Origin of the sequence: Paraburkholderia ribeironis (genome assembly GCF_900019265.1) — a bacterium.
In the GTDB taxonomy this organism is placed as follows: domain Bacteria; phylum Pseudomonadota; class Gammaproteobacteria; order Burkholderiales; family Burkholderiaceae; genus Paraburkholderia; species Paraburkholderia ribeironis.
Genome location: NZ_CYGX02000080.1, coordinates 1 through 54,821, shown reverse-complemented (window position 1 = coordinate 54,821; position 54,821 = coordinate 1). Strand labels below are relative to the sequence as shown.

The 54,821-nt window shown below is 63.9% G+C and carries 45 protein-coding genes and 3 pseudogenes; 32 read left to right on the top strand and 16 right to left on the bottom strand.

Features of this window, described 5'->3' with window-relative positions:
• Window positions 1–293 (bottom strand): annotated as a pseudogene (locus tag BN2475_RS28970) (hypothetical protein); the annotation flags it as partial.
• A gap of 406 nt (window positions 294–699) precedes the next feature.
• On the opposite strand from BN2475_RS28970, the gene BN2475_RS28965 reads away from it, so the two are divergent.
• On the top strand, window positions 700–1,662 hold the full coding sequence (locus tag BN2475_RS28965) for a response regulator (protein ID WP_094782857.1): 963 nt from the start codon (window positions 700–702) through the stop codon (window positions 1,660–1,662).
• Window positions 1,663–1,692: 30 nt separating this feature from the next.
• Here BN2475_RS28965 and BN2475_RS28960 read toward each other — a convergent pair whose 3' ends face one another.
• Both BN2475_RS28960 and BN2475_RS28955 read right to left on the bottom strand, forming a co-directional pair.
• Complete coding sequence (locus tag BN2475_RS28960; protein WP_094782856.1) at window positions 1,693–2,643, bottom strand: alpha/beta hydrolase; 951 nt, start codon at window positions 2,641–2,643, stop codon at window positions 1,693–1,695.
• Window positions 2,636–3,145, bottom strand: coding sequence for a thioesterase family protein (locus BN2475_RS28955; protein ID WP_094782855.1), 510 nt, complete (start codon window positions 3,143–3,145; stop codon window positions 2,636–2,638). The genes BN2475_RS28960 and BN2475_RS28955 overlap by 8 nt, the downstream gene beginning before the upstream one ends.
• Window positions 3,146–3,777: 632 nt before the next feature.
• On the opposite strand from BN2475_RS28955, the gene BN2475_RS28950 reads away from it, so the two are divergent.
• From BN2475_RS28950 to BN2475_RS28885, 14 genes are all read left to right on the top strand, one after another.
• Window positions 3,778–4,818, top strand: coding sequence for a hypothetical protein (locus BN2475_RS28950; protein WP_094782854.1), 1,041 nt, complete (start codon window positions 3,778–3,780; stop codon window positions 4,816–4,818).
• A 23-nt stretch (window positions 4,819–4,841) separates the two neighbouring features.
• Complete coding sequence (locus tag BN2475_RS28945; protein ID WP_094782853.1) at window positions 4,842–5,714, top strand: HpcH/HpaI aldolase family protein; 873 nt, start codon at window positions 4,842–4,844, stop codon at window positions 5,712–5,714.
• Complete coding sequence (locus tag BN2475_RS28940) at window positions 5,711–6,742, top strand: ABC transporter substrate-binding protein (RefSeq protein WP_094782852.1); 1,032 nt, start codon at window positions 5,711–5,713, stop codon at window positions 6,740–6,742. The genes BN2475_RS28945 and BN2475_RS28940 overlap by 4 nt, the downstream gene beginning before the upstream one ends.
• Window positions 6,739–7,635, top strand: coding sequence for a substrate-binding domain-containing protein (locus BN2475_RS28935; RefSeq protein WP_094782851.1), 897 nt, complete (start codon window positions 6,739–6,741; stop codon window positions 7,633–7,635). The genes BN2475_RS28940 and BN2475_RS28935 overlap by 4 nt, the downstream gene beginning before the upstream one ends.
• 199 nt (window positions 7,636–7,834) lie before the next feature.
• Window positions 7,835–8,752: a VOC family protein gene (locus tag BN2475_RS28930; RefSeq protein WP_094782850.1), complete on the top strand. Its 918-nt coding sequence runs from the start codon at window positions 7,835–7,837 to the stop codon at window positions 8,750–8,752.
• Between the two features lie 53 nt (window positions 8,753–8,805).
• On the top strand, window positions 8,806–9,816 hold the full coding sequence (locus BN2475_RS28925) for an amidohydrolase family protein (protein WP_094782849.1): 1,011 nt from the start codon (window positions 8,806–8,808) through the stop codon (window positions 9,814–9,816).
• Window positions 9,817–9,872: 56 nt separating this feature from the next.
• Window positions 9,873–10,652, top strand: coding sequence for an SDR family oxidoreductase (locus BN2475_RS28920; protein WP_094782848.1), 780 nt, complete (start codon window positions 9,873–9,875; stop codon window positions 10,650–10,652).
• Window positions 10,653–10,664: 12 nt separating this feature from the next.
• Window positions 10,665–11,525: a fumarylacetoacetate hydrolase family protein gene (locus tag BN2475_RS28915; protein ID WP_094782847.1), complete on the top strand. Its 861-nt coding sequence runs from the start codon at window positions 10,665–10,667 to the stop codon at window positions 11,523–11,525.
• Between the two features lie 93 nt (window positions 11,526–11,618).
• Window positions 11,619–12,914 carry a LysR family transcriptional regulator gene (locus tag BN2475_RS28910; protein ID WP_094782846.1) on the top strand — a complete coding sequence of 432 codons (1,296 nt, stop codon included), beginning with the start codon at window positions 11,619–11,621 and terminating at the stop codon, window positions 12,912–12,914.
• Between the two features lie 93 nt (window positions 12,915–13,007).
• Window positions 13,008–14,438 (top strand): MFS transporter, encoded by a 1,431-nt coding sequence (locus BN2475_RS28905; RefSeq protein WP_159444620.1) that lies wholly within the window; start codon window positions 13,008–13,010, stop codon window positions 14,436–14,438.
• A gap of 154 nt (window positions 14,439–14,592) precedes the next feature.
• The gene (locus BN2475_RS28900) at window positions 14,593–15,312 is read left to right on the top strand and encodes a maleate cis-trans isomerase family protein (RefSeq protein WP_143325952.1); all 720 of its coding nucleotides are present in this window, start codon (window positions 14,593–14,595) and stop codon (window positions 15,310–15,312) included.
• 58 nt (window positions 15,313–15,370) lie between these two features.
• A complete protein-coding gene (locus BN2475_RS28895) occupies window positions 15,371–16,174 on the top strand; it encodes an amidohydrolase family protein (RefSeq protein WP_094782843.1) in 804 nt (267 codons plus the stop codon).
• 79 nt (window positions 16,175–16,253) lie between these two features.
• The gene (locus BN2475_RS28890; RefSeq protein WP_094782842.1) at window positions 16,254–17,465 is read left to right on the top strand and encodes an MFS transporter; all 1,212 of its coding nucleotides are present in this window, start codon (window positions 16,254–16,256) and stop codon (window positions 17,463–17,465) included.
• A gap of 159 nt (window positions 17,466–17,624) precedes the next feature.
• Window positions 17,625–18,767: a porin gene (locus BN2475_RS28885; protein WP_094782841.1), complete on the top strand. Its 1,143-nt coding sequence runs from the start codon at window positions 17,625–17,627 to the stop codon at window positions 18,765–18,767.
• Window positions 18,768–18,945: 178 nt separating this feature from the next.
• On the opposite strand, the gene BN2475_RS28880 is transcribed toward BN2475_RS28885, so the two are convergent.
• Window positions 18,946–20,406, bottom strand: coding sequence for an NAD-dependent succinate-semialdehyde dehydrogenase (locus BN2475_RS28880; RefSeq protein ID WP_094782840.1), 1,461 nt, complete (start codon window positions 20,404–20,406; stop codon window positions 18,946–18,948).
• Window positions 20,407–20,431: 25 nt separating this feature from the next.
• Complete coding sequence (locus BN2475_RS28875; RefSeq protein WP_094782865.1) at window positions 20,432–21,715, bottom strand: 4-aminobutyrate--2-oxoglutarate transaminase; 1,284 nt, start codon at window positions 21,713–21,715, stop codon at window positions 20,432–20,434.
• A gap of 123 nt (window positions 21,716–21,838) precedes the next feature.
• On the opposite strand from BN2475_RS28875, the gene pdxR reads away from it, so the two are divergent.
• The gene (gene pdxR / locus BN2475_RS28870; RefSeq protein ID WP_094782839.1) at window positions 21,839–23,410 is read left to right on the top strand and encodes a MocR-like pyridoxine biosynthesis transcription factor PdxR; all 1,572 of its coding nucleotides are present in this window, start codon (window positions 21,839–21,841) and stop codon (window positions 23,408–23,410) included.
• 177 nt (window positions 23,411–23,587) lie between these two features.
• Here the strand turns inward: pdxR and BN2475_RS28865 are convergent, their stop codons facing one another.
• On the bottom strand, window positions 23,588–24,424 hold the full coding sequence (locus BN2475_RS28865; protein WP_094782838.1) for a DMT family transporter: 837 nt from the start codon (window positions 24,422–24,424) through the stop codon (window positions 23,588–23,590).
• A gap of 409 nt (window positions 24,425–24,833) precedes the next feature.
• Here BN2475_RS28865 and BN2475_RS28860 point away from each other — a divergent pair, with 409 nt between their 5' ends.
• The 5 genes from BN2475_RS28860 to BN2475_RS28840 all read left to right on the top strand — a co-directional run bounded on the left by BN2475_RS28860 (window position 24,834) and on the right by BN2475_RS28840 (window position 34,163).
• Complete coding sequence (locus BN2475_RS28860; protein ID WP_094782837.1) at window positions 24,834–25,874, top strand: M14 family zinc carboxypeptidase; 1,041 nt, start codon at window positions 24,834–24,836, stop codon at window positions 25,872–25,874.
• Entirely contained in the window at window positions 25,871–26,701 is an 831-nt protein-coding gene (locus BN2475_RS28855) for an alpha/beta fold hydrolase (protein WP_094782836.1), read from the top strand. Before BN2475_RS28860 ends, BN2475_RS28855 begins: the two co-directional genes overlap by 4 nt.
• A gap of 157 nt (window positions 26,702–26,858) precedes the next feature.
• A complete protein-coding gene (locus BN2475_RS28850) occupies window positions 26,859–31,706 on the top strand; it encodes an NAD-glutamate dehydrogenase (RefSeq protein ID WP_094782864.1) in 4,848 nt (1,615 codons plus the stop codon).
• Between the two features lie 242 nt (window positions 31,707–31,948).
• Window positions 31,949–32,854, top strand: a complete 906-nt coding sequence (locus BN2475_RS28845; RefSeq protein ID WP_094782835.1) for a cation diffusion facilitator family transporter — start codon at window positions 31,949–31,951, stop codon at window positions 32,852–32,854.
• A gap of 235 nt (window positions 32,855–33,089) precedes the next feature.
• Complete coding sequence (locus tag BN2475_RS28840) at window positions 33,090–34,163, top strand: purine-nucleoside phosphorylase (RefSeq protein ID WP_094782863.1); 1,074 nt, start codon at window positions 33,090–33,092, stop codon at window positions 34,161–34,163.
• A gap of 304 nt (window positions 34,164–34,467) precedes the next feature.
• Here BN2475_RS28840 and BN2475_RS28835 read toward each other — a convergent pair whose 3' ends face one another.
• Both BN2475_RS28835 and BN2475_RS28830 read right to left on the bottom strand, forming a co-directional pair.
• Window positions 34,468–34,773, bottom strand: coding sequence for a DUF4148 domain-containing protein (locus BN2475_RS28835; protein WP_094782834.1), 306 nt, complete (start codon window positions 34,771–34,773; stop codon window positions 34,468–34,470).
• Window positions 34,774–35,009: 236 nt separating this feature from the next.
• A complete protein-coding gene (locus BN2475_RS28830) occupies window positions 35,010–36,014 on the bottom strand; it encodes a LysR family transcriptional regulator (protein ID WP_094782833.1) in 1,005 nt (334 codons plus the stop codon).
• A 176-nt stretch (window positions 36,015–36,190) separates the two neighbouring features.
• Here BN2475_RS28830 and BN2475_RS28825 point away from each other — a divergent pair, with 176 nt between their 5' ends.
• The 6 genes and pseudogenes from BN2475_RS28825 to BN2475_RS28795 form a co-directional block, all read left to right on the top strand.
• Window positions 36,191–37,045: an alpha/beta hydrolase gene (locus BN2475_RS28825; RefSeq protein ID WP_094782862.1), complete on the top strand. Its 855-nt coding sequence runs from the start codon at window positions 36,191–36,193 to the stop codon at window positions 37,043–37,045.
• Window positions 37,046–37,080: 35 nt separating this feature from the next.
• Entirely contained in the window at window positions 37,081–38,301 is a 1,221-nt protein-coding gene (locus BN2475_RS28820) for an efflux RND transporter periplasmic adaptor subunit (protein WP_094782832.1), read from the top strand.
• Window positions 38,302–38,357: 56 nt separating this feature from the next.
• Window positions 38,358–41,543, top strand: a complete 3,186-nt coding sequence (locus BN2475_RS28815; protein WP_094782831.1) for an efflux RND transporter permease subunit — start codon at window positions 38,358–38,360, stop codon at window positions 41,541–41,543.
• Between the two features lie 13 nt (window positions 41,544–41,556).
• Window positions 41,557–43,224, top strand: a complete 1,668-nt coding sequence (locus tag BN2475_RS28810; RefSeq protein WP_094782830.1) for an efflux transporter outer membrane subunit — start codon at window positions 41,557–41,559, stop codon at window positions 43,222–43,224.
• A gap of 296 nt (window positions 43,225–43,520) precedes the next feature.
• A pseudogene (locus tag BN2475_RS28805) lies at window positions 43,521–43,895 on the top strand (MetQ/NlpA family ABC transporter substrate-binding protein); the annotation flags it as partial.
• Window positions 43,896–44,028: 133 nt separating this feature from the next.
• Window positions 44,029–44,385: pseudogene (locus BN2475_RS28795) on the top strand (divalent metal cation transporter); the annotation flags it as partial.
• Window positions 44,386–44,556: 171 nt separating this feature from the next.
• Here BN2475_RS28795 and flhC read toward each other — a convergent pair.
• The 7 genes from flhC to BN2475_RS28760 form a co-directional block, all read right to left on the bottom strand.
• Window positions 44,557–45,126 (bottom strand): flagellar transcriptional regulator FlhC, encoded by a 570-nt coding sequence (gene flhC / locus BN2475_RS28790; protein WP_094782829.1) that lies wholly within the window; start codon window positions 45,124–45,126, stop codon window positions 44,557–44,559.
• Window positions 45,127–45,140: 14 nt separating this feature from the next.
• Window positions 45,141–45,461, bottom strand: a complete 321-nt coding sequence (flhD, locus tag BN2475_RS28785; RefSeq protein WP_007177882.1) for a flagellar transcriptional regulator FlhD — start codon at window positions 45,459–45,461, stop codon at window positions 45,141–45,143.
• A gap of 533 nt (window positions 45,462–45,994) precedes the next feature.
• Window positions 45,995–47,218, bottom strand: a complete 1,224-nt coding sequence (locus tag BN2475_RS28780; RefSeq protein WP_094782828.1) for a YeeE/YedE family protein — start codon at window positions 47,216–47,218, stop codon at window positions 45,995–45,997.
• A 190-nt stretch (window positions 47,219–47,408) separates the two neighbouring features.
• Window positions 47,409–47,945 carry a GNAT family N-acetyltransferase gene (locus BN2475_RS28775; RefSeq protein ID WP_094782827.1) on the bottom strand — a complete coding sequence of 179 codons (537 nt, stop codon included), beginning with the start codon at window positions 47,943–47,945 and terminating at the stop codon, window positions 47,409–47,411.
• A 154-nt stretch (window positions 47,946–48,099) separates the two neighbouring features.
• A complete protein-coding gene (locus BN2475_RS28770) occupies window positions 48,100–48,960 on the bottom strand; it encodes a helix-turn-helix domain-containing protein (protein ID WP_245841658.1) in 861 nt (286 codons plus the stop codon).
• A gap of 177 nt (window positions 48,961–49,137) precedes the next feature.
• A complete protein-coding gene (locus tag BN2475_RS28765) occupies window positions 49,138–49,440 on the bottom strand; it encodes an addiction module antidote protein (protein WP_074769728.1) in 303 nt (100 codons plus the stop codon).
• The gene (locus tag BN2475_RS28760) at window positions 49,437–49,808 is read right to left on the bottom strand and encodes a type II toxin-antitoxin system RelE/ParE family toxin (RefSeq protein ID WP_094782825.1); all 372 of its coding nucleotides are present in this window, start codon (window positions 49,806–49,808) and stop codon (window positions 49,437–49,439) included. Before BN2475_RS28760 ends, BN2475_RS28765 begins: the two co-directional genes overlap by 4 nt.
• 292 nt (window positions 49,809–50,100) lie before the next feature.
• Here BN2475_RS28760 and BN2475_RS28755 point away from each other — a divergent pair, with 292 nt between their 5' ends.
• From BN2475_RS28755 to BN2475_RS28735, 5 genes are all read left to right on the top strand, one after another.
• Window positions 50,101–50,469 carry a nuclear transport factor 2 family protein gene (locus BN2475_RS28755; protein WP_094782824.1) on the top strand — a complete coding sequence of 123 codons (369 nt, stop codon included), beginning with the start codon at window positions 50,101–50,103 and terminating at the stop codon, window positions 50,467–50,469.
• Between the two features lie 595 nt (window positions 50,470–51,064).
• Window positions 51,065–51,529, top strand: coding sequence for an RbsD/FucU family protein (locus BN2475_RS28750; protein ID WP_094782861.1), 465 nt, complete (start codon window positions 51,065–51,067; stop codon window positions 51,527–51,529).
• 169 nt (window positions 51,530–51,698) lie between these two features.
• Window positions 51,699–52,106, top strand: coding sequence for a VOC family protein (locus BN2475_RS28745; RefSeq protein ID WP_094782860.1), 408 nt, complete (start codon window positions 51,699–51,701; stop codon window positions 52,104–52,106).
• A 221-nt stretch (window positions 52,107–52,327) separates the two neighbouring features.
• Entirely contained in the window at window positions 52,328–52,759 is a 432-nt protein-coding gene (locus tag BN2475_RS28740) for a DoxX family protein (RefSeq protein WP_094782823.1), read from the top strand.
• A 65-nt stretch (window positions 52,760–52,824) separates the two neighbouring features.
• Window positions 52,825–53,100, top strand: coding sequence for a hypothetical protein (locus BN2475_RS28735; protein WP_094782859.1), 276 nt, complete (start codon window positions 52,825–52,827; stop codon window positions 53,098–53,100).
• 200 nt (window positions 53,101–53,300) lie between these two features.
• On the opposite strand, the gene BN2475_RS28730 is transcribed toward BN2475_RS28735, so the two are convergent.
• The gene (locus BN2475_RS28730; RefSeq protein WP_425435578.1) at window positions 53,301–54,794 is read right to left on the bottom strand and encodes an MFS transporter; all 1,494 of its coding nucleotides are present in this window, start codon (window positions 54,792–54,794) and stop codon (window positions 53,301–53,303) included.
• Between the last annotated feature and the right edge of the window lie 27 nt (window positions 54,795–54,821).

The following is a 54,821-nucleotide window of genomic DNA, read 5'->3' as shown; positions in this document are numbered from 1 at the left end:
GGGGCCGGGGTGACCGCCGGAGCGGCCGGGGCTACCGTCGCCGGGGCGGGCGGCGGCGTGGCGGCGAGCTGGTCCGTGCCGCTGACAGGCGGCGTCATTTGAACCACCTTGCCGGCCGCCTTGCTGGTTGCGCCGTCGACGGAGTTCAGTTCTGCCGGCGTCGTCGTGGCGCCGCCAGTTACCGTGCCGACCGCGACGGGCGGCGGTTCGTCTTTCGGTAATAGCAGGTAACCACCGACTCCCAGATCAACCACGAGCAGGCCGATTATCAACACCTTGCCGCTATTCGTCATATTTAACCAACGGGTCGTTCAAGAACTGTGATGAATCGATGATAAACGACTATTCCGTGGCCCCAATTAGCATATACCGATCACACCGCGACGCATCTTTGCACTCTTGATGCGAAGAGGCCTGTACTATACGGTGCTGCGGGACATCGACGCGGCAGCCAGCGTCTGGATGCCCGGCGCATAAACATCGACGAGGCACGCCGACGTGCCCCCCAGCGGACCATGCCGAGACCGGCAACGGCAAAAACAACGCGCTGACAATGCGGCTCATGGGCAGGGCGGCCGTCCTTCATGTCTGGGTCGTGCCGCGATATGCCGCGATATGCCGTGCGCCCAGGCCGGTTTGCCAGCCTGGCGGCCCGCCTCTGGGGTGCCACGGCGGCGGCGTGACGTACCACGTGAAAATATGAACAACTTTATCCGACCACCTGTTTACTATCCGGCAACGATTGTCTTCGTCGACGACAACGACAGCTACCTCGATGCCCTGCGCCGGTTCTTCCCGGACACGTCGACCAACCTGTTTTTCACGCGACCGCAAGCCGCGCTCAGTTTCATTCGCCAGCATGCGCGCGAGAATTCGCTGGAGTTCGCGTCGGCGTCGGCATGTCTGAGCGAGCCGGGTGTCGAGCGTTTCGTCGAAACCTCGGCCGAGCGCGACATCGTCGCCCGGTCGTCGCGTTTCGAGGAGGTCGCCGCGGTCGTCGTGGACTTCGACATGCCGGCCATGGACGGCGTCGAATTTCTCGCGTCGATATCCCATCTGCGTTGCGCGAAAGTGCTGCTGACCGGCGTCGCGGACGAAACCGTCGCGGTCAAGGCGTTCAACGCCGGCATCGTGGATCTGTATCTGAGAAAGACGGATCCGGACTCGGCCAACCGGCTGGTCCATTTCCTGAAGGATGCGAAGAGCCGGCACTGTTCGGAGTCGGGCTGGCTCGCGTTGGGCGAGAACGGCATGACGTATTGCGATCCGAGAACGCGCAAGGTCATCGACGAGGTGATGGCCGCTGAAGGCATCGTCGAGTACTACTGGCGTCCCGAGCAGAACGCAATCCTGATGTTCGACCGCGCCGGCAATCCGAGCGTGTTCGTCGCGTGGGCCGAGAACGACTGGATCTCGCAGGGCGAGATCGTGGCCGACGAGGGCGGCCCTGCCGAATTGTTGCGTCAGTTGGCGATACGCGAGGTGATGCCGATCTTCTGGCCGGACCTGGCCTACCGTCGCGGCATGGAGGTCAGGACGCTGACGCCGCGCAGCATCCCGGGCTGGGACGATGCGTTCTATGGCTGGACCCGCATCGACGCGGCCGAAGTGGGCGTTGACCTCGTGACGTTTTCAAAATGGCGGGCTGAGCGCAATCGCTGAATCGCGCATTTACTGCGCACTAGTCGCACATTAATCGCGAGCCTGTCCGGTCAGAAAATCGCACACGTCCTTATGCATGGCCTGCACGCCCGGGCTCCATTCAAGCGCGCGCCAGCAGCCATGCACGAGTCCGGCGCCGATCCTTAGCCGCGCGTCACCACCGGCCGCGCCGATGCGCTCGACGAATACGCGTGCGTCGTCTCTCAACGGATCGTGTTCAGCGCCGATCGCCAGCGTCGGCGGCAGGGCGTCGAAGCGCGCGGCGTCGAGCGGGATCGTCCACGCGGGGTAGCGCGCCGACTCGCCCTTGCCCCAGTACGAATCGCGGAAAGCATAAACGTCCGTCAGCGTGAGCATCGGTGCGTACGCTTCGGTGTCGCGCGCAGGCCGTTGCGGCTCGACGCCGAGCATCGGATAAACCAGCGCCAGCCCGCGCACGCGATCCACTCCGTCGTCACGCAGCCGCATCGCCACGCTGGCCGCCAGATTGCCGCCGGCACTGTCGCCGGCCAGTTGCAGCGCGGCGTCGTCGTGCAGATCGAAAGGCAGGCGTCCGGCCAACGCGGCGAGCGTCACTTCCATGCAGTCGTCATGCGCGGCCGGCGCAGGATGCTCGGGAGCGAGCCGGTAGTCGACCGCAATCACATCGAGCCCGGTATCCAGCGCGATGCGGGCCGTGATCATCTGATGGCTGTTCAGCGAGCCGAGCACGAAGCCGCCGCCGTGAAAATACAGCACGCTGCCGCGGACCCCTTCGTGCGCGTTCGTGCGACGCCGGTAAAGCCGCAGCGGAATCGTATGGCCCGCCCTGCTGGTGAAGCTGGCGTCCTGCAGCATGACCTCGCCCGGCAGCGGCGGTGCCAGCATGGCCGCATACCGGTCGTACATCCTGCGCTGCTCAGACGGCGTCGATGCGGCGGAATGGGCGGGATAGATCGCGGTGGCACGTTCGATGAATGCGGCGATTTCCGGTTCAAGCATGTCCGCTCCGATGGTGTTGGGTCCCGACAGGCAAGCCGATCACGCGTCCCGCAAACGTCGGCGGCGGCAATGCGGCGTGTGCGTCGGCCAATGCCCGCACGCGGGCCTCGACGTCGTGATCGAACGCGACGCCGCGCGGCCCGCTGGTATCGATGTGCATCAGCATTTGCTCGCCTGCGGCCACGGGCTCGTCGCGAGTGCCGCTGAACATCTCGAGATAAAGATGCAGCCGCTTCGCATCATGCCCGAGCACCCGCATATCGACGCGAACTTGCGCGCCTTCCTTGATCTCGCACAGGTAGTTGATATGCGCTTCGAGCGTGTAGATCGAACGCTGCCGCGCTTTGCGCACCGCGTCGGACAAGCCGATCAAATCGATCAGCGTATCGGTCGCGAAGCTGAAAATCAGCATGTAGGACGCGTCGCGCAAGTGGCCGTTGTAATCGACCCATTCAGCCCGCACGGTGTCGTGGTAACAGGGCAGGGCAACTGGATGCGGCATGGGAAATCGTCTCCTCGATTCAATGCGTACGCCGTGGTGTTGTGTGCGGTTGATGCGCGGGCGCTGGCGGCGCGCCTCGTGGTTCGACGTGAAGGGCGCGGTGCGTGCGCGGCGGCGCTACCAGTTTAGTCACGATAGCGCGAGTGCGGGCGAATGGCGACGTACGGCCGATGGGCAAAGGGATGCGGGCTGCGCGAGCATGTACTGGCACTGATTTGTGACGGTTATCGCAACAGTGAGTTTATTGGTTAGGGGTTTATACCCTATATAAGCTGACTCCTGGACTGTCGCCATTCGCTGCGGACCCTTAGGCCCGCAGCGCGATACGACAACAATCACGACCTCCGTTTGTCTCTTCACGCGCAGCCTCGAAACCTTCCCGCTGCGGGTAATCACTGACTCGCGCGCACGCTGATCGCCCGATCTCGCGCCACTTCCAACGGCCTTTCCAGCGGTTAAGCAAATTTCTATTGCCCCCGCAGATTTTGAATAACAAAGCGTTGCCGACGGCACTTACACTGCATTCCGAACTCCTGCTGCGAGCCGATCGATACCGAGGCGCAGCGGGGCATGTCGTTGAGTCGATCTGAATGATGCACCGGCGCTCGACGAATCATTCGTTTGGAGACCTTATGAAAGAACTGATGCTGGTCGGCACCGCCGCCAATCGTCCGAATGCGATTGGTTCGATGTATCGCCTGAGGCCCGGCGGCGAGTGGGAAAAGCTGACCGACTTCCCCGACGACGCCTCCGTGCAGGCGATCACGCCGCATCCGCAGCGGCCTGATCTGCTGTTCGCTGCCACGCGCAAAGGCGTGTACCGGTCGAACGACGGTGGCGATTCATGGACCCGATTGAACGTGACGAACGAGCCGATCCAGTTCTGGAGTGTCGTGATTCACCCGACGCGTCCCGATACGCTGTTCGCGGCCGGTGGCCCGGTCAGCATCTATCGCAGCGACGACGGCGGCGACTCCTGGCGCAAATGCAAGGCCGATCATCCCGAGCGCTTCAAGATTTCGTTCGGCGACTCGCGGGTCATGCGGATCGCGTTTCATCCGCTGAACCTCGATGTGATGTACGCGGTGGCCGAGATCAATGGTTTGCTGGTCAGCGAAGATGGCGGCGACACGTGGCGCGGCGAGCCGGACGGACTGCTCGCGCTCGCGCAACTGCCGCATCTGCAGAGCCGCATCGAAACCGACGACGACGCCGAAGGCATGTTCGACGCTCACTCGGTTTGCACCACGCCGGCCGATCCTGATGCGCTGTTCTATATCTGCCGTCTCGGCGTTTTCGAAAGCCGCGACAAGGGCAGGACGTTCCGCGATCTCGAAGTGGGCAAGTTCGCACCGTTCTCGTACGCGCGGGACTGCCGCTTCGTATGCGACGACCCGAAGAAGATGTACGCGTGCTTCAGCATTTCGTCGCGCAGCAACTCGGGCGCGCTGTACGCGAGCGACGACCTCGGCAAGCGCTGGTACCGCGCCGATTCGCAAGTCGCTCCGGCCAGCACGATGCTCGGCTTCGGCGTGCACCCCACTGACTCGAACGGCGTGATCACCGTGACGCGCGGCGGCCAGGTGTTCTTCACGACCGACGGCTGCCAGAGCTGGACAGAAAAACCGCTCCCGTCCGGCGCAGGCGATGCGTTCTGTGCGGCGATGCTTTGAACGAATCAGGGACGATCGAAACCATGACAGAAAGACTCAACGGCGTAATTCGCGCGCTGCAAACCGGACGCCGTATCGCATTCACGTCGTTCATCCAGGCTGAAGTGGAATCGGCGGTTGCGTTTGCGCAGTCGTCGAATGACGGGGTGGTGTTCGAGCTGGAACATACGCCTTGGGATATCCGCTCGCTGCGTGAATCGATGCAGTTTCTGCTGCTGCGCGAGCGCATTGCGAAGGCCCAGTCGATTGCCTGCCAGATGACGCCGCTGGTGCGCATTCCGCCGAGCGGCAGCGAAATGAATCAGTGGTTTGCCAAGCAGGCGCTCGATCTCGGCGCATACGGCATCGCGTGGCCGCGCATCAGCACGCCCGAGGAAGCCTATAACGCGGTTGCCGCGTGCCGCTATCCGCGGCTCGAGAGCGCGCCGCTGTACGAGCTGGCCGGTTTGCGCGGCGATGCGCCGATGCCGGCCGCGCGCTACTGGGGCGTGTCGCAGCAGGAGTACTACCGCAAGGCGGATGTGTGGCCGCTCGCGCCGGATGGCGAAGTGCTGGTGGTGCTGATGATCGAGGACACGCGTGCGATCGAGAACCTCGAAGAGATCGTCAGGCAGGTGCCGGGCATCGGCGTGCTGCTGATCGGCGAGGGCGACCTGACGCAGGAACTCGGCTGCCCGCGCCAGTACGACAACCCGGAACTGTTGCGCATGATGGATCACGTGCTGGAAGTGGGTAAAGCCTATGACATCCCGGTCGGTCATCCGCACGTCACGGGGCAGAACGTGAGCCGGGTCATCGAACAGGGCTACCGGTTCCTGATGACTTATCCGAAGCGCGATTTTTCTGCGCTGGACAAAGGCCTGCAACTGGCTGGACGTTTGGCGGAGGCATCATGACGGTAAAACTGTCCATCGTGCTGGGGCAGCACGGACAGGTGCGCGATCTGCGCAATGGAACAGTCGGCGTCGCAGGGTTCGAGCTCGAGTTCATCGAAAAGAAACGGATGCCGGACGCCTATCGCGAGATGGCACGCAGCCAGCCGTACGACATCTGCGAAATGGCGCCGACATCGTATCTGATGGCGGTGGCGGCAGGCGCGCCGATCACCGCGCTCGCGATACCCATGACGCGCCGCTTCCGGCACGCAGGCATTGAGCGGCTGCGTTCGGCAACGATTCGTGGTCCGAAAGATCTCGAAGGCAGGCGGGTTGGCGTGCGTACCTATTCAGTCACGGCCGCGGTGTGGACGCGCGGCATTTTCGCCGATGAGTATGGCCTCGATCCCGACAAGGTGACGTGGGTTACCGAAGAAGAGGAGAACGTGCAGAGCTTCGCCACGCCGCCGAATGTGCAGCGGCTCGCTGACGACCAGTCGATCGCGGGCCTGCTGAAGCAGGGCGAACTGGAGGCGGCGTTCGGCGGACTCGCGGGCGCGGGCGACGCTCTGGAGGACCAGCTCGTCGAGATCGTCGAAGACGCCGACATGCGCGAGCGCGACTGGTTTCGCCGCACCGGCATTTATCCTCTGCACGGCATGATCGTGGTGCGCAACGATGTGCTCGAACGGCATCCCGAACTTGCGTTGGCGCTGTTCGAAGCGTTCACGCAAGCGAAGACAAACTATCTCGCACGGATTCACAGCGGCGAAGCTGCCGGCGCCGAGGATCTCCGTTATCGCGAACTGGCGCAGTGGGTCGGCGATCCGCTGCCGTACGGATTCGACGAAAACGCCAGGTCGCTCGAAGCGCTGGTGCGTTACGCGCATCGGCAGCGCCTGATTCCGCACGCGCCGCCGTTGCGCACGGTGTTCCACGACCCGCGCGTCATCCAGAGCAAAGCGCGGGATAACACCCAGATCAACACACAGGACAACGCCCAGGGCAGCAAGCACGATAACCCGCTGGCAACCGCGAGCCGCACATGAAAGGGACCGACATGACCACGCTCACCGCGATGATGGGCTCGTATAAGAAGACTGCGCCGCTGAAGGACGGCAGCGTAGCGTCGCCGCTGCTGCGCCTCGATTTCGCCGATGTGGATACCGCGCAAAAAGCGTTCAAGGACGTGGTGCGCGGACTGAAGTTCGATGTGGCGGAACTCGCGGTCGTCACATTCCTGCAAGCATACGAGGCAGGCAAGCCTTATGTGATGTTGCCGTTCGTGATGAACGGCATGTTTCACCACAAGAGCATCCTGTGCCGCGCCGACGACGATATGAGGCCGCAGGATCTGGCGGGAAAAACCGTCGCGATGCGCTCGTATGCGCAAACCACGCCGACGTGGGTGCGTGGCATTCTGTCCGACGAGTACGGCGTCCAACTCGACCAGGTGCGCTCGCAGAGTCAGGAAGGCGCGCACGTTGCCGAATACCAGGACCCCGAGTGGGTCACGCGGATCGATTCGACGCTCAGCCTCGAGGACATGCTGCGCGCCGGCCAGGTCGATGCGATCATCGCCGGTGGCGCGTTGTCGGGCGATCCGGGCATCCGCACGCTGATCCCCGAGCCGAAGGAAGCGGCCGCGGCATGGCACCGTCGCACTCACGTAGTGCCGATCAACCATGTGGTGACGATTCGCAAGGAGATCGCCGAGTCGCGCAGCGATCTCGTACGCGAAGTCTTCCGTATGCTATTGGAGAGCCGAGTCGCGGGTGGTGACCTGCCCGCCGCGAGTGGCCCGGACTTGCAGCCGGTCGGTTTCGATGCGTTGCGTCCAGCCCTGGAAACGGTGATCCGGTATGCGTTCGAACAGAAGCTGATCACCAGACGCTATGCGCCCGACGAGTTGTACGGGAACGTCGCGAACATCTTGAGCTGATAGCTGAACTGCGAACGTGTGGTACATAAGCCGGATCGTCGTATAACAAAGCTCTAACAGCACCATTTTGCATGGGACCTGAGTAGGGCGCTAAAGCGCCAACTCCGGTCGACCGCAATCATTTGCATGGGACGAGAGTAGGCGCTAAAGCGCCAACTCTCGTCGACAGGAGACAGCCGTGGCCTCACCGATTACTGGAATGTCATACGTCAGACTGAGTGCGCCGGACCTCGGACGCATGCAGGCGTTTCTCGAAGACTTCGGCATGGTGCTCGCGCATCGCGACGCTCAGCGTCTCTACATGCGAGGCGTCGGTGATTCGCCGTTTCTTCACGTCACCGAACTGGGTGCGCCCGGCGTGATCAGCTTCGGTTACGCGTTGAGCGAGACCGCCGACCTCGCCGCACTGGCCAAATTGCCCGGCGCGCAAGGCATCGAATCGCCCGACGCGCCGGGCGGCGGCCAGCGTATCCGGTTGCGCGATCCGAACGGCTTCTGGCTCGAACTGGTGACGGGCCAACAACGCGTCGCCGCGTTGCCGCCGCTCGAACTGGTGCGCGGACCCGAGGGCGAAAGCCGCTCACTCGGCCCCGCGCGGGTCGTGCGGATCGCGCATACCGCGTACGCGACGCCGAATCTGTCCGACATGATCGGCTGGTATCAGCGCACGCTCGGCCTGCTGCCCACCGACGAACTGTTCGTCGGCCAACCGGACAACGTGATCGGCCAGTTCAATCGCGTCGACCAGGGCGACGCGCTGGTCGATCATCACGTGATCTTCCTGCTGCGTGGCCACCGCGCCGGCATGCATCACGTGTCGTATCAGGTGGAAGGGGTCGACGACATCTTCTTCGGCTACGACCACATGGCGCATCGCTCGCATGACCATGTTCGCGGCATTGGACGCCACGCGCTCGGCAGCCAGATTTTCGACTACTGGATGAGCCCGTACGGACAAATGCACGAGCACTGGATTTCACACGAAAAGCTCAATGCGGCGAGCCGCTTCAACCGCATCCAGATCGGCGAGGGGATGAGCTACGACACCGGCGAAAAACCGCCGGAGCGGTTTGTCAAACAGGCCACGCCGATCGTCGCATGGCCGGGCGCCAACTAAAACGCGACGCCCGCCGCGGCGGGCGTCAGCTCCAAAAACAACGGTAAACCACGATGATTATTGATTGTCACGGGCACTTCACGACAGTGCCGAAAACACTACACGAATGGCGGCGTGCGCAGCTCGCGAATGGCGGCGGCTTTTACGGCGCGCCGCTCAGTATCTCCGACGACGAACTGCGCGACGCACTGGAAGCAGGGCAACTGAAGGAGCAGCGCGCTCGCGGCCTGGACCTGACGCTGTTCTCGCCGATCGCGGGGCAGATGGGGCATCACCTCGGCACGCTGGAAAACAGCATCGAGTGGTCGAGGCTTTGCAACGATCTGATCCATCGCGTCTGCTCGTTGTATCCGAAGAACTTCGCGGGCGTCTGCCAGTTGCCGCAATCGCCGGGGCAGGGGCTCGAAGCGTCGGCGCAAGAACTCGAACGCTGTGTCGTGGAGTTGGGTTTCGTCGGCTGCAATCTGAACCCGGACCCGGCCGGCGGCTACTGGACCGACAAGCCGCTGACCGATCGCGTCTACTACCCGCTCTACGAGAAGATGGTGGAGCTCGACGTACCCGCGATGATCCACGTGAGCAGTTCGTGCAATCCGTGTTTCCATCACGTCGGCGCCCACTACCTGAACGGCGACACGACCGCGTTCATGCAACTGCTGCTGTCGCCGCAACTCTTCAAGGACTTCCCGACGCTGCGTTTCATCATTCCGCACGGCGGCGGCGCGGTGCCGTATCACTGGGGACGCTACCGCGGCCTCGCGCAGGACATGGGCTTCGAGGCACTGGATCAAGGCCTGCTGAAAAACGTGTTCTTCGATACTTGTGTGTATCACCAGGCCGGCATCGACCTGCTCACGAAGATCATCCCTCATCGCAACATCATCTTCGGCTCGGAGATGATCGGCGCGGTCAAGGGCATCGACCCGCAAACCGGTCATCACTTCGACGACACCGGCCGCTACCTCGCCGCGACGCCGCATCTGTGCGACTGCGACCGGCAGCAGGTGTTCGCCGGCAACGCGTTGAATCTGTATCCGCGCCTGAAGGATCGCGTCGCGGCCTGAGTCATAGATTGGGTCATAGAGGTTGTTGAGGTCATTGAGTTCATCGAGGAAATACCATGGATTTGGGAATCGCCGGAAAAAAAGCACTGGTTTGCGCATCGTCGCGAGGGTTGGGGCTCGCGTGCGCGACCGCACTGGCGCGCGAGGGCTGCGAAGTCACGATCAACGGCCGCCATCGCGATGCACTGGAGAGTGCCGCCGCGCAGATCGAGTCGGTGACGGGACGGCGTGTGCGCATCGTGGTCGCGGACCTGAACACGGAAGAGGGACGCGCCAGCCTGATCGAAGCGTGTCCCGAGCCGGACATCCTGATCAACAACAACGCGGGACCGGAGCCGGGCAAGATCGGCGACTGGAGCCGCGAGGACTGGCTCGGCGCGGTCGAGGGCAACATGCTCGCGCCGATCTTCCTGATCAAGGCGTTCGTGCCGGGCATGCGCGAGCGGCGCTTTGGCCGCATCGTCAACATCACGTCGGCGATGGTGAAGTCGCCCAGCGCGACGATGGGACTGTCCGCCGCAGTGCGCGCGGCACTGACCGCGCTCAGCAAATCGGTGCAGCGCGATAGCGTGATCGACAACGTGACGATCAACAACATGTTGCCGGAACGCTTCGACACCGACCGTCAACAGTACATGGCCGAGCGCATGGTGAAGAAGGACGGCATCACCGTCGCGGAGGCGAAGCAGCGGATCGCCGCGACGATCGCCGCAAAGCGCCTCGGCGACCCGATGGAATTCGGCGACGCCTGCGCGTTCCTGTGCAGCGCACAGTCCGGCTTCATCTCGGGACAAAACTTGCAACTGGACGGCGGTTCGTACGCCGGTCTGGTCTAACGGAGAATCGACGTGAAATATTGCAGCTTTGAGATCGACGGACGCACGACTTACGGCGTCGTGGTCGGCGATGGCGTGGTGGACCTCGGCAAGCGTTTCGGCGACGAATACGCGGACCTGAAGGCATTGGTCGCGGCGGGTTTTCCGCAGCACGTGGCGGCCGCCGCCTCCGAGCCCGCCGACTATCCGCTCGCACGCATCCATTTTCTGCCGCCGATCGCGGCGCCGGTTCACATCTGGTGCCTCGCGCTGAATTACGCCGAGCATCACAACGAAGTGCAGAACGCGGGCCGCGTGCAGGAATTGCCGAAGTCGCCGGCCTTGTTCGCGCGTGCGGCCGACTCGCTGGTCGGCCATGGCCAGACGCTGCTGCATCCGGGTGTGAGCGAGCAGTTCGACTTCGAAGGCGAGCTGGTGGTCGTGATCGGCAAGCCCGGCTACCGGATTCGTGCGGAAGAGGCGTTCGAACACATCGCTGGCTTTACAATCATGAATGAAGGCAGCGTGCGCGACTGGCAATTCCACACGCGGCAGATCACGCCGGGCAAGAATTTCTATCGCAGCGGATCGATCGGACCGTGGATCGTGCCGCGCCGCGAGATCGAGGACGTCGATCAACTGCGAATCCGCACCACGTTGAACGGTCAGGTGATGCAGGACGAGTCGGTCAGCAGCATGATTCACAAGATCCCGCGCTTCATCGAATACGTGTCGACGATCGCGCCGCTGTACCCCGGCGACATCCTCGCGACCGGTACGCCGAGCGGCGTTGGTTTCTCGCGCACGCCGCCGGTCTTCATGAAGGTGGGCGACGTTTGCGAAGTCTCGATCGACAGGATCGGCACGCTGCGCAACGAGGTCGCCCAGGAATAAAACCATTTGCACCGGCTGGCGCCTGATTGCGCCTGATTGCGCCCGGCCGGCTGCGCGACCGAACAACGGACGAACTCTTCCCCCGAGCTTGCGATGCGACGAATCGAGACCACGGCGTCTGAGAAAGACCTGCCAGGCATCTGGCAACTGCGGGTCTTCGAGGCTGTCGCGCGCCATGAGAATGTCACGCAGGCGTCGCAGGAGTTGTTGCGCTCGCAGCCGGCGACGACCTCCTGCATCGCGGCGCTGGAAGGCATGCTCGGGGTCGCGCTGTTCGAGCGTTCGCCAACCGGCACGTATCTGACACCGGTCGGCGTCGCCGCGCTGGTGCGCACGCGCAAGATCCTGCAATTCGCCGAGGAGGCCGCGCAACTGGTCGGCAGTACGCGCAAAGTGTCGCCGCTGGCGTTGGCGAGCAGCATCACGCGCACGCAGATGCGCTGTCTGATTGCCATCGAGGAATGCGGGTCGTTTCGCGCTGCCGCGCGGATGCTCGGCATTACGGAGGCCTCGTTGCAGCGCGCGGCGCGCACGCTCGAACAGAACCTCGGCGGCCAGCTGTACCGCCATACGTCGACGGGCATCAACACGACCGAGGTCGGCAGCGAGTTCGCGCGCCGTCTGAAAATCGTCTCGAGCCAGATCGTGGCGCTGGTCGAAACCGTCAACGCGTACGAATTCCCAAAGGAGCGCACGGTCACGGTTGGCGTGCTGCTGCTCGACCCGACCATCCTGATCGTCAACGCGATCCGCTCGCTCACCGCGCAGTTTCCGGACGCGCGGGTCGTGGTGCTGAGCGGCACCTACGAGGCATTGCTCAACAAACTGTTGCGCGGCGAGATCGACTTCATGCTCGGACTGCTGAAGCAACCGGGCAAAGCGTTCGACTTCGTCGAGGAGCCGCTGTATCACGAACGCTACTGCGTGGTGGCGAGTCGCGAGCACCCGTTGACACGGCAGAACGCGATCACCGTCGATGCGCTGGCGCGCTATCAATGGGTGCTGCCGCCCAAGGGCTCGCCGCGCCGCGAAGCCTACGAACATATCTTTGCCGAAACCACGCCGCCGCCGGCGAGCATTGAAACCTACTCGCTGTCGACCATCCGCATCACGCTCTACGACGCCGAGATGCTAACGGTGCTGAGCTGGACCGAAGTGCTGAGCGAGCGGCGCTTCGGCTTTATCGCGCCGCTGCCGGTGGAGGTGCCGTGGGACGGTCCGATCGTCGGCATCACGACCAAGCGCGACTGGCGTCCCAATGACGTACAGGCGGCGTTTTTGCATCATCTGAAGAGGAATGCGACGGCGATCGCCGGCGAGTCGGGCGTGAATTCCGCGCCCGGCTCACCGGCGCAGCCGGAGCCGCGCGGCCGCCGATCGCGTTCCTGAATTGCACGACTCCAACGGGGCTGGCGGATCGGGTTAGTGGCAGACGTTTAGTTATACGAATTAAAGCAATAAATAATGGAGACGGAGACAACCATGCTTCAACTCAATAGTGGGCGTAGCCCCTTTCAGGAACAGACACGCTTGTCCGGCAACCAGCGGCTTCTGCTGGGACTGGTCGGCGTGGGCAGCATGCTGGAGTTCTGGGACGCGTATCTGATCGGTTTCATCATGGCGTACCTGATCAAACCGTGGGGGCTGACATACGGAATCATGGGCGCGGTGCTGCTGTCGTCGGGTGCGGGCGCGATCGTCGGTGGCGTGGTGTGGGGCAGCATGGCCGATCGATTCGGCCGCAAGCCAGTGTTCGTGATCTCGCTATTGCTGCTCGCCGCGGCCAGCGTGGGCCTCGCGTTCACGCCGGAAGGCGGCTGGATCTACATGGCGGTGCTGCGCGTCGTGATTGGCTTCTGCACGGCGGGCTATTTCATCCAGATCGCGCTGGTCCACGAGTTCACGCCGCCGCGGCGGCGCGGCATGCTGACCGGCGTCGTTTCGGCGATCACGACGGGCGGCCTGTTCCTCGGTGCGTTTAGCGGCGCTTACGTGATCCCCGCGATTGGCTGGCGCTGGACCTTCGCGTTGGGCGCGGCGCCCGCCGTGATCGCGTTGATCGGCGCGGTGTGCATCCCGGAGTCGCCGCGCTGGCTCAGCCTGCAAGGACGCGACGCCGATGCGCGCCGCTCGATCGCCTGGGCGCTCGGCAGGGCGTCGTTCGATGCGCCGATCGACGCGCCGATCGACGCGCCGCAACCGGTTGCCTCGCGCGGCTGGTTCGAACTGCTGCGCTGTCCGCGCAGCGTGATCACGGCCACGTTGATCAACGTCGGACTCATCGCCGGGTACTACGGCATCGTGCTATGGGCGCCGACGCTGCTTGCGCAAATCCAGCAATTCTCGCCCGCGACCGCGGCGAAAACGATGATCGGCTTCAGCCTGCTCGGGATGCTGTCGCGGCTGTCAGCCGCCGCACTCGCGGACCGCATCGGCCGTCGCAAGACCGGTGGCTACTTCGCGATCGTGGCCGCCGCCGCGCTGCTGGCAGCGGGTTATATCGGCCACGGCGATCTGTTGACGCCTTCGTTGTTCTGGGTGCCGTTGCTGCTCGCGTTCATCTTCGCCGACGGCAGCTTTTCGGTTTGCGCCGCGTATTCGACGGAGATCTGGCCGTCGCGGCTGCGTGGCACCGGCTCGGGCTACGCCGGTCTCGCCGGCTCGGTGGGCAAAATTCTCGGGCCGCTCGGTCTCGCGTTGACTGCTGGCTCGAGCAACGTCGTGATGCCATGGGCCACCGTCACGGTGATCGTCCCCGCGTTTCAGTTCCTTGCGTTGTGTCTGCTGATGTGCGGCATCACGTATCTGACGATCGGCATCGAAGCACGCGGCAAGGCGCTCGAGTCGATGGATCACAGCGGGGACGCGTCGCGTGCGGCGGACCCGACGCCCGAGTACAGCAAAAACGGATGACCCCGGCAGTTTTTCGATTGGGCTTGCAAAGCGCAAGCCCATAGACTGGCTTCAACAACCGGCGCGGCGCCCGAAACACTACGCCAGCCCGGCCGAAGCGGACCAAGCAGACCAAGCAGAGCAAAAGAGAACAGAACGGAAGCGTGAGGACCTGATGAGAAAATTGCGCGTGGGGATGATTGTCCCGTCGTTGAACACCATTGCAGAGGACGACTTCCGCACCTATTGCCCCGACGACGTGTCGTATCACGTGCATCGCATCCGTCTGCGCAAGGAAGCGGGGCGCGTGACGATGGACAGTCTCACGCGGGCGTACCTCGAAGCAATCGACGAGGCTGGCTATCTGAAAGACCTGTCGCCCGACGCGATCGCATTCAACTGTACGGGCGCGAGCGTCGCGAATGGCAAGGACTGCGACGCGCGGCTCGCGCAACGCATGGCGGAAGCACTCGCGATCCCGTCGACCAATACGATGGTGGCGATCAAGCAGGCGCTTCACGCGCTGCAAGCCAATAGCATTCTGCACGTCTGCCCGTTCAGCGACGAATTCTCGCGCGTGGAGCGGCAGTCGCTGATCGACTCGGGTTTCGACGTATTGCGCACCGTGTCGCTGGGCTTCACCGATGCGAAGGTGGCCGCGCAGATGGAACCGGCCGAGATCGCGCAGGTGGTGCGTCAGCAGATCGACGGCGACACGCGGGCGGTGCTGCTGTCATGCGCGAATGTGCGCGCGTTCGAAGCCGCCGATGAACTGGAGCGCGCGCTGGACCTGCCGGTCGTCACGAGCAATCAGGCGATGCTCTGGTCGGTGCTCGGCGCGGTAGGCTGGCGCGGCGAAATTCGCGGCGCCGGCCGCTTGTTCCAGGGCCAGTGAAGCCGCTGCCGCCAACCAGTCTTATCCGACCTCCACGACAATCCGATAACGAACTTCCATGCCGATCGTAGACGCACAAGTCCATGCCTGGTCCAACGGTGTATCGACCGGGCACCATCGACGCACGCCGATTACCGGTGACGTCCTCAAGGCGGAAATGACACAGGCCGGGGTCGACCGCACGCTGCTCGTGCCGCCGCTGTGGGACCCCGACGGCAACGCGTATTCGCTCGCGCTCGCCGAGGCCGAGCCGCAGCGCTTCGCAGTGATGGGCCTGCTCGACAGCCGGCTCGACAACGCCGGCCGGCTGCTGCGCGGATGGCGCGACCAACCGAACATGCGCGGCATCCGCTTTCTGTTCAACACGAAGGAGCGGCTCGCGCCGCTCATCGATGGCGAGCTGGACCGGCTTTGGCCGATCGCCGAAGAAACCGGCCTCGTAGTGGCGCTGCTGGTGCCGAATGCGCTGCACGTCGTCGACGCTCTCGCGCGGCGTCATCCGCGCCTGAAGATCATCGTCGATCACCTTGGCGTGCCGCGCGGCGCATCGGGTCCAGGCGCGTTCGATCATCTGCCCGCGTTGCTCGCGCTGGCCGAGCATTCGAACGTGCACGTGAAGGCGGCCGGCGTCGGCGATTACGCGCTCGACCCGTACCCGTTCCGTTCGCTCGACGGCACGCTGCGGCGCGTGTTCGAGGCGTTCGGCGCCGGGCGGATCGTGTGGGCGAGCGAGCTGTCGCGGCTGCACCATCCGTACCGCCAGTGCGTGACGCACTTTAGCGAGACCTTGTCATGGCTGTCGGCCGCGGATCGCGAACTCATCATGGGCGGCAATCTGTGCCGGCTGCTCGAATGGGGGTAGGGCTAGCGTGGCTAGTCTGGCAGATGCGAATTTGATAAAAGCATAATTAAAAAAACAGACCAATCTCCAGGAGACAACCATGCTTTCCCCAGGCAGCTGGCCGTGCATCATTCTGCTTTACATCTACGGAACCGTCGCGACCTCGCTGGTGACGCAGTCGGTTCCCGTCATCGGCGACATCGCGAAGTACTTCGAGCTGTCTCACGCGAGCGCCGGCTGGGTGATCTCCATTCCGTCGCTGATCACCGCGATCGCGGCGTTGTTCGGCGGCTGGCTCGTCGACCGGATCGGCGACAAGCGGGTCATTTTCGGCGGCTCGCTGTTCGCGCTGGTCGGTAACCTGGTGGTCGTCGGCGCGCACGATGTGACGACGCTGTTCGTGGGCCGGCTGCTGCAGGGCGTGGGGTATCTGTCGCTGACGGTCGGCGCGGTGACGCTGATCATGCGCACCACCAGCGGCGCGCGGCGCAGTATCGCGCTGGGGCTGTGGACCTCGCATACGGCGGTCGGCATCGGGCTCACGCTGAGCATCGTCGCGCCGCTCGCGCAGCACGGTGAACTGTGGCGCTGGGCGTTCGGCGGACACGCGATCCTGATGGCGCTGCTCGCCTGCGCGGTGATCCTGCTGCCGGCCAAACAGGCCAACCTGCAAAGCCGCCGGCTCGCCGACATCTGGTTCGTGCTGAAAAGCCCGCGGCCGTATCGCGTGGCGCTGGCCTCGGGCGCGTCCGCGTTCATCCAGACCGGTATCATGGCGGCCCTGACGGTCTACCTGTCGCGGCGCTACGCGATTGCGATTCCGGCGGCGGCAGGCATCGGCACGCTGGCCGAAGTGTTCGTCGCCTGCGGTTGCCTGAGCGTCGGCCATCTGCTGAAAGCCGGCGTACGCGGCGGGCGGCTCGCGATCGTCGGCGGCATCGTGATGCTGTGCGGCGGCGTCGCACTGTATCTGCCGGCGGTCGAACTCGTTGGAGCGATCGTCGCGGTCTGCGTGTTTTCGCTGGGCATCGGTACGGTCAACGGGTACATCTGGACGCTGGTGCCGTCGTCGTCGCCGAGCATCGGCAGCATGGGCGCGACCAGCGGTCTGGTCGCACAAGCCACCTATCTCGGCGTGCTGCTCGGACCGCCGGCGATCTTCGCGAGCTTCTATGAAGGCGGCTGGATGGTTCGGGTCGGTCTGGTGGTGATCGCCGTGGTGTTGCAGCTCGCACCGATTCTCGGCTGGGGCCGCCCGGAAAGTCTCGACGAGCGGCAGCATGGTTCGGCTCAGGCGCTGGAACCGAATTGACCGCAGTGCAGAGCGGCGCGCGTTGCCGGTCGCGCGCCGCGATCCGCTCAGCCGGATAACGAGGACCGACCGGCAGCCCGCAAACCGAACGGGGCGGTGTATCAGATTCAATGCGTTGGATAGTCAATAAAAATTAGTGATACTAATCAAGGAGACGTCATGAGGTTTTGGAGGCTGGCACGAAAGGCGGCAGGGCGTGCGGGGCTGTGCGCCGCGCTGGGCACGGCGGGTATCGGTTGCGCGCAGGCACAGAGCAGCGTCACGTTGTACGGGATCATTTCCACCGGTATCGAATACGTGAGCAATGTGAAGGGCTCGCACCTGATCGCCCTCGCCAACGGCGGGATGATGCCGCCGCGTTGGGGGCTGCGCGGCGACGAAGATCTCGGCGGCGGAACACACGCGATCTTCACGCTGGAGAATGGCTTTTCGATCATCAACGGCGCGCAGCTCGGCGGCATGTTCGGGCGGCAGGCATTCGTCGGCCTGACCAATCAGCGCTACGGTACGCTCACCGCTGGCCGTCAATACGAGGAGATGACGGCGAGCCTCTGGTGGGCCGAGTCCGCCAATCTGTTCGCAGGCTTCGGCGCGCACATCGGCGATAACGACAACATGTTCTTCACCAACCGGTTCAACAACTCGGTTCGGTACGTGTCGCCCACTTTCTCGGGACTGACCTTCGCCGGCAGCTACGCATTCTCGAACTCGACGCAGTTCTCGAACAACAACGGCTTCAGCGGCAGCGCGAACTATGCGAGCGGTCCGTTGAAGCTCGGCGTGGCCTTCACGCAGTTCAACCGGCGCAGCAACGCGATACCGTCGAACCTGACGAGCGGCGCGGTCGATAGCACGGGGTGGGGTTTCAGCTCGCCGTTCGTGCTCAGCCCGACAGGAGCGGGTACGGACCAGCAGCGCATCATCGGGGTGGGGGCGAGCTATGACTTCGGCATCTTCAACATGCTCGCGAGTTATACGAACGTACTGTTCAACTACTCGGATTCGTCGGGACTCAGGCTGCAAAACGGCGAAGTGGGCGTTTATAAGCGCTTTACGCCTGCGTGGCTGGTCGGCATTTCGTACGTGTACACGGCTGGCGATTATTCCGGCGGCCGTTCACCGCACTACAACCAGGTGACGCTGGCGACCGACTACCTGCTGTCCAAGCGCACCGATCTGTTCCTCACTGGCATCTACCAGCGCGCCAGCGGCCCCGGCGCGTTTGCGCAGATCTACACCACCCAGGCGTCGAGCGGCCAATCGCAGGCGCTGGTGCAGGCGGGCATCCGGCATCGGTTCTAAGCTGGCTGGGATTGGCCCGCCTCGCCGGCCTTGGCGATGAAAGCGGCGGCAACGTCGATCCGTTGCCGCGCTGCCGTGCCAACTCGACGGGCTAGTCGGTGGGTGAGTCGGCGGGCAAATCGACAAGCGCTGCGCCCCGGCCCACCTGGCTCGCCCATCCGCAACGCCACGCTTGCATCTACACCCCGCCGACACACATGTACTTGATGACCACGTAGTCGTCGATACCGTAATGCGAGCCTTCGCGGCCGAGGCCCGACTGCTTGACGCCACCGAACGGCGCCACCTCGTTCGAAATGAGGCCGGTGTTGATGCCGACCATCCCGTATTCGAGCGCTTCGGCGACGCGCCAGACGCGGCCGATATCGCGGCTGTAGAAATACGCCGCGAGGCCGAACTCGGTGTCGTTGGCAAAGCGGATCACTTCATCGTCCGATGAGAAGCGGAACAGCGGCGCGAGCGGCCCGAAGGTTTCGTCGCGGGCGACCTTCATCGCCGGCGTGACGTCGGCGAGCACGGTCGGCTCGAAGAAGCCGTGACCGAGCGCGTGGCGCCGGCCGCCGGTGACGATGCGCGCGCCTTTCGTGAGCGCGTCCTCGATATGCGATTCGACCTTCAGCACGGCGGCTTCGTTGATCAGCGGACCTTGCGTGACACCTTCCTCGGTCCCGCGGCCTACCGTCAGTTGCTCGACGGCGGCGCGCAGTTTTTCGGCGAACGCGTCGTAGACTTTATCGTGCACGTAGAAGCGGTTCGTGCACACGCAGGTCTGCCCGCTGTTGCGATACTTCGACGCGATCGCGCCCGCCACCGCGGCATCCAGATCCGCATCGTCGAACACGATGAACGGCGCGTTGCCGCCCAGTTCGAGCGAAACCTTTTTCACCGTCGGCGCGCACTGCGCCATCAGCAGACGCCCGACCGGCGTCGAGCCGGTGAACGACAGTTTGCGCACCACCGGGTTGCCGGTCAGTTCCGCGCCAATCGCTTTCGGCTCGCCGGTCACGACGTTGAACACGCCGCGCGGCACGCCGGCGCGTTCGGCCAGCACGGCGAGCGCGAGCGCCGACAACGGCGTGGCCTCGGCCGGCTTGACGATGATCGGGCAGCCTGCCGCCAGCGCCGGGCCGACCTTGCGGGTGATCATCGCGGCGGGGAAGTTCCACGGCGTGATGGCCGCGCACACGCCGACCGGTTCCTTCGTCACGACGATGCGTTTGTCGCTGGCCGGCGTGGGAATCGTGTCGCCGTTCACGCGCTTGCCTTCTTCCGCGAACCATTCGAGGAACGACGCGGCGTACAGGATTTCGCCTTTCGCTTCGGCGAGCGGCTTGCCTTGCTCGGTGGTCAGGATGCGCGCCAGATCGTCGGCGTTCTCGAGCATCAGGTCGTGCCATTTGCGCAGGATCGTCGCGCGCTGTTTGGCGGTGGTGGCGCGCCACGCGGGCCATGCGGCGTTGGCCGCGTCGATCGCGCGGCGGGTTTCCGCCGTGCCCATCAGCGGCACCGTTGCGATGGTTGCGCCGCTGGACGGGTCGTTGACCGCGAATGTCGCGCCGTTGTCGGCGCCTTGCCACTCGCCCGCGAGGTAGGCGAGCGTCTGCAGAAGAGTCGGGTCTTTCAGGTTCAAGGTAGTCATCTGTGGTTCACCGTCAGGAGTGCTGTCAAACCGCTACCGCAACGCTTTCCTTCAACACGTCTTCGAGAATCGCCAGCGCTTCGTCGAACACGGTGTCCTGAATCGTGAGCGGGAACAGGAAGCGCACGACGTTCGAGTAGACGCCGCACACGAGCAGCAGCAAGCCGCGTTCGAGTGCGCGCGCCTGCACGCGTTTCGTAAATTCCGCGTCCGGCTCCGTGCCGCCCGGTTTGCAGAATTCGACCGCCACCATGGCGCCCGGTCCGCGCACGTCCGCGATCTGCGGTACCTCGCGTTGCAGCGCGGCGAGCTTTGCCTTGACGCGCTCGCCGAGCACGTTGGCGCGCTCGCACAGCCGCTCTTCGTCGATGATGTCGAGCACCGCATGCGCGGCCGCCAGCGCCAGCGGATTGCCGGCATAGGTGCCGCCGAGGCCGCCCGGCGCCGCGGCATCCATCACGTCGGCACGGCCGACCACGCCCGACAGCGGCATGCCGCCCGCGAGGCTCTTGGCCATCGTCATCAGATCGGGCACGACGTCGTAGTGCTGCATCGCGAACAACTTGCCGGTGCGCGCGAAACCCGTCTGCACTTCGTCGGCGATCAACAGGATGCCGTGCTCGTTGCACAGCTTGCGCAACGCGCGCACGAACTCGGCCGGCGCCGGATAGAACCCGCCTTCGCCTTGAACCGGTTCGAAAATGATCGCGGCCACGCGCTTCGGATCGATGTCGGCCTTGAACAGGAATTCGATGGCCTTCAACGAATCGGCGGTCGTCACGCCATGCAGCGGATTCGGGAACGGCGCATGGAACACGTCGGACGGGAACGGACCGAAGCCGCTCTTGTACGGCGCGACCTTGCCGGTCAGCGCCATGCCCATCAGCGTGCGGCCATGGAACGCGCCGGTAAACGCGATCACGCCCGGACGGCCGGTCGCGGCGCGGGCGATCTTGATCGCGTTTTCGACGGCTTCCGCGCCGGTCGTGAAGAAGGCGGTCTTCTTCGGATGGTCGCCGGGCGCACGCTGGTTGATCTTCTCGGCCAGCTCCACGTACGACGCGTACGGCACGATCTGGTACGCGGTGTGGGTGAAGTGATCGAGCTGGTCGCGGATCGCCGCCACGATCTTCGGATGACGGTGGCCCGTGTTGCACACCGCGATCCCCGCGGCGAAGTCGATGAACCGGCGGCCCTCGATGTCCCACAGCTCCGCGTTCTCGGCGCGCTCGGCGTAGAAATCGCACATCACACCGACGCCGCGCGGCGTGGCGGCGTCCTTGCGGCTCTTCAGTTCGGCATTCTTCATGGTCATCTCCATCGCTCCCGGTTTTCAGCGGACGCCACGCCCAAGACGCGGCACATGCTGCGACTATAATGAGATTTGGCTCTTAACTTCAGAGCCATTTCAATAAAAATGTAGGAGCCAATCATGCGCACGAGCGTTCTGTCCGACTGGCTGGCGCAGCGCCTCGATCGGGGCAACGGCCAGCCGATCTATCGCCAGTTGCATCGGCTGTTGCAGCAGGCGATCCTGTCGCGCGAATTGCCGGCGGGCACCAAGGTGCCGTCGTCGCGTTTGCTGGCGCAGGAGTTGGGCATCGGGCGCAATACGGTCACGCAGGTGTACGAACAGCTGGTGCTGGAAGGCTATGTGAGTTCGGCGACCGGGCGCGGCACGTTCGTCGCCGACAGCGCGCCGGATGAGATCGTCGGAGCGCTTGACGGCAGTGCGCACAGTGGCGACGCGTCAATTTGCGATGCGCGGGGCGAGGACCTGGCGGGCGCGCTGCACGCGGTTTCCGGTTCGACGTCGTCAGCGTTACCGCCGCAGGCGAGCCGCGCGCTGTCCGCACGCGGCTCGCGGCTGATCGCGGGCGCGGGCGTGTCCAAGCGGCAGTGGGGCGCGTTCATGCCGGGCGTGCCGGACGTCACGAAGTTTCCGGCGCGCGTCTGGAGCCGCCTGCATAACAAGTACTGGCGGCGGCTGCGCCCGGACCTGCTTACTTACGCGCCGGGCGGTGGGCTGCCCGCGCTGCGCCACGCGCTGGCCGACTATCTGCGCACCTCGCGCTCGGTGCGCTGCACGCCCGGGCAGATCATCGTGACCACGGGGATTCATCAGTCGGTCGACCTCGCCGTGCGCCTGCTGTCCGATCCGGGCGATGTGATCTGGACCGAGGACCCGTGCTACTGGGGCGTGCGCAGCGTGCTGCATGTGTCCGGCCTGCAATCGCGGCCGATCGCCGTCGATGTCGAAGGCATCGCGCCGTCAGCCGACGATCTCGCGCAGCCGCCGAAGCTGATGCTCGTCACGCCGTCGCATCAATATCCGCTCGGCATGGTGATGAGCCTCGCACGGCGCCGCATGCTGCTCGAGTACGCGCGCCAGAACCAGTGCTGGATCATCGAGGACGACTACGACAGCGAATTCCGTTACGGCAGCCGGCCGCTCGCGTCGCTGCAAGGTCTGGATACGGCGGGCCAGGTGATCTACGTGGGCAGCTTCGGCAAGACGCTGTTTCCGGGTTTGCGCATCGGCTATCTCGTCGTGCCGGAAGCGCTGGCGGAGAGCTTTGCGACCGCGAGCGCCGAGTTGTATCGCGAAGGTCAGCTGCTACAGCAGGCGATGCTCGCGGAGTTCATCACCGAGGGGCATTTCACGTCGCATATTCGCAAGATGCGCACGCTGTACGGGCAGCGTCGTCAGACCTTGCTCGACGCCGCATCGCAACGTTACGGCGACGCGTTGCCCGCCGTGGGTGGCGATGCCGGCCTGCATCTGGTGATGCAGTTGCCCGACGGTAGCGACGACCGGCTGGTGGCCGCGGCCGCGCTGGAGCGCAACATCATCGTGCGGCCGTTGTCGGGGTATTACGCGCAGCCGTCGCTGGCGCCGTCGGGCTTGCTGATCGGCTACGCGTGCGTGCCTGACGAGGAGATCGCGCCGGCCTTCGCCACGCTCGCCGACGCGATCGACGCGACGCTGCCGCAATTCGCGTGAGCGAGCGCAGGGTGGGCGCACGCGCAGGCTTGAGGTGGGATTGCACGCGGTCTCGAAGGTGGCCTGGAAACGCGGCATCGAAGCTGGTTTGGCTCGCTTCGCAGGTGGCTTCAAGGTGGCTTCGAGATCGCTCCACAGCCTCGCTTCACAGCCCCCCGACGCCGTGCGCGATCGGCCTCAAATCCGGATCAGCACCGCCCCCAGCGTGACCAGCGCGCATGCCACGATGCGCCGCGCGGTCAGCGTCTCGCGCATGATCAGCCAGCCGATCAGCACCGCGAAAATCGAGCTCAATTCGCGCAGCGCCGAGACCATCGCAATCGGCAGATAGCGGAATGCCACGATGACGAGACAATACGCGGTAAGCGCGAGCACGCCCGACGCGATGCCCTTCATCACCACCGTGCGGCCGATGAAAAGCCCCTTCGCGCCGCCGCGCCAATGCCACGCGAGCAGGAACTGCGGGATGTTCCAGATCAGGTAGACCCACATGATGTAGCTCAGCCCGTTGCCGGCCAGGCGCGCGCCGATTCCGTCGACCACCGAATACGCGGCGATGAACAGGCCAGTCAGCAGTGCGAAGGGCACGCTCTCGCCGGAAAAACGCATGCCGCGGCGAAACGCCAGCGAGACGATGCCGAGGGACACCAGCGCCACGCCGATCGCCGCAGGCGGCTTGAGCGTCTCGCCGGCGAACACCAGCGCGCCGACGAACACGAGCATCGGCGAAAGACCGCGCGCAATCGGATAGATCTGGCCGAAGTCGCCGCTTTTGTACGCTCGGATCAGCGCCAGCAGGTAGCCGAATTCCAGCACCACCGACGCGAGGATGTACGGCCATGCAGCCGGCGCGGGCATCGGCAGCACGAGCACGCCGACCGCGCTGACCGCGATATAGGGAATCGCCATCATGCCGAGCAGCCAGACGCGGTCTTCGGATAGATGCAAAAACGCGTTCCACGTGGCGTGAAGCAGTGCCGAGAGCAACACCAGCAGGACGACAAAGGTTTCCATCGACGACCGCGCAGAGGAGGAAAAAAGGCCGGGCCGGCCGCAAGCCCGTGATTATTCCAGCAGAACGCCGCAGCGGCGCAGTGGATGACTAAAGCGAAGGGGCTTTGTGTGGAGAAAAGGGGCGCTGTGCGGCCGAGGAGAAGCGGGGGGCTGGGCGTGCGTGGGGCTCATTCCATGAAGCGTCTGTGACGGTTGAGTGAAGTCATTGCAACGTCTGGACGACTATATCTTCATGTGACTTTTTTGCGTCGCCACGAAGGCAGATCGAAGTCATTTGCTGGAACATAAAATGACGTTGTGATGACGCGATTCGCACTGCGATCCGTCGCGTATGCATGATCGCGCAGCCAGGCTATATTGCGTCATCCCATGTGCCGTCCCCAATAACCGTGCTCTTTGCGACGCCGTCATGCAACCCGCTTTCTTGAGCTTCCTTCCCGACAGCTTTGCGGAGTACGAAGATCTCAAGTCGATCCTCGACCAGGGCAGCGCGAGCTTCGAAATCCAGACCGTCTGCGAGACCACGGTGCGCGGTCGGCGATTTGACATTTACACCGCGAGCATCGGGTCGACCGATCCGCTCGCGCCGGCAATCGGTTTTTTCGGCGGCATTCATGGGCTCGAACGGATCGGTTCGCAACTCGTGCTCGACTACATGCGCGCGCTGCTCGCGAGACTTGAATGGGACGAACTGCTGGTGCGCCAATTGCAGTCGATTCGCCTCCTGTTCGTGCCGATCGTCAATCCAGGCGGGATGTGGGCAGCCAAGCGCGCCAATCCGCACGGCGTCGATCTGATGCGCAACGCGCCGCAGGACGCTGACGGGCGCGTGCCGCTGCTCGCAGGCGGTCAACGCGTCGGCGCGTGGCTGCCGTGGTATCGCGGCCGCGAGGGCGAGCCGATGGAGCCGGAAGCCGCCGCCTTGCTGCAGGTGGTCGAAACCCAGCTGGCGTCGCGGCCGTTGAGCATCGCGCTCGATTGCCACTCCGGTTACGGCTGGAGCGACAGCATCTGGTTTCCGTACGCGCGAACCCGCAAGCGAATGCCGCATCTGGCGGAGATGTACCTGCTCAAATGCATGTTTGAAAACGCGCATCCCCATCATGGCTATACGTTCGAACCGCAGAGCCATCAGTATCTGGCGCATGGCGACCTGTGGGACTTCGCGTACGACCACACTCCGCCACCCAACATCTTTCTGCCAATGACACTCGAACTCGGCTCGTGGCTGTGGATCAAGAAGAATCCGCGCCAGCTGTTTTCGCGTCAGGGCATGTTCAATCCGGTCATGGCGCATCGCACCGAACGCGTGTTGCGACGTCACGCGAACCTGCTCGACTTTTTGGCGCGTGCGGCTTTTTCGTCGCAGCGCTGGCTGCCGCAAGGCAATCGCCGCGAGCAATTGCTGCGCAGCGCGATCGACCATTGGTATAAATCGGGCAGCTCATGAGCACATGGATTCTGCTGCGCGGCCTCACGCGCGAAACCCGCCACTGGGGCCGCTTGCCCGATATGCTGCGCGACGCGTGCGGCGGCGCTGTGCTGCTGATCGATCTGCCGGGTAACGGCAAGTTCGCACACGTGCGCGCGCCGTTCACGGTCGCCGGGATGGTCGGCTTCGTGCGCGATGCTGTTTTGCAAACGGGCGTGGCCGGGCCGTACCGGGTGCTGGCGATGTCGCTCGGCGGCATGGTGGCGACCGACTGGGCGCAACGGTATCCCGGCGAGATCGAACGGCTCGTGCTGATCAATACCAGCATGCGGCCGTTCAGCCGCATGCGCGAGCGCTTGCGTCCGTCGGCGTGGCCGGGCCTGCTGGCGCTCGCCGCGCATTGGAGCAACGCGCCGCGTGTCGAGCGCGGCATTCATCGGCTGACGTGCCAGCGCGTCAAAACACTGGGCGCGGATCTCGCCGCGTGGAGCGAGATCCGCCGCAGCGCGCCGGTGAGCCGCGCCAATGCGTTGTGCCAACTGTGGGCCGCGGCGCGCTTTACCGCCGCCGCCGCCGCGCCACGCTGCGCGCTGCTGGTGCTCTCCTCGCGCGCCGACCGGCTGGTCGACCCGGTGTGTTCGGTGAAGCTCGCGGCGGCGTGGGGCGCGGCGCATCGCGAGCATCCGTGGGCCGGGCACGACCTGCCGCACGACGATCCGGCGTGGACTGCGGCGCAAGTCCGCGCATGGATCGAGCAGGTGCAACATCAAGACCACGATCACACGCAAACCCAGCCGCAACAACAGCGGCAAACGCCAGCGCCCGCGCCCAGAACCACCCTGTAGGCAGCTCACAGCGCAACTGCAGCATCGCGACCCGTCAGCGGGTATAACCTGACAGCGGTGCTTGCTCGCATGCGGAGCGGCAGGCGCATAATCCCGTTCAGACGATGCATGCCAATCACGCCACACTCGCCATTGCCGCTAGCCGAGGGAGTTGATCATGCAAGCAAAGAACGAGGAAGCCGTCACGCACTTGCTGAACGATGTCGTCGAATTTGCGCGGGGACGGCTGCCCGAGCCGACCTTCAACATCGTCGAACCGTTTCTGCGGCACTACTACGATTTCGTCGACGCCGACGATCTGCAAAGCCGCGCGATCGCCGACCTGTACGGCGCGGCGCTCGCGCACTGGCAAACCGCGCAGCGCTTCGTACCCGGCGCCGAACGGCTGCGCGTCTACAACCCGATCCTCGAGCAGCATGGCTGGCATTCCGATCACACCGTGGTTGAGATCGTCAATGACGACATGCCGTTCCTCGTCGATTCGGTGTCGATGGCGGTGAACCGCCAGGGGCTCGCGTTGCATTCGGTCGTGCATCCGGTGTTTCGCATCTGGCGCGGCGCGGACGGTGGCATCGCGCGGGTCAGCCTGGGCGCCGAGGAAGCCGGCGACACGCGCTCGCAACTGACCTCGTGCATCCACTTCGAAGTGGACCGTTGCGGCGATGCCGCGAAGCTCGACGCGCTGCGTGACGATATCGCCAGAGTGCTGGGCGACGTGCGAGCGGCCGTCGAGGACTGGCCGAAGATCATCGAGCTCGCACGCGCGACGATCAAAGGCATGAAGGCCGGCGAGGCGAGCCCGGATGGACTCGAAGCGCGTGCGTTTCTCGAATGGTTGGTGGCCGATCATTTCACCTTTCTCGGCCAGCGCGACTACGAACTGGTGCAGCACGACAGCGGCTACGGCCTGCGCGCGGTGCCCGGCTCCGGCTTCGGCATTCTGCGCGATGCGCGGCGGACCGGCGGCACCGCCGCCGCCACCGAAGTCACGGCCTTGCCGCCGGCCGCCGCCGAGATCATCACCAGCGCGTCGCCGATCTTTCTGACCAAGGCCAATTCGCGGGCCACCGTGCATCGACCTGGCTATCTCGACTACGTCGGCATCAAGCTGACCGGCGCGGACGGCAAGGTGACCGGCGAGCGGCGCTTCATCGGCCTGTATACGTCCACGGCCTATTTCGTGTCGGCGGCGGAAATTCCGCTCGTGCGGCGCAAATGCGCAAATATCGTGAGGCGGGCCGGTTTCCTGCCAAAAGGTCATCTGGCGAAATCGCTGGTGACGGTGCTCGAAACCTATCCGCGCGACGAGCTGTTTCAGGCCGACGAAGATCAGCTGTACGACATCGCGCTCGGTGTGCTGCGTTTGCAGGAGCATCAGCGCACGCGTCTGTTCGTGCGGCGCGATCGCTTCGACCGCTTCGTGTCGTGCCTCGTGTTCGTGCCGCGCGACAAGTACAACACCGATCTGCGGCAGCGCGTGGCTACGTTGCTGGCCGATGCGTTCAACGGCGCGAGCGTCGAATTCACGCCGCTGCTTTCGGAGTCGACGCTTGCGCGGATTCACTTCGTCGTGCATGCGAAGCCAGGCGGCATGCCCCGCGTCGATACGCGCGAACTGGAGGCGCGGCTCGTGCAGGTCGCGCGGCGCTGGCAGGACGATCTCGCCGACGCGCTGCTCGACGCCTATGGTGAAGAGCATGGCAACCGGCTGCTGCAACACTACGTGGATTCGTTTCCGGCCGGCTATCGGGACGACTATCCTGCCCGCACTGCGGTGCGCGATATCGAACTGATCGAACGGGTGCAGGGCACCGAGCGGCTCGCGATGAACCTGTACCGCCCGATCGAAGCGAGCCCGCGTGCGTTCCGCTTCAAGGTGTATCGCGCGGGCTTGCCGATCGCGTTGTCCCGCAGCTTGCCGATGCTCGAACATCTGGGCGTGCGCGTCGATGAAGAACGTCCGTATCTGATCGAGGCGGTGAGCGCGACCCCGGCGTGGATTCACGACTTCGGCCTCGAACTTGCCGACGACGCGGAGTTCGACATCGAGCGCGTCAAGGATCTGTTCGAAGAGGCCTTCGAGCAGGTGTGGACGGGCGCGATCGAAAGCGACGATTTCAATCGTCTCGTGTTGCGCGCGCAATTGAATGCGCGCGAGGTGACGATCTTGCGGGCGTATGCGAAGTACCTGCGGCAGGTCGGCTCGACCTTCAGCGACGCGTATATCGAGCGCGCGGTCACTGGCAACCCGGCCATCGCGCGGATGCTGGTCGAGCTGTTCATCGCGAGCTTCGATCCGGTGTTGGGCGACACGCGCGAGGCACGCGTCGAGAACTTGTTGAAGACGATCGACAGCGCGCTCGATCAGGTGCCGAACCTCGACGAGGACCGGATATTGCGGCAGTTTCTCGGGGTCATCAAGGCCACCAGGCGGACCAACTACTATCGCTTCGACGCCGATGGACAGCCGAAACCGTACCTGGCGTTCAAGTTCGATCCGGCGCAGGTGCCAGGTTTGCCCGAACCGAAACCGATGTTCGAGATCTGGGTGTATTCGCCGCGCGTGGAAGGCGTGCATCTGCGCGGCGGTCGCGTGGCGCGCGGCGGATTGCGCTGGTCGGATCGGCGCGAGGACTTCCGCACGGAAGTGCTCGGCCTGATGAAGGCGCAGATGGTGAAGAACGTGGTGATCGTGCCGGTCGGGTCCAAGGGCGGCTTCGTCGTGAAAAATCCGCCGCCGCCAGCCGAGCGCGATGCATGGATGCGCGAAGGCGTTGCGTGCTACCAGACGTTCCTGCGCGGCCTGCTCGATCTGACCGACAACCTGGCCGGCACGGCGATCGTGCCGCCGCCCGACGTGGTGCGCCACGACCCCGACGACCCGTATCTGGTGGTCGCCGCCGACAAAGGCACGGCGACCTTCTCCGACTACGCGAACGCGATCTCGCAGGAATATCGCTTCTGGCTCGACGACGCGTTTGCATCGGGCGGCTCGGTCGGCTACGACCACAAGAAGATGGCAATCACCGCACGCGGCGCATGGGAGTCGGTCAAGCGGCACTTCCGCGAAATGGGCGTGGATACGCAGACCATGGACTTCACGGTGGTCGGCATCGGCGATATGTCGGGCGATGTGTTCGGCAACGGCATGCTCTTGTCGCCGCATATCAAACTGGTGGCCGCATTCGATCACCGGCATATCTTTCTCGATCCGAATCCCGATCCGGCGGCCAGTCTTGCCGAACGCACGCGGCTCTTCCAGCTCGACCGGTCGAGCTGGGCCGATTACGACCCGTCGCTGATCTCGGCGGGCGGCGGCGTATTTGCGCGCAGCGCCAAGACGATTCCGCTGTCGCCGGCCGTGCAGTCGGCGCTCGGCATCAGTGCGCCGGCGCTTGCGCCCGCGGAACTGATGCGCGCGATCCTGCAGGCGCCGGTCGATCTGCTTTATAACGGTGGCATCGGCACCTACGTGAAGGCGAGCCGCGAAACGCATCTGCAGGTGGGCGACCGCGCGAACGACGCGATCCGCGTCAACGGCGCGGATCTGCGCTGCAAGGTGGTGGCCGAGGGCGGCAATCTCGGTCTGACGCAACACGGGCGCATCGAGTTCGCGCAGCGCGGCGGGCGCATCAATACCGATGCAATCGACAATTCCGCGGGGGTCGACTGCTCGGACCACGAGGTCAACATCAAGATTCTGTTGGGCCTCGTCGTCGCCGATGGCGAGATGACCGAAAAACAGCGCAATGCGCTGCTTGCCGAAATGACCGACGAGGTTGGCCTGCTCGTGTTGCAGGACAACTACTATCAGACCCAGGCGCTGTCGATTGCGGGCCGCTACGGCGTCGAACTGCTCGATGCCGAGGCGCGTCTGATGCATTACCTCGAACGCGCGGGGCGCCTGAATCGTGTGATCGAGTTCCTGCCGACCGACGAGGAAGTCGCCGAACGACTTGCGGCGAAACAGGGCCTCACTACGCCCGAGCGTTCGGTGCTGCTCGCCTATAGCAAGATGTGGCTGTACGACGCGCTGCTCGAATCGTCGATGCCGGAAGACCCGCTCGTCGCCGACATGCTGGTCGAGTATTTCCCGAAGCCGCTGCGGCAGCGCTTCAGCGAGCCGATGCAGCGTCACCCGTTGCGTCGTGAAATCCTCGCGACGCATCTGACCAACGCATTGGTGAACCGCGTCGGCTGCGAGTTCGTGCACCGGCTGATGGAAGAAACCGATGCCCAGCCCGGCGACATCGTGCGCGCCTGCATCATGGCGCGCGACGTGTTCGATCTCGACGATGTCTGGCGCAGCATCGACGCGCTCGACAACCGTGTCGCCGATGATGTGCAGGCGCGCATGTTCGTCGAGGTCGCGCGGCTCGTCGAGCGCTCGGCGCTGTGGTTCCTGCGGCATCTGCAATCGGGCACGGTCGACGGCGACGTGACCGATCTGCTCGCGCGTTGTCGCGACGCGGCGCAACGTCTTGCGCCGCAATGGCCTGCGCTGTTGCCGGCGGCGGACCTCGAAGCGTTGTCCGAGCGGCGACGCGTGCTTGTCGACGCGGGTGTGGATGGCGAGCTGGCGGTGCGGATCGCGAGCGGCGAGATCTCCGCCGCATTGCTCGACATTGGCGAGGTGGCATCGACCTGCGCGCGCAGCCTTGAACTCGTGGCGGGCGTCTATTTCGCGCTCGGCACGCTGCTCAACTACGGGTGGATCAGCGAACGCGCGGCCGCGTTGCCCGCGCCCTCGCACTGGGACATGCTGGCGCGCGCCACGGCGCTGGCCGAACTTGCGCGACTCAAACGAGCGCTGACCACGAGCGCACTCGCCGGCGCGGACGATGCAGCGACGCCGGAGGCGCTGGTGCAGACATGGCGGGAGCGGCGCGGCGCGCAACTGGAACGCTACGCGCGCCTGTTGGCGGATCTGCGCGCGACGGGCGGCGCGAGCCTGTCGATGCTGCTGGTGATCGTGCGCGAGATGGCGGCGCTCGAGCGGGCCTAGTTGCGGAGCGTGCGGCGGCATAAGCGGTATGTATCGCAATGGTCCCCATCGCACGCTTGGCACGCGTGACGGGCGCAGGCGAGCGGCGAGTGAGCTGTGGGTGAGCGCTGGGTGAGCATGAGCATGCTCAGCATGACGAGGCGTACAACGTCGCGGTTGGACGCAGCGCGCCCCGCATGTTCATAATGCGGTTTCTCGCCAACCGAAAGCTCTCTGCAATCCTCACGGACGCCCTCCCGACGATGAAAGAAGAATCGCCGAAAGCCATTTTCTACGCGCTCGCTGCCAACCTCGGCATCGCCATCTGCAAGTTCGCGGCGGCGGCCTTCACCGGCTCCGGCTCGATGTTCGCCGAAGCCATTCACTCCACCGCCGACTGCGGCAATCAACTGCTATTGCTATTCGGGCTGCGCCAGGCGCGCAAGCCGGCGAGCACGCTGCATCCGATGGGTAGCGGACGCGAAATCAATTTCTATTCGCTGCTCGTCGCGTTGCTGCTGTTTTTTGTCGGCGGCGCGTTTTCCGTGTACGAGGGCGTGCACCGTCTGTTCGCGCGTGAGCCGCTGCAGTTCGCGTTTGTCGCGTTGGCCGTGCTCGGGGTGTCGGTGGTGCTCGAAGCGCTGTCGTTGTGGGGCGCGGTCAAGGAAATCCGCAAGACGCATCCCGACAAAAGCATGTGGAGCTGGTTCAGGGAGACGCGCGAGTCAGAACTGCTGGTCGTGGCAGGCGAGGACATCGCCGCATTGGCGGGTCTCGCCATCGCGTTCGTCGCGGTGCTGCTGACGATGATCACCGGCAATCCCGTCTATGACGCGCTGGGCTCCGTCGGCGTGGGCTTTCTGCTGATGCTGATCTCGTGGCTGGTGGCGCGCGAAGTGAAGTCGATGATCGTCGGCGAATCGGCGAGCCCGGAAGTGCGCCACGCGATCGAAGCGCATCTGCGCGGGCGCGCCGAGATTCGCAGCATCATCAACATGATCACGCTGCAATGGGGGCGTCACGTGGTAGTGGCGGTGCAGGCGGAAATGATCGACTACGCGAGCGGCCGCGCGATGGTCGAAGCGATCAATGTGATCGAAGCCGATTTGCAGGCCGCCTTTCCGCAGGTGCGCTGGGTGTTTTTCGAACCGGAAGTTCCACGCGCGTGAGTGAGCGCGGCGCCTGGAAGTTGTTTGAGGCCGCGCGCTCTTTCTCGCAATAGCGCGGATTCACGTAGTTGCGCATCGTCACGACGCGCATCCGGTCATTGCGCCTGGCGACAGTGGTCATGCGGGAAATTGCACATTACGTAGTGGCAAATAATTTCTTCGCATCTATACTTCTTTCGGCTTGAAAACGGCACTCTCTCCCAATCTGCATCATAAGCAAATAAGGAAGATCATGATGCTGACTCGCTCACTCGGCGCGTTCTGCGCCTTTGCACTCGCGGCGTGCGCGGCTTTTTCGTCGGGACCGGCCAGCGCGGACGACAACGACGGCTTCTCGCAAGGCGACGCTGGCTCGCATGGCCAGCCCGTCAAGGTGATGATCATCTCGATGTTCGGCCCCGAGGGCCAGGTGTGGCTCGACCGGCTTGGCCCGTGGCGCGACATTGCCGTGGATGGTTTGTCGCCCGACTACCCGAGCGTTCATTGCAACAAGCAGGATGTTTGCGTGATGACCACCGGCATGGGCCACAGCAACGCGGCGGCCTCGATCATGGCGCTGACCTTCTCGCCGCGTTTCGATTTGCGGCACACCTATTTCATGGTCGCCGGGATTGCCGGGATCGATCCGCAGCAGGGCACGCTAGGATCGGCCGCGTGGGCGAAGTATCTGGTCGACTTCGGTATTCAGTGGGAAATCGACGGGCGCGAGATTCCGGCTGGCTGGAATACGGGCTATCTGGGCATCAACACGACGAGCCCTTCGGCCAAGCCGCCGCTCGACTACCGCACCGAGGTGTTCCAGTTGAACACGCAACTCGCCGATACGGCATTTGCATTGTCGCGTAGCGTCGCGCTCTCCGATAACGCGCAGGCTCAGGCTGCGCGGGCCAAGTACTCCTATGCGCCGGCGAATCGTCCGCCCACAGTCATTCAATGCGATACGCTGGCCGGCGACACCTGGTGGTCGGGCACGCTGCTCGGTCAGCGGGCGCGCGATTGGACCAAGATTCTGACGGACGGCAGAGGCGTTTACTGCACGACGCAGCAGGAGGACAACGCCACGTACGAGGCGCTCAAGCGTGCCGCGTCGGTGCATAAGGTCGATCTGAATCGCGTTGCGGTGCTGCGTGCGGGTTCCGATTTCGACCGGCCCTACGATGGCCAGACGAGCGCGGACAATCTGCTCAACTACGCGGCGCAGGGCGGCTTCACAATTGCTATCGAGAACCTGTTCCGCTCCGGCAATCCGCTGGTACAGGATATCGTCATGCATTGGAGCGAGTGGCGCGCAGGCGTGCCCAAACGGTAACGGCAAGCCATTTCAACCGAAATGAAATGTGCTCGCGGAGCAATACCGCGGGCACATTTACGACAGATACCGCCAGCTGCAGACTACTCACGGCGCTCAATGTTGCGGCGCGCGGTACGGCGTCCACACCGGCGTGTCGGTGTCCCATTGGTCCAGTTCGGATGGTGTCATGATGTGCTCCTTTTCGAAGAGTGCGGGGATGACGCCGCAACGATCATGTCTTATGGAAAACTAATCATTGCGGTGCCTTCGCCTTTAACTGGCGGTTTTGCTGGCCGACTCATTGGCCGATTTACTGTCCGTTTTACTGTCCATTAGCAACGCGTGTCACGTCGCCGTTGGCGCCTTCCTGCAACGCGATGCGCGCCGCTTGCGTTTGGCCGATCAGGCCTTTGTTCGGATACGTCGTGCGATTCAGCGCCGGCAGCGATCCGTCGCGATACGCGGCGACCAGTTCCGCGTTGACTTCAGCACGCGTTTTTGCAGTCGTCGTCGGTGCGGGTTGCGTTTGATAGGTGCCGGCTCGGCCGATGCCGCCACCGCCTTGCGCAAACACCGGTGCGCTTGCGAGTAACGAAAGAGCCAGACCTGCGATGAGATTGCGTTTCATGATTCACTCCTGTCGATTCATTGACAGCGCGAGCCGCGCTGCAACAGGGTGAAATGTAGGCGTGAAGGCAGTGCGGATAAATCGCACTTTTGTGAAATGAATAGTCGTGATTGCAGAACAATCGCGGTACTGACCTTGCAAACCCCGCAACTGCGCGGGCAACCGCGGCACTAGCGCCGCGGCTGAAATTCACTGTTCCAGATTCTGTACTTCAACTCCCCTCAGATTTCCATCGTTCACGCGATCCATTCGCTGATCACAGGCGTGTCGAGCATCGGCGCCGACTCGCGTTCTTCGAAGGTGCGCTTCGTGCACGTCGCGTCGAGACTGCCACGTCCGCTCAGCAATGGGCAACGGTCGAACAGCTCCGCGATCCAGTCTACGAAAACACGGACTTTGGGCGACAGATGACGACTGTGTGGATAGACTACCGAAATCGGCATCGGCAAAGGTTTCAGCTTCGGCAACACTTCCACCAGCTGCCCCGACTGCAGATGCGGCAGCACCATGAAGAGCGCCGGTTGAATCAGGCCGAAGCCTTCAAGTCCGCACGTCACGTAGGCGTCCGAGTCGTTCACCGACACGATGCTCTTCATTTTCACTTCGACTTCTTTGCCGTCCACGAGGAAGGCCCAGTCGAGCGTGCGCCCCGTGCGGCTCGAAAAGTAATTGACCGCTTTGTGATTGTCCAGGTCCTCAAGCGAGGTCGGCATGCCGGCGCGCGCAATGTAGTCCGGGGCCGCACAGGAGACGCCCTCGAACAGGCCGATGCGTCGCGCCACCAGCGAGGAATCCTGTAGCGCGCCGACTCGTACCACGCAATCCACGCCTTCCTGCAGCAGATCGACCGGCCGGTCCGACAGGCCGAGTTGCAGGTCGATGTCCGGATAGCGTTGATGGAATTCACACAGCGCTGGAATCACCAGCAGGCGGCCGATCGGTCCCGGCATGTCGATGCGCAGCTTGCCGTGCGGCTTTTTATTGCCGCTCTGAAAACTGGCCTCGGTCTCTTCGACGTCCGCGAGAATGCGCACGCAGCGTTCGTAGTATGCCGCGCCGTCCGGCGTGAGGGACAGGCGCCGCGTGGTCCGATGCATCAGACGCGTGCCGAGGAACGCTTCGAGGTTCTGAATAATCGTGGTAACGGATGCACGCGGCAGATCGAGCGTCTCCGCTGCGCGGGTAAAGCTGTTGGTGTCGACGACACGCGTGAACACTTGCATGGCCTGAAGCCGGTCCATTGCAAACCTCCAGAAAAGGGGCAGGTGCACCGGGCGGGGAATTGAATCCGCGGAGCAATCGCTTCCGATTGTTCGGGGGCACCGAATTGTGTTGCCGGATTATAGGCATTTATTTACGACTCTGCTGAACCCACAATGCGCACCATTGAAGTTCTATGCGCATTGCGCGGCTCGACATGAATGCATTCAAACCGCCGTACTCCTTTGCGCCCGCCGGCAGTGGCGCGGCAGTCGCAGATAGCACGGCACTCGACATCACCGACGTACAGATCGAAGGACACGCGCAGGACATCACGTTGCGTCTATACCGGCTCGCGAAGAAAACCGCATTGCCGGTACTGCTTTATTTCCACGGCGGCGGCTTCACGAAAGGCTCGCTCGAACAGGCCGACTTCGCTGCGCGCTATTTCGCAGAACACTTACCGGCGCTGGTCGTCTCGGTGGGCTATTCGCTGGCGCCGCAGTATCCGTTTCCCGCCGCGCCTGAAGATGCGCATCGCGCGGCACTGTGGGTGCAAACGCGTGCGCGTGCGTTCGGCGGCAATAGCAGGAAGGTCGGCGTGGCCGGCCATGATGCGGGCGGGCAACTGGCCAATTGCCTCGCGTTCATCGCGCGTGATCGTGGCGACGTGCAGATCGCCGCGCAGGCGCTGTTCGGGCCGATGCTCGATCCGAGCCTCACGCGCCTGGGCGACGAAAAGCGCTTGGGTTCGGACATCACGGCGAGAGAGTGCGCGGCGTGTTATCGCGCGTATCTGCCGCAAGCGTCGCAGCGCATGCATCCGTATGCCGCGCCGCTCGAATCGTCGCGGCTCGCGGGTTTGCCGGCCACCTTGATCGCGACCGCGCAGAACGATGTGCTGCATGTGGAAGCGGAGAAATACGCGAGCAGTCTGATCGACGCGGGTGTGCTGACCCAGGTGGTCCGCTATCCGAGTGTCTCGCATGCGGCGCTGGCCGATCATCCGCCCGCGTTGCAGGAAGCAGTGCGATTTTTCCAGTGGCGCTTCGATGCGCGCGCCCATCGATAAACAACGACTTGAATCAACGATACCGGGAGCTTCTCATGACTATCCTTCCTCTTTCCCGTCGCCGTGTGGCGATTGCTGCGCTCGTCGTGGTCGTGCTGGCCGGCCTCGGCACGTTCGGCGCGATTCGCGTGGATGCCAGCTCGCCCGCCGCGCCGACCATCGTGCCGGAAGTCGACGTCGCCACGGTGGTGCAGAAAACCATTACCGACTGGCAGAGCTATTCCGGCCGTCTCGAAGCAGTCGAAAAAGTGGATGTTCGTTCGCAGGTGCCGGGCACCATCGTATCGGTCAACTTCAAGGACGGTGCGCTGGTGAAAAAGGGCGACACGTTGTTCGTGATCGATCCGCGCCCGTATGCGGCCGAAGTGGATCGCGCCGAAGCGCAGCTCGCGGCCGCACAGGCGCGCACCGGTTACACGCAGAGCGATTGGGAGCGCGCGCAACGCCTGATCACCGACAACGCGATCGCCAAGCGCGACTACGACGAGAAGCAGAACGCGGCGCGCGAGGCGAGCGCCAACCTGAAGGCGGCGCAAGCCGCGCTCGAAACCGCGCGCATCAATCTCGGCTACACGAAGATCGTCGCGCCGGTGGCGGGTCGCGTCTCGCGTGCGGAAATCACGGTGGGCAACGTGGTATCGGCGGGGGCGAGTGCCGCGCCGCTGACCACGCTAGTGTCGGTGTCGCCGATCTACGCGTCGTTCGACGCGGATGAACAGACCTATCTGCAATACCTGAGCCGCGCGAAAGACGGCAGCAAGGTGCCGGTGGAACTGGGTCTCGCGGACGAAAGCGGCTACTCGCGCAGCGGCACGATCGAATCGGTCGACAACCGGCTCGATACGTCGTCGGGCACGATCCGCGTGCGAGCGCGTTTCGACAACCAGGATGGCGCATTGATCCCGGGCCTGTATGCACGCGTGAAAGTGGGCGGCAGCGCACCGCATCCGGCGGTGCTGATCGACGACTCGGCCGTGGGCACCGACCAGGACAAGAAATTCGTGCTGGTGGTCGATCAGGGCAATCACGTCGTGTACCGCGAGATATCGGTGGGCAGCATGCAGGGCAATCTGCGCGTCGTGAAGGACGGCCTGAAGGCGGGCGACCGGATCGTCGTCAACGGCGTTCAGCGTGTGCGCCCCGGCGACGCGGTGCGCGCGCACATGGTGCCGATGACCACCGACCAGGACCCGAACAGCGCGCCGCTCGCGCAGACGCGCGCAAAGCCGGCTGCAAGCACGGACGGAAATTCGTGAGCGCGGTGCGCCTCGGCTCGCCAGCGCGGCGCATGCTCCAACGTTAAGAGCTTCCAATGAATATATCCAAATTCTTCATCGATCGGCCGATCTTCGCCGGCGTGCTGTCGGTATTGATTCTGCTTGGGGGCATCATCTCGCTCTTCAAGCTGCCCATCTCGGAGTATCCGGAAGTGGTGCCGCCGTCGGTGGTGGTGCACGCGCAGTATCCCGGTGCGAATCCGAAGGTGATCGCCGAAGCCGTCGCGGCGCCGCTCGAAGAGCAGATCAATGGCGTCGAGAACATGCTGTACATGCAGTCGCAAGCGAATAGCGACGGCAATCTCACGCTCACCGTGACCTTCAAGCTCGGCACCAACCCGGACCTCGCGACGCAACTGGTGCAGAACCGCGTCAACCAGGCGCTGCCGCGTCTGCCGGAAGACGTGCAACGGCTCGGCGTCACGACCATCAAGAGTTCGCCGACGCTGACGATGGTGGTCCACCTGATCTCGCCGAACGATCGCTACGACATGACGTATCTGCGCAATTACGCGCTGTTGAACGTCAAGGACCGGCTCGCACGGATTCAGGGCGTCGGCGAAGTGCAGTTGTGGGGCTCGGGCGACTACGCGATGCGCGTCTGGCTCGATCCGCACAAAGTCGCGCAGCGCGGTCTGACGGCGACTGAAGTGGTCAATGCGATCCGCGAGCAGAACATTCAGGTGGCGGCCGGCGTGATCGGCGCATCGCCGTCCGTGCCGGGCACGCAGTTGCAGTTGTCGGTGAATGCGCGCGGCCGTCTGAAGACCGAGGGCGAATTCGGCGACATCATCGTCAAGACCGCGCCGGATGGCGGCGTGACTTATCTGCGCGACATTGCGCGCGTCGAACTCGCGGCGTCGGAATACGGCCTGCGTTCGCTGCTCGATAACAAGCCGGCCGTGGCGCTCGCGATCAATCAGGCGCCGGGTGCGAACTCGCTGGCGATTTCCGACCAGGTGCGCGCGGCGATGAAGGAGCTGGCCGAAGACATGCCGGCGGGCGTCGAATACCGGATCGTCTACGACCCGACGCAGTTCGTGCGTTCGAGCATCGAGGCAGTCGTGCATACGCTGCTCGAAGCGATCGCACTGGTGGTGATCGTGGTGATCGTGTTCCTGCAGACGTGGCGTGCATCGATCATTCCATTGATCGCGGTGCCGGTGTCGATCGTCGGAACCTTCTCGCTGCTGCTCGCGTTCGGCTTCTCGATCAATGCGTTGTCATTGTTCGGCATGGTGCTAGCCATCGGCATCGTGGTGGACGATGCGATCGTGGTGGTCGAGAACGTCGAGCGGAACATCGAAAACGGGCTGAGTGCGCGCGATGCGACCTACAAGGCGATGCAGGAAGTGAGCGGGCCGATCATCGCGATCGCATTGACGCTGGTCGCCGTGTTCGTGCCGCTCGCGTTCATGACCGGCCTGACGGGTCAGTTCTACAAGCAGTTCGCGATGACCATCGCGATCTCGACCGTGATCTCGGCGTTCAATTCGCTGACCTTGTCGCCGGCGCTCTCCGCGATGCTGTTGCGCAGTCACGGTGCGAAGGAAGATTTCCTGACGCGTGTGATGAATCGTCTGCTGGGCGGCTTCTTCAGACGCTTCAACAAGGTCTTTCACCGCGGCTCGGCCGCGTACGGACGGGGCGTGACCGGCGTGCTGCGCCGCAAGGGCGCGATGCTCGCGGTGTACGCGATCCTGGTGGGCGCGACCGTGCTGGTCGCACGCGTGGTGCCGGGCGGCTTCGTGCCCGCGCAGGACAAGGAGTATCTGATCGCGTTCGCGCAGTTGCCCAACGGTGCATCGCTGGATCGCACGGAGAAAGTGATCCGCGATATGAGTGGGATTGCGCTGAAGCAACCGGGCGTGGAAAGCGCGGTGGCGTTCCCTGGTCTGTCGGTGAACGGCTTCACGAACAGCTCGAGCGCGGGGATCGTGTTCGTGACGCTCAAGCCCTTCAAGGAGCGCGGCGACAGGAAGCTCTCGGCCGGTGCGATCGCCGGCGCGCTGAACCAGCAGTATGGCGCGATCAAGGACTCGTTCGTCGCGGTGTTTCCGCCACCGCCCGTACTCGGTCTCGGCACGCTGGGCGGCTTCAAGATGCAACTGGAGGATCACGGCGCGCTCGGTTACGCGGAGTTGAACAAGGCTGCGCAAGCATTCGTGAAGCGCGCGGCGCAAACGCCTGAACTCGGCCCGACCTTCTCCAGCTATCAGATCAACGTGCCGCAACTGAACGTCGATCTGGATCGCGTGAAGGCCAAGCAACTCGGCGTGCCGGTGACGGACGTGTTCAACACGATGCAGATCTACCTGGGCTCGCTGTATGTGAACGACTTCAACCGCTTCGGCCGCGTGTATCAGGTGCGGGTGCAGGCCGATGCGCCGTTCCGTCAACAGGCCGACGACATCCTGCAACTGAAGACGCGCAATGCGGCGGGCGACATGGTGCCGTTGTCGTCGCTGGTGACGGTGACGCCGACCTATGGTCCGGAGATGGTGGTGCGCTACAACGGCTACACGGCGGCCGACATCAACGGTGGACCGGCGCCTGGCTTCTCGTCGGGTCAGGCACAAGCCGCGGCCGAACGCGTGGCGGCCGAGGTATTGCCGCACGGCGTGAAGCTCGAATGGACCGACCTGACATATCAGCAGATTCTGGCCGGCAACGCAGGTCTGTGGGTATTCCCGATCAGCGTGCTGCTCGTGTTCCTCGTGCTCGCGGCGCTGTATGAAAGCCTGACGCTGCCGCTCGCGGTGATCATGATCGTGCCGATGAGCGTGCTGTCCGCGCTGACCGGCGTGTGGCTCACGGGTGGCGACAACAACATCTTCACGCAGATCGGTTTGATGGTGCTGGTGGGGTTGTCGGCGAAGAACGCGATTCTGATCGTCGAGTTCGCTCGCGAGCTCGAACATGACGGGCACACCCCGCTGTCGGCGGCGATCGAGGCGAGCCGTCTGCGTCTGCGGCCGATTCTGATGACATCGATCGCTTTCATCATGGGGGTGGTGCCGCTGGTGCTGTCGAGCGGTGCGGGTTCGGAAATGCGTCACGCGATGGGTATCGCGGTGTTCTTCGGCATGCTCGGCGTCACGCTGTTCGGTCTGATGCTGACCCCTGTGTTCTATGTGGTGCTGCGCTCGCTCGCTGGCGGGACGATTCACGTCGCGCAGAAGGACGCGCCGCACTATGCGTCGCCGGTGACGGACGCCTGAGGAGAAAACAACAATGAAACGCTTTGAATCTCGCTTTGAATCTTTGAGCGGGTGGGGCCGGGCGGCGGCGAGCGGCTTGCTGGTCGCGCTGCTCGCCGCGTGCTCGGTGGAGCCCACGTATAAGCGGCCGGACGTGGATACGCCGGCCGCGTTCAAGGAAACGCCCGCTTCGGCTGTGTCCGCCGCGTCCACGCCGTCCGCCGCATCGACCGGCGACACCGGCACATGGAAGCAGGCGCAGCCCGCCGACGACGCGCATCGCGGTGAATGGTGGAAGATCTTCGGCGACGCGCAGCTCGATGCACTGGAACAACAGGCGTCCGCTGCGAACCAGGACCTGAAGGCCGCCGCCGCACGCGTGCAACAGGCGCGCGCTGTGACGCAGGCGGCGAAGTCGGACTGGTTCCCGAAGTTCGACGCGGGCTTCGGCCCGACACGCGAACGGGCGTCTGCGGCATCGCAATTCCAGCCGGATAGCGCGGGCGGCACGACGGGCACGATCTGGCGCGCACAGGTCACTGCGTCGTATGAAGCGGATCTGTTCGGGCGGGTCAGTTCGAATGTGAACGCGTCGCGTGCGGACGAGCAGCAAAGCGAAGCGCTGTTCCGTTCGGTGCAACTGTCGTTGCAGGCCGATGTCGCGCAGAACTACTTCCAGTTGCGCGAGCTGGATGCGGATCAGGATCTGTATCGCCGCACCGTCGCGCTGCGCGAGGACACGCTGAAGCTGGCCGAGCGTCGGTTCAGGGAAGGCGATATCGGCGAACTGGACGTTTCGCGCGCCCGCAACGAACTGGCGAGCGCGCGTGCCGATGCGGTCGGTGTCGCGCGTCAGCGCGCGGCGTCCGAGCATAGCCTCGCGATTCTGCTCGGCAAGCCGCCCGCGGACTTTTCGTTCGCACAAGCGCCGCTCGTGCCGGTGACGGTGCGCGTGCCGCCCGGTTTGCCTTCGGCGCTGCTCGAACGCCGGCCGGACATCTCAGCGGCGGAGCGGGCGATGGCGGCCGCGAATGCGCGCGTGGGTCTCGCGAAGTCGGCGTTCTTCCCGAAGCTCGATATCACCGGCGCGTTCGGCTATGAGTCGGCGACGCTCGGCAATCTGTTCATGTGGTCGAGCCGCGCGTTCATCCTCGGTCCGTTTGCAGGCACCGCGCTGACGGTTCCTTTGTTCGACGGCGGCCGGCGCAAGGCGAATCTCGCGCAAGCGCGCTCGAAGTATGACGAGGACGTCGCGCAGTATCGTCAGCAGGTGCTGGTCGCGTTCCGCGAGGTCGAGGACAACCTGGCCGATCTGCGTCTGCTCGACGATCAGATGCGCGAGCAGAACGCCGCGGTCGATGCGTCGCAACGCGCGGCGCATCTGTCGCGCACGCAGTACACCGAGGGCGCGGTCAGCTATCTGGATGTGATCGACAGCGAACGGCAGGTGCTGCAGTCGCAATTGCAGGCGAGCCATTTGTTTGGCACGCAGGCAGTCGCGACCGTGAATCTGATTCGCGCGCTGGGCGGCGGCTGGGGTGATGTGCACGCGGGTGATACGGCGGTGGGAGCAGTTGCGCCGGCTTCGACTGCGGATGGTGTGGCGACGCCGTTGGCTGGTTCGTTGGCAGCGCCCGCGGCTGCTTCGGCAAATGAGTCGGCAGCGGCAGCGGCAGCGGCACAGCAGGTGGCGAGGCGCTAACCGATCGAATCACTCACGTCGTCATGAACGCCGGGTTGCGCGACAGCGCAACCCGGCGTTTTTTTGTCCAAATCTTTTTTCGCGCTTTCCTTGCGAAAATCCGTTCGTAGACCGCTGGATTGCCGCCCTCTATGATGATTCGCACCTCATCTGGAGAGAGGCGATGACCTGTCCGACCTTCCGCTGTCCGCGCTGATCGACCCGCGCGCTCTGTCGCCGTAATGCGGCGGCCATGCCATTCGTTGCAGATTTCCATTGCCCGGTTAGCCCGATCGTTGCCGGCCCGCTGAGCATGTCTTAAGCGCGCTCCGCTGCATCGGCTCGCCTCGACCTCGCTCGACTACCGCGCGACCACGCTCGACATCGTCGATAACCCGAAGCACCTGAAGATCATTCAGCTCGAAGCATCGCAACTGGCCCGCTCACTCGACGACGTCGATCTCGCGCAAGGCTATCCGAGCTTCATCAAGCTCGCGGGCACCACCGACCCGAATAGCGCGCTGCTGTTCGACGGGCTCGAGAACAAGAACTACGCGATTCAGTGGGTCGTGCGTCCGGAAAGCGCGAACGATCCGCGCATTCGCAAATTCATCTCGCTCTACCAGCATTCGCCGGCCGTGCGTGCCGCGCTCGACAAGGCCTTCGGCAATCTGTACGCCGTGGCGTGGTAGTCAACACGGCGGATGGTCGCCGCAACCTCGAAGGAACCGCACGATGGCGAAGAAGAAGATCCTGCTGAACGCGTTCAACATGAATGCGGTCGGCCATATCAATCACGGTCTGTGGACCCATCCGCGCGACCGCTCGGCGTTCACCGGCACGGTCGCGGGGCAGGTCATCATGGAAGGCTTCCTGAAGCTGAAGATCCCGTGCTGGCAGCGCCGTTTCATCACGCGCGCACTGGCTTTGATTCCCGCGTTGATCGGCGTGCAAATGCTTGGCAACGGTGCGGTCGGGCAACTGCTGGTCGCAAGCCAGGTGGTGTTGAGCCTGCAGTTGCCGTTCGCGCTCTATCCGCTGATTCGCATGACCAGCGACCGCTCGTTGATGGGCGAGTTCGCCAACCGGCTGCCGACGCGGCTCCTCGCGTGGTCGCTGTTCGTCGCGATCAGTGCGGCGAACTTGTGGCTCGTGGTGCAGACCGTAGGTCTGGCCGGCTGAGGTGACCGCGTGCCGCCGACGTGCCAGCGTGCCAGCGTGCAGGTGTGCAGGTGTGCAGGTGCGCAAGTGCGCAGGCGAAAAAAAAGTCCGCACGATGGCGGACTTCTTCAAGGCTTCGGTTCGGTTCGGTTCGGTTCGGTTCGGGCCAGGCCCTCATCGAATCAATGCAACTCAGGCGGCCTGTGCGACCTGCGTCGCTTCAAGCGCTTCCTGGCGGGCGGCCGCGGCTTTCTTCGTCTTGCCGGCGCGCGACGGCGGCTGGCATGCGCCACAGACTACGTTGTGCTGCAGATCGTGCTTGTGCGCGACGAACTTGCCGGTGCAACGGCAGCATTTGGTCAATTGCAGAATGTCGGCGTCGAAGAAACGCACCAACGTCCATGCGCGAGTCAGGTCCAGCACCGGTTCGGTTTCACTGTGCTGGCAATGTTCCAGATACAGCCGATACCCTTTGGTCAGCGCATCCAGATGCGAGCAACGCGCTTCGTTCTTCAGGAACAGGTACGTGTTGTAGAACAGCGATGCGTGGATGTTCGCGAGCCACGTCATGTACCAGTCCGCCGAGAACGGCAGCATGCCCTTGGGCGGCGACACGCCCTTGACCTCGCGGTACAGGCGGATCATGCGGTCGCGCGAGAGCGTCAATTCGCTTTCGAGCACCTGCATGCGTGCGCCGAGTTCGATTAGTGCGATCGCGCGGAATACTTCCTGGGCGTCTTCCGTCAGGCTACGCTTGAGCATCGCTGTCACCTTGGTTAAGCAAACTGCTCGGCGGGCTGGCCAGCAAGCAGGATCGCCGCATGAGTGGGGGCAACGGCTGTGTGCTTCGTCGTTTGCGTCAACGCCGACAACATCGAGTGGTCGTTGAAGCGGAAGAAGCACAAAAGCTGATCGGAGGCGGCCAGCTTGACGATCTGCGCGAGCGACAGCCCGGCAAGCAGATCGGCCAGCTCCGACGACAATCCCAGACGGAACATCCCGACCGGTTTGTCCTCACGCAACATGCGTTGCGCGAGCATGATGTAAGACAAATTGATCTCGCGGATCGAATCCAACGTCTCGCTGCTACGGTCCATTTCTCTGTTTCCGAAGCCCCGAATTGCTATGTCGGCCTTTTTTTGCCGTTATGTCTTTTATGCCTCACCGGAAACGATGCCCTCCGGCTACAAGTTGTCATCTGATACAAATGGCGACTCTTTGATACATCGCGTTACATTTCGTAACAGCTTGGGACGAATTGTATGAAGGGCAAAACCAGAAATCAATCCCTTCTCAAAAAATATCTCGAAAAAGATACAACAAATTTCGGTAATCGTTTCACGCGCCTGTAATAGATCATGCGTGACGAATTTTTGTGCCTTTTCAGCGCTCGTTCGATTCGTGAAAGCCCTTGTCAGGCCTGGGCTTCACTCAATCGTCCGAGCAAGGGAAGGCTGACCCATGGCGAGTCGGTAATTTCGCGCGAATTGGAAAGGGAGTAGAAAGCGAGATCAAAGGAGTGTAATAAATACCGTCCCATTGATCTGCTTTGGGGACACATCGAAGATGTAACAGGATGGTGCGGCCCCAGTTACAAGCGGGGCCGTCTTTGTAACTTCTTGCGTAACTTTTAGCAGCCCGACTGGCGGACGCGTTCGACTTCGAGCCCGAACACTGGCCGCAGACGCGTGCCCAGCATGTTGCCGGCAAAGGCGGCGACCAGCCACAGCCAGCCGTGCAGGCTGCCTGACACGATCCCGCTGAAGTAGGCACCGATATTACAACCATAAGCCAGACGGGCGCCGTAGCCTAGCAACAGGCCGCCAATCACTGCCGCGATCAGCGAGCGCGCCGGCAGCTTCCACACTGGCGCGTAACGGCCGGCGAGCGCCGCGGCCGTCATTGCGCCGAGGATGATGCCGAAATCCATGACCGACGTCACATCATGTGTAACCGGCGCGGCCAGCGAGCCTGCATTGGCGTGCGCGGCCCAATATGGCCAGCTGGCCACGTCGATGCCGAGCGCGCCGAAGATCTTCGCGCCCCACAGCGCGAACGCCGACGTTACGCCCCACGGACGGCCCGACAGCGCCAGCGTCGTGAAGTTGAGCAGGACGAGCGCAATCGCGCCGACGAACAGCGGCCACGGGCCATGCAGCCATCGCGACGCCTGCGGCTGGCGCATCGGCTCGCTAAACAGCCGGCCGTGGCGGCGACGCTCGACGAGCACGGTGAGCGCCGCGATGGCGGCAAACACGATCAGATTCAACACGATGGCCCAGCCGGCGCCGAGCGTGATCATCATTGAAAGCGGTTTGAGCGACGGCAATGCGGTCCAGAACGGCATATGCGCAGTCGCGACGACCGAACCGACGATGAATGCCGCCAGCGTGACGATCATGCGGGTGCTGCCGCCGCCGACCGTATACAAGGTACCGGACGCACAGCCGCCGCCCAGTTGCATGCCGATGCCGAACATGAACGCGCCGACCAGCACCGACGTGCCGGCCGGCGCGACGAGCCCGACTACCGGGTGACCGAACAACGTGCCGGCCGCGAGGACCGGAAAGAACAGTAGTACGCCGAGTGCGAGCATCAGCATCTGTGCGCGCAGACCGGCGCCGCGGCCGTCGGCGATGAACACCCGCCAGGCCGAAGTGAAGCCGAACGCCGCGTGATAGAGCGACATCCCCAGCAGAGCGCCGACGATATACAGCGCCGCCTGGCGGCCGCTGACGGTTTGCGCCAGATAGATAGCGCCAAGCGCGATGAGGACGAGCGCAGCGCCCAGCGGCTTCGGATTGATGTCGAAACGGCGTGGCACGCGAGGAAGCGGAGTGGAAAGGTCGGACATGGGTAAGTTGACTGACAAGCTGCTGATCCCAGGCGCTCGGAGGGGGCCGGGAAAGCGGGTTGGGACGCAGGAAAAGGGGGCCGGAAACGATAGCACGGATCGCGGTTTGGGGAGGGTGGGCCGGATTGGGCGCGCGAAGCGGGGGGCGAGAAGATGTGTGGGTTGGCGGCGCGCCCGGCAGCGACGTCCTTTACATGAACCGCGCCATCAGATCCGTGTCATGGAGCACGCCGCCAACATTCAACCCGCCGACTTCGCAGCCATATCGGCGAAAACCCAGCGACTCATACAGTTTGCGCGCCGGCTGATTGTGGCTGTCGACCATCAACTGGAGTTGCAGCAAACCTTCGATTCGCGCCGCACGCGCCAGCAATTCGTTGAGCAGCGCACGGCCGACGCCCCGGCCGACGACTTCCTGCGCGACATACATGCCGAACACGGTTGCCTTGTGCCGCTCCCTGTCGCGCTGGTTGCGTGCTAGCCCAACCACGCCGATCAGCGGTGCGTCGGCCGATGCATACGCGCCGAGCAAAAAATCGCCGTCGGCTGCTTGCGAGCTCTGCAGCATTACATCGTGTTGCGCCGCGCCTTTGGCGAGTGCTTCCTCGTAACTCTGGCCGAACGCTTCCGGATGCTCGTTCAGACCGCGCAGGCGAAGCTGGAAATAGGCATCGCGGTCAGCCGGACCGAGTTGACGTACGAGTATGGCGTTATCGGTGGAGGGCATTTCTTTGTACGAAGTGGTTGGCGCAAATGAGGGGGCGAGGTAACGGACATAACAGACGCAACAGACGCAACAGACGCAACAGACGCAACGGAGTCAAGCATTCGATGCCGAACCAGAGCAGTGTCTCAGTATCTGGCAATGTCCGCGGAAGAAACTATCGCTCGGCTTCGGCGCGTTGGTTTTCCGCAAACTCGCGCAATGCCGCCGCGGTCTGCTGATCCGCTGGAAAGAACGCTTCGATTGCAAGTTCCGACAGCGTGACGTCCACGGGCGTGCCGAACACGGTGGTCGTGCTGAAAAACGACAGCACGCCGATCGGCGTGCGCAGCCGCAACGGTACGGCGATCTGATTGGCGGCGGTGTCGTCATGGTCAGCCGCGTCGACGCCCGGCGGCGTGGGATAGGCAGCCAGTTCGTCGCGTAGCGCGCTCAACGTGTCGTCGCCGCTCACATCGATTTGCCGCTGCAACCGCGCCAGCACATGTTCCCGCCACGCATGCCAGTTGACGATCGACGCCGCGATGCCTTCCGGATGCAGGCTCAGGCGCAGCGCATTCACGGGTGGCTTCAGCAGTTCGGGACTGGCACCGGTCAGCAGCGGCGCGAGCGCGTTGTTCGCCGCGACGATGGTCCAGTGTCGGTCGATCGCGAGTGCGGGATAGGGCTCGTGTCCCTTGAGCACCAAATCGACGGCCTCGCGTGCCGCGGCCAGTTGCGGGTCGGACAGCGCACGCTCACGGAACAGCGGCGCATAGCCCGCGGCGATCAGCAGCGTGTTGCGTGCACGCAGTGGCACTTCGAGCCGCTCAGCGAGATGCATGACCATTTCCCGGCTAGGCAGAGCGCGGCCCGATTCGACGAAGCTTAGATGCCGCGTTGCAATTTCCGCTTCAGTGGCGAGCAGCAACTGGCTCATTCGCCGCCGTTGCCGCCATTCGCGTAGCAGATCGCCGACCGTGCGACTGGCCCCTAGGTTGGGCGAAGGAACCGTTTGCGCGAGAGAGAGTGTGTTCATGCCACCGATCATAGCCAAAGCGCGTGAGCGATCCATTACGTGAGAGGTAATGGGAAACCCCGCCGACCTCTACGAATACCCGGAAGTATTCAAGCCAACGCAGCCATTCGGCGTGCCGATAAGGTGACAGGCAAGCAGTCTGAAGCAGGCGAGTCGATATGAAACAGGCAAGCCGAATCAGGCGGCCGCGACACCTTCCGGCACTGCGTTGAGCTTGACGCCGAGCGCACGCAGCAGTTTGAACACCGTATCCATGCGCGGTTTCGAGCCTGGCGCAAGCGTTTTATAGAGGCTTTCGCGCCCAAGCCCGGCGTCTGCCGCGACTTTCGCGATGCCGCGTGCTTTTGCGATGTCGGCGATCGCGGCGAGAAGGAGGTCGGCGTCGCCTTCTTCGAGCGCGGCGTTCAGGTATTCAGCGATCATTTCCTCGCTGTCGAGGTAGTGCGATGCATCGAACCGTGCCGTTTTGATCTTGCTCATGACAATTCCTTTCTGATTGCTGCCCACATTGTTTTGGCATGCTCGATGTCGGCCCGCTGCGTGGATTTGTTGCCACCGCAGAGCAGCAGATACATCAAGCGCCCTTCGCGCGCCAGGTAGACCCGATAGCCCGGGCCACAATCTATGCGCATCTCGGACACGCCGTCTTCCAGCCGCTTTATGTCGCCGAAATGCCCGCGTTCCGCACGCCGGATTCGCACGAGGATTTTCGCCCTCGCGCGCAAGTCCGCGAGTTCCGCAAGCCAGGTGTCGAACAACTCGGTGCGGTTGACCGTGTACACGGGCGGTGTTCCGATCTGCTGATGATTGTATCCACGTAGATACGTTTCTGCAAGTGTCAAAGTCATATCAATAAAGCGGCTCGCAGCCGCACCCCGTTCATTGCGTCGCATGCTGCGCGTGGTGCTGCGCAGCTCCCATTCGTGCGCATGAGATTAGCGGCCGGCGCTGCTTCTGACGATTCGGCCAGATGGCTAATCCAGCGCGCTCATCGACGCCATGTGTGTCGAGGCAGCCGAACGATTACCTGTCACGTAATCGACTCAACGCGACTGAACCGTCAATCTTCATTCCGAGCCCGCCGCATACAACGTGTTTGCCGAGCGTAGCGCTCAGTCATGCCAATCAAGGAGTCCTGAGATGAACGCGCATACCGATCTGATCGACCGTTATTTCGACGCGTGGAACGAAACCGATGGCGCGCGCCGTCGCGAGTTGATCGCCGCGACATGGACCGCCGACGCCGACTATCGCGATCCGCTGCTCGCCGGCGCGGGCCACGATGGCATCGACGCGATAATCCGCGCGGTGCACGAACGTTTCCCGCAGCACCTCTTTCGCCGCACGACGCAGGTCGACGGCTTTGCGAACCGGCTGCGTTTTTCCTGGGAGCTGATCACGCCCGCGGGCGACGCGATCGTCAAAGGATCCGATTTCGGCGTGGTGGATGCGCACGGCCGCCTGCAGGCGGTCACCGGCTTCCTCGACGAGGCGCCTGCCAGCGCCTGACCAGTGTGATCGCCTGACGGCAGAACGCAGAACGGAGACAACGATGCACGAGCCCGCCACGCCTATGCAGATCCAACGCCCGGTCCAGCGCGCGCTAGCACTTGCGCGTCTGTCGACCGCCGTCGATGCGTTGTCCAGCGCGATCGCTGGCTTCGCACTGCTCGCCGGCGCGCGGGCGTTCATGTTCATCGCCTTGCTGGGCTGGCGCGAGCCGGTGTTGGGTGGCGCGGGACTCGTGCTGCTCGCATTGGTTGGCTGGCTGCGGTGGCAGTGCGGCGCCACGGCCGCGCCGCGTGCCGCCGCAGACGCCTGCGTGCCGAAGCAGCGCGGCAGCCGGCCAGTCGACGGCACGGCCGCCGCGCCTCACGACCGGCTGCCGCGTTGCGCGGAGGCTCGCAACGTTGCTTGCTACAATCGATCGTCGCATTGCGATTCCGCATTGCGATTCGGTACGCAGCATCGCCGCCGTCGAGCGTCAGTCGTTCGGTCGTGTCCAACTGCGCGCGTGAGCCGGTCGCGAATCCGATCGCTTTGCGCGACCCGAACCCAGACGGCGAACCGTCGATCGGAATCAATCGGACAACAAGGAGACACCGTGCTGAAGAATCTGGACCCGCTGCTGAACGCCGACATACTGCATGCGCTGCGCTCGATGGGCCATGGCGACGAACTCGTCATTTGCGACGCCAACTTCCCGGCCGATTCGGTTGCACGTCAGACCGTGCTCGGCAAGCTGCTTCATCTTGACGGCGTGAGCTCGCCGCGTGCGATTCGCGCGGTGTTGTCGGTGATGCCGCTGGACACCTTCATCGAACGACCCGCGTCGCGCATGCAGGTGGTGGGCGAACCGGACACGATTCCGGCGGTGCAGCGCGAGGCACAGGCCGAGGTCAATGCAGCCGAAGGACGCGAGGTGCCGTTTGCATCGGTCGAACGCTTCGCTTTTTATGAGCGGGCACGCAAAGCGTACTGTGTGATCGCGACCGGCGAAGAGCGGGGCTATGGTTGCTTTGTGTTCACCAAAGGCGTGCTGCTCGCGCCGGATGCGCCGCGGTCGTGACTTCGCATCGCACCATGCGAGCCGGCAAGCTGAAATCCGCGCGATACATCGGCGAACGCGAGTGTCGCGTGCGTTGATTTTTCATCTGCCAGCGGCGCGGCGCTGATTGCGATTCAACATTGGCGCGGCGCAACTCATCACGGCGCAACTCATCACGGTGACCACACCCATGAGCTTCTCGATAGACAGTCTCGATCATCTCGTTCTGAACGTCGCGGACGTCGAAGCCAGCGCGGCCTGGTACGCGCGCATGCTCGGTATGCAGCGCACCGAGTTCGCGTCGCGCACCGGTACGCGGATCGCGATGACCTATGGCAATCAGAAAATCAACCTGCGTCCGGCGGCGGCCGACACGCTCGCCTGGTTCACCGGACGCGAGCCGGTACCCGGCAGTGCCGATCTATGCTTCGTCACCACCGCGAGCCCGGCCGAGGTCAAGGCGCATTGGCTTGCCCAGGGTGTCGAGATCGAGGCTGGTCCGGTGGAGCGCGACGGTGCGCGCGGCAAGATGACCTCGGTGTATTGCCGCGATCCCGACGGCAATCTGATCGAAGTCGCCACTTACCCGCGAGGCTAGCCGCGTGGCAACGTCCGCGCGCAAGCACGCTCACGCGCGCTGGCGATACCGGCGCGCGTGAAGCGCCGGGACACCGTTGTTCCTTTCCGCAGCCGGGCCTCCCAGCCGCGCCGCGCAGCCCAAACTTGGAAAAGGCCGCCATTGCACATATTCTCAGATGCAAAGTGGGAACTGCGCACGCCCGGCCGGGTCTGCTGCATATTCAATTTCAGGAGGCCCCCATGACGCGTCCCGTCGATTCCGGCATTATTTTCCTTGCACGTATTGCCCTCGCTGTGCTGTTTTTGTGGAGCGGTGTGATGAAGCTGCTGGGCTATGCCGGCTTTGTCGGGTATCTGCATTCGAAGGGCGTGCCGTTCGTGCAGATCGCCGCGCCGATTGCAACCGCGGTCGAAGTGCTCGGCGGTCTGTTGCTGGTAATCGGCTTCAAGGTTCGCCCGCTCGCGCTTTTCATGGCCGCGTACACGGTGGCCACGGCGGTGCTGGGCCACGACTTCTGGAATATCGTCGATCCCGCGTTGCAGCGCGACATGGTGATCCATTTCTGGAAGAACATCGGCATCGCGGGTGGTTTCCTGCTGCTGTTCGTGACCGGTGCGGGCCGTCTGAGCGTCGACGGTGCGCGCGTGCCGCGCGGCGGCTTGCGTCCCTGATGCCGCGAGCGGGTTGGCAGGTGCAGGGCCGCTTCCGATCCTGGCTGTAGTCAAGGGAGCACATGATGATTCAGAGTTTCGAGCAGATCATTGGTGGCCAAGTCACGCAGTTGTGCGCAAGTCTGGGCGAAGGGGCGACGCCGCCGCATCGGGTGATCATCAGCCTCGCCGATTCGGCGAAAACGTTGGTGATCCTGGATGCGTCCGGATTCATCGGTGCGCTGAAGGCCGAAATCGAGGAGCCGGACAAATTGATCGCCGACGCGATCGCGAAGGCGCAGAGCGAAGGGCTGATCGAACGCGCGATCGATACGGGCACGATTCAGGAGGCGTCGCTGTAAGCGGCATTGCGCCAGCGCGCGTTGTACGGCCGCGTTGTTCGGTCGCTTCATGCGGCCATATTGTGCGGCCATGTCATACGGCCATGTCATGCGGCGTTTGCCTGCGCCGCGTTATTCATCCGACACCCCCGCGGTGCGCAAGCATCGCGGGGGTTGTCTTTTGTACTGACGGAATAGAACCGGGCAGCGAGGCCAAGCCTTCAGCGTGACTCACCGATTCGCGCCGGGTTCGGCTCGTGGGCACGCTTGCGCTGGACCGGCGCTGATGCGTGCGGCTTCGGATGGACGAAGCAGGCCACCACGCCTCCCACGCTCAGCAAACCCACCGAGATCGCGGTCGCGGCCTGCATCCCGGCGACGATCTGCGTGGCCGCCGCGCCGCTCGCCAGCGCGCCGAAGGCGGCCACGCCCACCGCGCCGCCCGCTTGCCGCGCCGTGTTCAGCACCGCCGACGCCGTGCCGGCGCGTTTCGCTTCGGTCGACGCGAGCACGGCGGTGGTCATCGCCGGGACGGCAAGGCCCATGCCCGACGGGATCAGCAGGAACGGCAGCAGCAGGCCGATCAGCGGCGTGCTCGCGTCGACCCAATGCAGCAGGGCGTAGCCGAGCCCGGCGGTGATCGCGCCCACGATCATCGGCACCCGCACGCCGAAGCGGCCGACCACCCAGCCGCTCGCTACATTCGACAGCAGGAAGCCGCCCGTCAACGGCAGGAACGCGAGTCCCGCCTGCAACGGCGTATAGCCGCGCACGCGCTGCAAATAAAGACTCAGCACGAACACCATGCCGTAGTACGTCAGATTCACACAGATGCCGAACAGCACCGCGGCGCTGAAGGTGCGCTTGCTGAACAGCGCGAGCGGCAGCATCGGCGACGCGACGCGCGCTTCCACGGTGATGAACGCGCTCGCCGCAAGCACGGCCAGCATGAGGCCGCCGGCCACGAGCGGGTGACCCAGCCCAAGCGGGCGCCATTCGATCACAGCGGCGACGAACGCGGTGAGCGCGACGATCGCCAGACATTGGCCGGCCAGATCGATGCCGCGCGGGGTTGCGCCGGTGTTGCTGGCGACGTTGGCAACGGAGGTTGGCGCATTGCACTGTGCGGCAGCGGGCCGGGGCACCCACAGCAACGTCGCGAGCAGACCGGCCGCGCAAATCGGCAGATTGACGAGAAAGATGCTGCGCCAGCCGAATGCCGCAATCAGCAGGCCACCGACGATCGGTCCCGTCGCGATCGATATCGCGCCTGAGGCGGTCCACAAGCCGACTGCGCGCGCTCGCAGTTTGGGATCGTGCCCGTATGACTGGTTGAGCAGCGCGAGCGAGTTCGGCAGCATCGCGGCGGCGCCCACGCCTTGCAGCGCGCGTGCGCCGACCAGCATGGCGGCATCGAGTGCGAGGCCGCAGGCGAGCGACGCCAGCGCGAACAGCACGATGCCGGCCGCGTACATGCGCCGCGCGCCGAAGCGGTCGCCCAGCGCGCCCGCCGACAGCATCAGCACCGCGAACGCGAGCGTGTATGCATCGACGACCCATTGCAGGCCCGCGACGTTGGTTTGCAGGTCCGCGCCGATTCTCGGCAACGCGATATTGACGATGGTCACGTCCAGCTGCGTGACGACGAAGCCGACGCTGACGGTGGCGAGGACGCGGCCGAGCATGGGCGAGAGAGGGGGTGTCGAGGAGTTCATGCGACCCATCGCGACGGGGCGTTCATT

Bases quoted from the DNA above. Each gene is read 5' to 3' on its own strand.
- BN2475_RS28965 (WP_094782857.1), top strand. From the start codon at position 700: ATGAACAACTTTATCCGACCACCTGTTTACTATCCGGCAACGATTGTC.
- BN2475_RS28960 (WP_094782856.1), bottom strand. From the start codon at position 2,643: ATGCTTGAACCGGAAATCGCCGCATTCATCGAACGTGCCACCGCGATC.
- BN2475_RS28955 (WP_094782855.1), bottom strand. From the start codon at position 3,145: ATGCCGCATCCAGTTGCCCTGCCCTGTTACCACGACACCGTGCGGGCT.
- BN2475_RS28950 (WP_094782854.1), top strand. From the start codon at position 3,778: ATGAAAGAACTGATGCTGGTCGGCACCGCCGCCAATCGTCCGAATGCG.
- BN2475_RS28945 (WP_094782853.1), top strand. From the start codon at position 4,842: ATGACAGAAAGACTCAACGGCGTAATTCGCGCGCTGCAAACCGGACGC.
- BN2475_RS28940 (WP_094782852.1), top strand. From the start codon at position 5,711: ATGACGGTAAAACTGTCCATCGTGCTGGGGCAGCACGGACAGGTGCGC.
- BN2475_RS28935 (WP_094782851.1), top strand. From the start codon at position 6,739: ATGAAAGGGACCGACATGACCACGCTCACCGCGATGATGGGCTCGTAT.
- BN2475_RS28930 (WP_094782850.1), top strand. From the start codon at position 7,835: ATGTCATACGTCAGACTGAGTGCGCCGGACCTCGGACGCATGCAGGCG.
- BN2475_RS28925 (WP_094782849.1), top strand. From the start codon at position 8,806: ATGATTATTGATTGTCACGGGCACTTCACGACAGTGCCGAAAACACTA.
- BN2475_RS28920 (WP_094782848.1), top strand. From the start codon at position 9,873: ATGGATTTGGGAATCGCCGGAAAAAAAGCACTGGTTTGCGCATCGTCG.
- BN2475_RS28910 (WP_094782846.1), top strand. From the start codon at position 11,619: ATGCGACGAATCGAGACCACGGCGTCTGAGAAAGACCTGCCAGGCATC.
- BN2475_RS28905 (WP_159444620.1), top strand. From the start codon at position 13,008: ATGCTTCAACTCAATAGTGGGCGTAGCCCCTTTCAGGAACAGACACGC.
- BN2475_RS28900 (WP_143325952.1), top strand. From the start codon at position 14,593: ATGAGAAAATTGCGCGTGGGGATGATTGTCCCGTCGTTGAACACCATT.
- BN2475_RS28895 (WP_094782843.1), top strand. From the start codon at position 15,371: ATGCCGATCGTAGACGCACAAGTCCATGCCTGGTCCAACGGTGTATCG.
- BN2475_RS28890 (WP_094782842.1), top strand. From the start codon at position 16,254: ATGCTTTCCCCAGGCAGCTGGCCGTGCATCATTCTGCTTTACATCTAC.
- BN2475_RS28885 (WP_094782841.1), top strand. From the start codon at position 17,625: ATGAGGTTTTGGAGGCTGGCACGAAAGGCGGCAGGGCGTGCGGGGCTG.
- BN2475_RS28880 (WP_094782840.1), bottom strand. From the start codon at position 20,406: ATGACTACCTTGAACCTGAAAGACCCGACTCTTCTGCAGACGCTCGCC.
- BN2475_RS28875 (WP_094782865.1), bottom strand. From the start codon at position 21,715: ATGAAGAATGCCGAACTGAAGAGCCGCAAGGACGCCGCCACGCCGCGC.
- pdxR (WP_094782839.1), top strand. From the start codon at position 21,839: ATGCGCACGAGCGTTCTGTCCGACTGGCTGGCGCAGCGCCTCGATCGG.
- BN2475_RS28865 (WP_094782838.1), bottom strand. From the start codon at position 24,424: ATGGAAACCTTTGTCGTCCTGCTGGTGTTGCTCTCGGCACTGCTTCAC.
- BN2475_RS28860 (WP_094782837.1), top strand. From the start codon at position 24,834: ATGCAACCCGCTTTCTTGAGCTTCCTTCCCGACAGCTTTGCGGAGTAC.
- BN2475_RS28855 (WP_094782836.1), top strand. From the start codon at position 25,871: ATGAGCACATGGATTCTGCTGCGCGGCCTCACGCGCGAAACCCGCCAC.
- BN2475_RS28850 (WP_094782864.1), top strand. From the start codon at position 26,859: ATGCAAGCAAAGAACGAGGAAGCCGTCACGCACTTGCTGAACGATGTC.
- BN2475_RS28845 (WP_094782835.1), top strand. From the start codon at position 31,949: ATGAAAGAAGAATCGCCGAAAGCCATTTTCTACGCGCTCGCTGCCAAC.
- BN2475_RS28840 (WP_094782863.1), top strand. From the start codon at position 33,090: ATGCTGACTCGCTCACTCGGCGCGTTCTGCGCCTTTGCACTCGCGGCG.
- BN2475_RS28835 (WP_094782834.1), bottom strand. From the start codon at position 34,773: ATGAAACGCAATCTCATCGCAGGTCTGGCTCTTTCGTTACTCGCAAGC.
- BN2475_RS28830 (WP_094782833.1), bottom strand. From the start codon at position 36,014: ATGGACCGGCTTCAGGCCATGCAAGTGTTCACGCGTGTCGTCGACACC.
- BN2475_RS28825 (WP_094782862.1), top strand. From the start codon at position 36,191: ATGAATGCATTCAAACCGCCGTACTCCTTTGCGCCCGCCGGCAGTGGC.
- BN2475_RS28820 (WP_094782832.1), top strand. From the start codon at position 37,081: ATGACTATCCTTCCTCTTTCCCGTCGCCGTGTGGCGATTGCTGCGCTC.
- BN2475_RS28815 (WP_094782831.1), top strand. From the start codon at position 38,358: ATGAATATATCCAAATTCTTCATCGATCGGCCGATCTTCGCCGGCGTG.
- BN2475_RS28810 (WP_094782830.1), top strand. From the start codon at position 41,557: ATGAAACGCTTTGAATCTCGCTTTGAATCTTTGAGCGGGTGGGGCCGG.
- flhC (WP_094782829.1), bottom strand. From the start codon at position 45,126: ATGCTCAAGCGTAGCCTGACGGAAGACGCCCAGGAAGTATTCCGCGCG.
- flhD (WP_007177882.1), bottom strand. From the start codon at position 45,461: ATGGACCGTAGCAGCGAGACGTTGGATTCGATCCGCGAGATCAATTTG.
- BN2475_RS28780 (WP_094782828.1), bottom strand. From the start codon at position 47,218: ATGTCCGACCTTTCCACTCCGCTTCCTCGCGTGCCACGCCGTTTCGAC.
- BN2475_RS28775 (WP_094782827.1), bottom strand. From the start codon at position 47,945: ATGCCCTCCACCGATAACGCCATACTCGTACGTCAACTCGGTCCGGCT.
- BN2475_RS28770 (WP_245841658.1), bottom strand. From the start codon at position 48,960: ATGAACACACTCTCTCTCGCGCAAACGGTTCCTTCGCCCAACCTAGGG.
- BN2475_RS28765 (WP_074769728.1), bottom strand. From the start codon at position 49,440: ATGAGCAAGATCAAAACGGCACGGTTCGATGCATCGCACTACCTCGAC.
- BN2475_RS28760 (WP_094782825.1), bottom strand. From the start codon at position 49,808: ATGACTTTGACACTTGCAGAAACGTATCTACGTGGATACAATCATCAG.
- BN2475_RS28755 (WP_094782824.1), top strand. From the start codon at position 50,101: ATGAACGCGCATACCGATCTGATCGACCGTTATTTCGACGCGTGGAAC.
- BN2475_RS28745 (WP_094782860.1), top strand. From the start codon at position 51,699: ATGAGCTTCTCGATAGACAGTCTCGATCATCTCGTTCTGAACGTCGCG.
- BN2475_RS28740 (WP_094782823.1), top strand. From the start codon at position 52,328: ATGACGCGTCCCGTCGATTCCGGCATTATTTTCCTTGCACGTATTGCC.
- BN2475_RS28735 (WP_094782859.1), top strand. From the start codon at position 52,825: ATGATTCAGAGTTTCGAGCAGATCATTGGTGGCCAAGTCACGCAGTTG.
- BN2475_RS28730 (WP_425435578.1), bottom strand. From the start codon at position 54,794: ATGAACTCCTCGACACCCCCTCTCTCGCCCATGCTCGGCCGCGTCCTC.